Below are 57671 nucleotides of genomic sequence, written 5' to 3'. Positions count from 1 at the left end.
CGTGACGGGGCCCGGCGGGGTGGGCGGAACGGCTCATGGTGGTGCGTACTCCCCAAGTAAGAAGAACAGCAGGAAGACCGGCAGTCAGGGACCGGAGAAAGGCGATGTACAGGATCACTGCGCGATGAAACAGGAACGGCGGACCCTCTCGGGCCCGCCGTTCCGCGTATTACATCTGCTCGGGCGCGGAGACTCCGAGCAGGTCGAGGCCGTTGACCAGGGTGGTCCTGACCGCCTCGATCAGCCACAGGCGCGAGCGGTGGAGGTCGTTGACCTCTTCGTCGCCCCTCGGCAGGACGCGACTGGTGGGCGCGGCGTAGAAGTGGTGGTACGCCCCGGCCAGTTCCTCCAGGTAGCGGGCCACCTTGTGCGGTTCACGGTACTTGGCGGCGAACTCCACTGCCGCCGGGAACTCGCCCAGTTTGCCGAGCAGCTTGATCTCCGGCTCGGTGCTGAGCAGTTCCGGAGCGAAGGAGTCGTGCCACCGGATGCCCAGGTCGGCCGCGTTCTTCATGAGGGACGAGGCCCGTGCGCCCACGTACTGCACGTAGTAGACGTGATTCTCGTTCTTCGTGCTGGTCAGCACGTCGACGTCGAGGGTCAGCGTGCTGTCCGTCGAGGAACGCGCCATCGAGTAGCGGGCCGCGTCGACGCCGATCCACTCGATCACGTCGTCGATGGTGATGATGTTGCCGGCCCGCTTGGACAGACGGACCTCCGCACCGTCGCGCAGCATCTTGACGAACTGCCCGATCTTGACCTCGATGTTGCGGTTCACGTCATCGCCCGCACAGGCCGCGATGGCCCGGAGCCGGTTGACGTAGCCGTGGTGGTCCGCGCCGAGCATGTAGACGCAGGTCTCGAAGCCGCGGTCCCGCTTGTTCAGGTAGTAGGCGGCGTCGGCGGCGAAGTAGGTCGTCTCCTTGTCCGCCTTGATCAGGACGCGGTCCTTGTCGTCGCCGAAGTCGGTCGTACGCAGCCACACCGCGCCGTCCAGCTCGAAGACGTGGCCCTGCTCGCGGAGGCGGTCCGTCGCCTTCTCCACCGCGCCGCTGTTGTGCAGCGACTTCTCGGAGAACCACACGTCGAAGTGGGTGCCGAAGTCGTCCATGGACTTCTTGATCTGCGCGATCATGAGCTCCAGGCCGGCCTCGCGGAAGACCGTCAGTTGCTCGTCTTCGGGCAGACCGAGCACGTCCGGGCGCAGCGCGAGGATTTCCTTGGCGATGTCGTCGATGTACGCGCCGACATAGCCGTCGGCGGGCAGTTCGCGGCCGTTGGCCGCGGCCAGCAGCGAGCCGCCGAACTTGTTGATCTGCACACCGGCGTCGTTGAGGTAGTACTCGGTGGTGACGTCGGAGCCCGACGCCCGCAGCACCCGGGCGAGCGAGTCGCCGAAGGCCGCCCAGCGCACGCCGCCGATGTGGATCGGTCCTGTGGGGTTGGCGGAGACGAACTCAAGGTTGATCTTCAGCCCCATGAGGGACTCGTTGCGGCCGTATGCCGCACCCGCGTTCACGATCGTCCTGGCGAGCTCACCCTGCGCGGCGGCGTCCAGGGTGATGTTCAGGAAGCCGGGCCCGGCGATGTCGACCTTGGCGATGCCCGCGATCTGCTCCAGGGCGTCCTTCAGCAGCACCGCGATCTCCCGCGGGGGCCGCCCGGCCGGTTTGGCCAGCTGGAGGGCGATGTTGGTCGCGTAGTCACCGTGGTCGCGGTTCTTGGGTCGCTCGACTGTCACCGTTTCGGGTACGGCGACGGTCAGTCCGTTCGCCTCTACGGCGGCACGGACCGCGGACAACACTGCCTGGGAAAGCTCTGCGGGAGTCACAGGGAAAAGGGTAGGCGACAGCACCACCCGGCTGCCCACCGGTTTACGTGCTGAGACCCGCCCCCGGGGTCAGCTCCCGCACGATCTCGATCAGGCGCTCCGGGTCGAACGGCTTCATGAGGTACGCGTCGACCCCGACCGCCCTGGCCCTGGCCAGGTCGGAGCTCTGGGTGCAGGCACTGATGATCACGATCTTCAGGTGGCTCGTGCGCGGGTCGGCGCGCAGCCGCGCGGCCGTCTTGATCCCGTCGAGTCTCGGCATCATCACATCGAGGGTGACCAGGTCGGGGGACAGCCTGTGCACCTTCCCCAGGCAGTCCTCGCCGTCCGCGGCGGTGACCACTTCGTAGCCTTCCAACTGCAGATTGACCATGATCAACCGGCGGATGACCTCATCGTCGTCGACGACCAGCACCCGCCCCGCCACCACCGGTTCCCCATCCACCACACCGACCCTACGAGCCGTACCGCGCCGGGCGCAGCGGTTCGCGTACATCGCCGCCGCCGGACATGTGGCACCTTCACGGATCCCTCACCTGTGCCGCGCCGGAAACCCCGGCGCAAAGCGCGGTCCTGAGCTGGTAATGTTCATTCCGAACTGAGCCCCCGTAGCTCAGGGGATAGAGCACCGCCCTCCGGAGGCGGTGGCGCAGGTTCGAATCCTGCCGGGGGCACTCGCAAGACCCAGACCGCCTTTCGAGGCGGTCTTTTGCGTTTCCACCACAAACCCAGGCTCGCGGGATACCCGTACGAACTGGGTCTTTGCCGATTCCAGCCCTTGTGGCCCGTGGCCCCCACGCACAACTGTGGACCACACATGCTCTTGGGGAGGGAACCGTGATGATGTCCGCCGAAGGCACACCGCACACCGAGCAGAGCAATGCTGGGCAGAGCGACGCCGAACAGAGCGAAGCCGGCCAGGGCAGTGCGGATCAGAGCAGTGCGGATCAGAGCAGTGCGGATCAGGGGTGCCCAAAGGAGTTCACTGAAGATTCTTCGTATACCTGACGTGATGTGTCAGCCTCCCCCGGGACGCTGGGTTTGTACACCAAGGACGATCTGAGGAGTTCCCATGACAGCCCTGGCCCGCGAGATCACTGACGAACGCGACGGACTCCTGCTCTTCCTCGCCGAACAGCGGCACGAACTGCGGCTGGCCGCCAAGGAACTGACGGAGGACCAGGCCTCGGCGACGCCGAGCGCGAGCGTCCTGTCGGTCGGCGGACTGATCAAACACGTCGCCCAGTGCGAGCGCGGCTGGATCTCCGTCGTCCTCGCCGGGAACGAAGACCCGAAGCCGGACCGGCGCCACGAGTGGGCCGACGACTTCAAGCTCATGGAGGGCGAGAGCCTCGCCGGCGTCCTGAAGATGTACGAGGAGATCGCCGCGGAGACTGAGGAGATCGTCCGGGCACTGCCGGACCTGGACGTCGAGGTCCCCCTGCCGGAGGCCCCCTGGATGCCGAAGGGTGCCACGCGCAACGCGCGGTGGATCCTGCTGCACCTGATCACCGAGACGGCCCGGCACGCGGGGCACGCGGACATCGTGCGGGAGACGGTGGACGGGAAGACCTCACTGGATCTGTCCTTCAGCCCTGCGGAACTGGCCGCCTACCTCGAGGCGAACAAGCAAGCGTAAGCACGACTGCGGAAAGGGAGGAGCCTCCGGGAGGCTCCCCCTTTTCCCTGTCAGGTCGGGTCGTACGGGGCTCAGCCGCGCCCCGGCCACCTCGGATCGGGGTGTCATAGAGGATGATTCCGCGGTCCGGCCGGACCGATCCGGCGGGCCCGTCGACGTGTTCGACTGTTTTCAGCCACTATGCGACTGTCCGGCGAAGTGAAATACCACCCGGACGCGGGCGGTTGGGGCCGACTGCTTCCGGCCGGTTGCCGCGAGCCCGGCGGCCGGCGGCCCGGCGGTGCGCCCGGCGGCTCTCCATCCGGCACCGAATCCCCGGTCAGGGGAGAGCGGGCCGCCCGCGCGGTGTCGTGGAACCCTGCATGACACACGGCCTTCGACCCAGTCGTCCGCGGCGCACCCGTGCCGACCCGGACCGCACCGGGTGTGGCGTGCGTATTGCGTACGGATTGACGATCCGTCACGTCCTGAAACGCCGCTTGTGCCCCATGCGTCCACCAAGACACAGTCGGAGACGTACCACCCGACGCACGGCTGGTCAGCCCAGTTCCGCCCGTACGCCCCGCCACTGATCGATCCGGCATCTTCCCCTGCCGGACGACAAGGGGATCAGCAGCGCTCACTGCTGGTCGCACGCACAGCAACTACCGTCACGCACCTGCCAGTTCGGCGCGTCGCCATACCGATGGCGGTCCCCCGCGCCAACCCTTGAGGAGAAACCTCAGATGGCAATGGTCCGATTCACCAGACGGCGTCTGGCCGTCACCCTCGCCGGCGGCGCCGGCGCTGCGGCGCTCATCGTCACCGGCGCGCCGTACGCCGGTGCGGCGGCAGCCCCGTCGCCGGTGGGCACCATCGCCGGGGCGGACGCCCCGGAGTCCATCCAGGACAGCTACATCGTCACCCTGAAGACGGACGACCCGGGATCGAAGAGCGCCAGCCTGGCCGGGAAGTACGGCGGCCAGGTCAACCGTACGTTCACCTCGGTCAAGGGCTACTCCGTGACCCTGCCGGCCGAGCAGGCCAGGAAGCTCGCCGCCGACCCGGCGGTGGCCGCGGTCGAGCAGGACCGGATCGTGCACAGCAGCGCCACGCAGACCAACCCGCCGTCGTGGGGCCTGGACCGGATCGACCAGCCGAACCTGCCGCTCAACCAGAAGTACACCTACCCGGACACTGCGGGCGGGGGTGTCACCGCGTACATCATCGACACCGGTGTGCGCATAACCCACCAGGACTTCGGCGGCCGGGCGTCGTCCGGAATCGACACGGTGGACAACGACAACAACGCCAACGACGGCAACGGACACGGTACCCACGTGGCCGCGACCGTCGGGGGTACGTCCTACGGCGTCGCGAAAAAGGTCAAGATCGTGGCGGTCCGGGTGCTCGACAACCAGGGCTCCGGCACGCTGGCCGGCGTCATCGCCGGAATCGACTGGGTGACCAACAACCACAAGAAGCCCGCCACGGCGAACATGTCACTCGGCGGCGGCGCCAGCACCGCCCTGGACAACGCGGTGAAGAAGTCGATCGCCGCCGGTGTCACGTACGCGGTCGCGGCCGGTAACGAGAACCAGCCCGCATCGAACGTCTCACCCGCACGTGTGAAGGAAGCGATCACCGTCGGCTCGACCGACCGGACCGACGCGCGCAGCTCCTTCTCGAACTACGGTTCGGTGCTGGACATCTTCGCGCCCGGCCGGGACATCACCTCGGCGTGGAACACCAGCAACACCGCGTCGAGGACCATTTCCGGTACGTCCATGGCAACTCCGCACGTGACCGGGATGGCCGCGGTCTACCTGGCCGGCCACCCCACCGCGACCCCGGCGCAGGTCTCCGCCGCCCTGGTCGCCGCGGCGGCGTCCAACAAGGTGACCAACCCGGGTACCGGATCGCCGAACAAACTGCTCCAGGTCACCTCGTGAACCACCCGCACCCGGCTGGAAGATGACCTCGTCGGCCTGACCGCAACGGACTGACACCGGACATCGCAGCGAGTGCAGGACCGGCCCCCGGACGGATTTCCCGCCCGGGGGCTGTACACATAGTGAGAGACAGTCGCCCTGCTGGTGCGGTGGAACGGCGACTCCTGACAGTCCGTAGGATCAGCCCGCGTGATGACCAAAGTGAGACGGAAGACCGCGTGCCTGCTCGGCACGTTGACCGCCTTCGCGGCGATCGGCTGGGCACCGCCCGCGTTCGCCGACGACGGCAAGGACAAGCCGGCAGAGCCCCCGCGCATCAACCTGGTGCTGGACGTCAGCGGCTCGATGCGCGCGAACGACGCCGGCGGGATGACCCGGATCGCCGCCGCCCAGCGGGCGTTCAACGAGATCGTGGACGCGGCCCCGGCCGGGGCGCACCTCGGAGTGCGGGTGCTCGGCGCCGACTACGCGGGCGTGGACAAGGCGGTGGGCTGCAAGGACACCCGGCAGCTGTCGGCTGTCGGCCCCACCAACAAGACCGAGATCAAGGCGGCTGTGGCGGCCCTGCGGCCGACCGGCTTCACGCCGATCGGCCCGGCGCTCCGGGCCGCCGCACAGGACTTGGGCGCCGGCAACGGCACCCGCCGGATCGTGCTGATCACCGACGGTGAGGACACCTGCTCCCCGCCGGACGCCTGCGACATCGCCCGCGAACTCGCCGCGCAGGGAACACATCTGACGGTGGACACCCTCGGTCTGGTGCCGGACGACAAGACCCGGCGGCAGCTGAGCTGCATCGCCGACGCGACGGGCGGCACGTACACCTCGGTGGCCAACGCCGAAGACCTGTCGGGCCGCGTCCAGCAGTTGCTGGCCCGCGCGGTGACCACCGCCGCGGACACGCCCACCCCGACAAAGGGCAGCCCCAACGGCTGCGCGGACGCTCCCCTGCTCGGCCCGGGTGTGTACAGCGACCGGGTCGAGTTCGAGCAGCACCTCTGGTACAAGGTCCCGGTGCTGCCGGGCCAGGAGCTGCGGGCTTCGGCTTCCGTCTCCGCCGACCGCCGGGTCAACCGGGACTACGACACCACACTCACCGCGTTCACCGACGGCGGGCGGGAGTTGGTGAAGCACACGGACGCCGGAAACGGCCGTACGGACGTGCAGTCGGCGGGGTTGCGCTGGCCGCGCCCCGGCGACACGGGCGACGCGAAACCCGAGGACGCGCAGAGCGTGTGCCTGATGCTCAGCACAGCCTTCGCGGCCGGTGACGGTGTCGCGCGCAAGCCCGGCCTGCCGGTGGAACTGGCCTTCGACGTGGTCGGCGCCTCCGACCGGAACGTCGCGAACACGCACGGGCTCGGCCACGGCTGGGTGTTCTTCGGCGTACTCGCCGGTGCCGGTCTGGTCGCCGGACTGTTGTCCGGCTGGATCGCCCGGTTCTTCCGTGGAAGCAGGGGGACCGCGTGATGGCTGATTTTGAACACTTCACCCGCCCGTCCGCACTCCTCACGCGCCCGTCCGCACTCCTCACGCGGCTGTCCACCGTACGAAGGCCGTTGATTCTGGCAGCGGGCCTGCTCGTGCTCGGCGCGACGAACGCCGCGGCGGCCCCGAGCCCTTCGCCGTCGGCTCCGGCCGTGCCGGGGTCGGCGTTCGCGAGCGCCCCGGCCGGGACGTCGTTCCTGACCGCCGGTGCGCTCCAGACCGGCCAGGAGGGGCTGGTCTCAGCCTCCACCAACGAGTTCCTCTACTGGTCGTTCCCGGCCGCCGGGGGCAAGGACGTCACCACGAAGGTGACCGTGGACCTGCCGCCGTCGGCGGCGCGTACGGGAGATGAGACCTGGCGGGTGGACGTCTACGACGGCCTGCGGCGGCACCAGCCGTGTGTGGGCGGCCCGAAGACCGACCGCGAGCAGATCACCGCCCCACGCGACATCGCGTCCGTGACGCTGGCCTGCACGCCGCGTACGGTTCGCCCGTGGGCCGACCCGTGGTCGAACGACCCGCTGCCCGGCGTCTACTACGTGCGGGTGACCGGGATCGGCATCCCCGAGGGGGACGCCGGCCTGGCCGTGAAGGTACGGGTCAAGGTCACCACGGAAGACGGCGACAACGCCGGTCCGCAGACCGGGCAGCGGCTCACCCCGCCGCTCGTCCCGGTCAGCAAGGCCGGCGGGGCACCGCTGGCGGCCGGAACGGTCGTGCACAGTCGCGAGGTGGAGATGCCGGAGGGCGCCGACGACGGCGACCCGTTCGGCTGGAACTGGCTGTCCGGCCCTGACGGCCGCTGGGTGTGGACGGCCGGCGGCGCTGCGGTCGCCGTGCTGTTCGGGCTGGCCGGTTTCCACCTGACGCGGATCCGGCGGCACTTGTTCAGCTGACGCGGCGCTTGTCCGGCTGAAACAGCGGTCTGCCCGGCGGCAGCCGGGCAGACCGCTCCGGGTGTGCTGTTCCAGCTGAGCCTGGGACACCGCGCCCGGAGCGGTCCGGTCAGCTCTCCGGCCAGTGGTCAGATCGCCTTCATCACCGCGCCCCGGGCTGTCAGGGTGTCCGCGGTGACGTACACCTGTCCCGCGTCCAGATCGGCGAACCACAGACCCAGCGGAATGATCGGCGGCAACGGCAGTCCGTCCGGGGTGAAGGTCAGACAGGTCAATGGCGTACGGATGCCGTTGATGCAACCGTAGAGCCGGTCTGTGTACAGGACAACATGCCCCTTCAGAGTCAGGTCCGGCGTGGTCATCAACAGGTTGGTGTGCCCCGGATCGCTTGACCGCAGGCGGTAGTTCACCAGTTTTGCGCTGTCCATGTGGACGGCGAGGACCCGCTTCCCCTTACCGTCGGCGGTGGGGAGTGTCCTGATCTCCACCAGTGACGTGCTGCCCGGCTTCAGTGAGTCGGCGGTGGCGTGCGGAGTGGCCGCCACCACCGGTCCGGCATTCAGGTCCGGCGCCGGCCACGGAATCGCGACCTGCGGACTGGCCGACTGAACCGGGGCGGTGGCGGCCCGCGCCACCGGGTCGCCGGTGACGGCCAGTCCGAACAGGACCGCCAGCGGGATGACCGCGACGCGTGCCGCCCCGCCGCCGAGGGCGGAGCCGCCCCCGAAGGCCGGTCCTGTCCGCGGGGACTTCGGCGCGCGGGTCGGCCGGGGCGGGATCACGACGATCGCGTCTTCAGTCGTCCGTACGCCGTCGTCCACCGGGTTGAGCCGAGTCGTCCCCGGCTCTTCCGCAACCGGTTTCATCAGCTCCCCTGCGGTCTTTCCGGGCGGGTCCACCGCATGCTGGGCAGCTTCGCGCTGGGTGTCTACATGCCGGATGCCGCCACAACGGGCGTCCTCGCGCCGGGCGTCCTCGCGCCGGGCGTCCTCGTGCCGGGCTTCGGCGTGCCGGGCTTCGGCGTGCCGGGCTTCGGCGTGCCGGGCTTCGGCGTGCCGGGCTTCGGCGTGCCGGGCTTCGGCGTGCAGCGCCGCGGTGTCCGGTGCCGCGGTGTCCGGTGCCGGGCGTGGGGTCCAGGAGAAGCCCATCCCGCCGCCGAGGACGGCGAGGATCGAACCCACGAGGAACCCGCCCAGGTTGGACAGCGGGAAGGCGATGATCCCGGCCAGCACGCCCGCGAGTGCGGTGAAGTGCCGGTTCGCCGGAGTCACCCAGAGCAGCAGTCCGGCGATGGTGATCACCGCGCCGAGGGCAAGGCTGACGAAGCCCCCCACGCCCATCGACAGCATGATCGGCATCGGCGCCCACGGGATCGCCATGATCTCCACGCCGCCGCAGGCCATGAACAGGCCGCCCCAGAACGGGCGGGAGCGCCGCCAGCGGTGGAAGGCCCGGCGGGCCGGCAACAGCCGCTCGCGCGGGGTCCCGGCCGCTGCCCACTGGCTGGGGAACTCCGCCACCCGCGCCGCGCGACGCCGGCGTTTCCTCAGAAGCATGACTTCCCGTCCAGCGCGACCTGCAGCCGCAGGCCCTTCAGCTTGAACTGCCCACCGGTGGCGGCCCAGGCGGTCGCCTTGACGTTGTTGGTCTTGATGTTCTTGGCCTGCAGGCCGAACGCGCCGGAGTCACCCGTCACGCCGGGCACCGCGTCGAGGGTCGCCGCGTCCCGGCCGATCTCGGCCGTGCCGAACTCCGCGTCGCCGCTGAAGTCCTCGGAGTCGATCAGCAGGTTCTGTGCGGTGACCTGACCGGCCGGACCACCTGCGGTCAGTTTGATCGTGACGTTGCCGATCGGCGTCTTGACGGTCGCGGACTGGCAGATGTCCGCCAGCTTCGCGTTGCCGACACCGAGCAGCGACACCGGATGTGACTTGCCGTCAGACGATTTGTCGATCTTCACGAACGAGGTCAGACCGTCGCCTTCCAGGCTGGAGCTGGTGACCTGGAAGCTCGACCCGGAGACGGCGAAACTGGCCGGCATCGCGCCCTCGGCCATCGCCGCGCCCATCGCGAAGATCACGCCGACGGCCGGGACGATCACAAGGCCGGCTTTCAGCCACCGGGTCCTGCCCTCCGTTACTTCTTTGCTCTCAGACTCACGCATGGAACCTCCTCATGACCGGCGGGCGGCATCGCCCGCCCGGGATTGAGACCAGGCGTACGTGGTGCGGTGATCGCCCCGCGGCGGTCGCCCCGCGGGGGTGCCCGGCGGGAAAGCGGAAGGTGCGGGCGAAACGGGAGCGTATGACACGGGTGTGACCCAGGACACCACTTTGACCACTGTGAGCTGAGTCACAGTCAAATGATGTTGCGATGTAACCAGCCAGTCGTTGCGCGGATTCCCAACAGGCCGCCAAGGCGCCCTTGCGAGAGGCCCTACTCGGCAGTAAGTTAATCGCCGCTAGGGAGATTTCGGCGCGGACTCCAACGGAGGAGGACAGCGATGACCCAGCTCGAGAACCCACCTGTGCACGTGGCGCCACAGACGGCTCCACAGACGACTCCACCCGAGGCCGGGCACCACCAGCCGTCCGGGGACGAGGTCGAGAACCTCCTCCTCCAGCCGCGCGACGTCCAGTTCGACTGGTCCGCCCTGCCCATGCACTGGGTGCCCGGCGACCCGCAGACCACGCACACCCTCAACGTCCTGCACCTGTTGCTCCCCGAGGGCGAGCGTTGGTTCGCGGCCATCTTCAAGCAGGCGCTGCCGCTGATCACCGACGACCGGCTGCGCGAGGACGTCCTGGGCTTCATCGCCCAGGAGCACATCCACGCCGAAGCCCACCAGGGAGTCCTCGACCACCTGCTTGAGCGCGGCCTGGACTGCCGTCCCTACACCCGGCAGATGGAGTACCTCTTCCGCAAGGTCCTCGGCGAACGCACCGACCTGTCGCCGGAGTTGAGCCGCGAGCACCTGGTCGAGCGGATCGCCACGGTCGCCGCGATCGAGCACTTCACGGCGTACATGGGCAACTGGGCACTCACCCACTCCGAAGCCCTCGACCGGGCCGGGGCCGACCCGGTGATGCTCGACCTGCTGCGCTGGCACGGCGCGGAGGAGGTCGAACACCGCACGGTGGCCTTCGACCTGATGGCGCATCTGGACAGCCGGTACATCCGCCGGACCCGGGCGATGGCGATGACCGCGCCGCCGTTCATCTGGCTGTGGATGCGCGGCGTGCGCTTCCTGTTCGCCGGCGACCCCGAGCTGGACGCCGCGGCGAAGCCGTCCCTGCGCGCAGCGCACAAGGCCATGAAGGCCGGGAAGCTCCCGAAGCCGATGGACCTGTTCAAGTCGTTCCTGAACTACTTCCGGCCCGACTACCACCCCACCCAGGAGTGCTCGACCCTCCGTGCGGTCGCCTACCTGGGCACCTCCCCCGCGGCGCGCGCCGCCCAGTAGGCCGGTCCCGGACAGGCAAAGCCGGGGCGGCCTGTCCGGGCCCTCCTCCCCCACCGCCCCGACCTGCCGCGTCGTTCATGAAAAAAGTCCACCGTGAAGATCACTGAAGGGCATTTTGTCCACGACCGACGCGGCAAATCCTCCCTTCCGGAAGGAACAGTCCCTTGAGCGCGGTTCCCACCAGTCCCCCGCAGGTCGGGTACAGCCCGCCTGAGCCGGACCCGTACGACGTCCCCGAAGACCTGTACGGCCGACCGCGCAAGGACTGGCGGATCCGCCTGTTCGGCGCGGCACTTGAGGGATACATCCGCACCCTCCGGCCGGGACGCACGGACCGGGGCGCGCCGCCCAAAGGCCCGGCCACCCGCGAACTCCTCGTCGCCGAACGGCAGATCGTCGCCGACGATGTCATCGCGATCCGGCTCGCCGCCACTGACGGTTCGCCGCTGCCGGTCTGGCAGCCGGGCTGCCATCTGCACCTGCTGTTGCCGTCGGGGCTACGTCGGCACTACTCCCTGTGCGGTGCACCGTCCGACCGTACGTCGTACCGCATCGCAGTCCGGCGGCTCCCTGGCGGTGGCGGCGGTTCCCTCGAAGTCCACGGCCTGCGTACGGGCGACCGCCTGCGGGTGTCCGGGCCGCGCAACGCCTTCCCGTTCGCCGCGGACCGCTCGGTGCTGCTGATCGCCGGCGGCATCGGCATCACGCCGATCCTTCCGATGGCCCGTGAGGCGGCCCGGCGCGGCCTGGACTGGCGGCTCGTCTACACCGGCCGCAACCGGGTGTCGATGCCGTTCATCGACGAACTCCGCGCGTTGTCCCGGGACCGGGTGGAGGTCCGGCCCGACGACGAGTTCGGCGTGCCGGGCGCCCGCGACCTGCTGCGCCGCGCACCGGAGGGCAGTGCCGTCTACTGCTGCGGCCCGGGTCCGATGCTGGAATCCGTACGCGACGCCTTTCCGCAGAGCGCCGCCCGCGCCCTGCACACCGAACGCTTCGGCACCCCGCCGATCACCGACGGCAAGCCGTTCGAGCTCCAGTTGGGCAGGGGCGGGCAGATCCTGCACGTGCCGGCCGACCGTACGGCCCTCGACGTTCTGGGCGACGCCCGGCCGACCGCTCCCTACTCCTGCAAGCAGGGGTTCTGCGGCACCTGCCAGGTGCGGACCCTCGGCGGGGAGATCGACCACCGGGACAAGCGCCTCAACCCGACCGAGCGGGCCGCCGGGCTCATGCTGCCGTGCATGTCGCGCGCCCCTGAGGGCGAACGGATCGTGCTCGACCTCTGAACGCCAGACCGCACTGGAAGGGAAGGGAACGCACATGCCGCACGAATTCCCATTCACCGAGGCTGACTTGGCCCGGTTCCGGGAGACCCAGCAGCTCGCCTACCACTGCGCGTCGAAGGTCGCCGACTGGCTGGAGCCCGGCGTCACGGAGAAGCAGGCCGCCGCCCGGCTCGACGCTGAACTGACGGACGCGGGCGTACGGGACTACTTCCACATTCCGTTCGCGTGGTTCGGCGACCGGTCGGCGTTCCGGAACTTCTGGAGCCCCTTCCAGTTCTTCCCCACCGACCGGGTGCTGACCGAGGGCATGCCGTACGTCCTGGACTGCGCGCCGGTCGTGGACGGCTACACGGCGGACATCGGTTTCAGCGGCACGCTGGGCGAAAACGCCGTCTGGCAAAGGCTCGACGCGGATCTCCTCACGTACCGCGACCTGATCCTCGCCGAAGTCAGGACGCGCAAGCCGCTCGACGACATCTACGCGGCGGTCGACGCGCGGATCCGGCTGCACGGCTACGACAACCGCCACCAGCGTTACCCGGGACGGGTGATCGGCCACCAGGTGACCCGGATGAAAGTGCGCAACCCGGTCGGCGTGAACGTTCTCGGGTTCGGCGTACGGGCGTTGCGCACGCTGGGCCGCGAGTTCCTCGGCGAGAGCCTCAAGAAGCGCTCGCCGCTGTGGGCCGACGGCCGGATGTCCCGCCACGCTCCCACGCCGGGACTGTGGGCCGTCGAACCGCACATCGCCTTCCGCGAGGTGGGCCTGAAGTTCGAGGAGTTGCTGGTGGTGACCGACGACGATGTGTACTGGCTGGACGAGGACCTGCCGCACGTGCGGCGGGGCGCGGCGCGCGCGGCGGTGGCCGCGTGATGCCGCTGCCTGGGCGCACTCAAGAAGGCAGGGCCAGCTGATGCCACCGTCGGGACCCACGTGGGAAGGCAGGGACGCGTGAAACATTCGACCGTCCTCAGCGGCGATGTGCCGATCGCCGTGTACGAGCAGGGCGATCCGGCGCACCCGGCAGTCCTGCTCGTGCACGGCTACCCCGACACCCACTCCGTGTGGGACGACGTGGCCGCCGCGCTCGCGGTGGACCACCACGTCGTGCGCTACGACGTGCGCGGAGCCGGGGCTTCCGGTTCGCCGCGCGGGAAGGCCGCCTACCGTCTCGAGCTGTTGGCGGCCGACCTGTTCGCGGTGGTGGACGCCGTCGGCGGCCCCGTGCACGTCGTCGCGCACGATTGGGGTTCGGTGCAGGCGTGGGAGGCCGTGACCGCGCCGGGCGCGGAGCGGCGCATCTCCTCGTACACCACGGTGTCGGGTCCTTGCCTGGACCACGTCGGGCACTGGATCCGGCGGCGGCTGTCCCGGCCGACGCCGCGGCATGTGAAGCAGCTCCTCGTCCAGCAGCTGCACTCCTGGTACATCGTGGTGTTCCATCTGCCGGTGCTCGCACCGCTGGTGTGGCGGGCGGGGCTGGCGCGGCAGTGGCCGAAGGTGCTTTCCCGCCTTGAAGGTGTCTCTCCGCGCGCGGGTCACCCTGCGCGGACCTTGGAACAGGACGCCGTACGGGGCATCCGGCTCTACCGCGCGAACATGATTCCCCGGCTGCGGAAGCCACGGGAACGGACGACTCAGGTCCCCGTACAAGTCGTCGATCTGATGCATGACCACTACGTCGGCCCGGCGATGTCCGAAGACCTGGAGCGGTGGGCACCGAACCTGACCCGGCGTCGACTCTATGCGACGCACTGGTCGGCACTCCTGGAGCGGGGCGACGAAACAGCGAGGATCGTACGGGAGTTCATCACTCAGGTCGACGGGAAGGCCCCAGTCGTGGCGCGTAGTTCGGACCCATTCACCGGGCGCCTCGCCGTCATCACCGGCGCCGGTGGCGGCATCGGCCGGGAGACCGCACTGGCCTTCGCCGAGGAGGGCGCGACCGTCGTCGTGTGCGACATCAACCTCGAAGGCGCGAAGCGTACGGCCGAACTCGCGTCCCTCATCGGCCCGCAGGCGTTCGCGTACGAACTCGACGTGCGCGACGGCAAGGCGGTGGACGCCTTCGCCACTCAGATCGCGGAGGAGCACGGGGTCCCGGACATCCTCGTGAACAACGCCGGGGTCGGCCATTCGGGCGGAGTGCTCGACACCACGGAAGCTGAATGGCAGCGGGTCCTCGACGTCAACCTGTGGGGTGTGATCCACGGCTGCCGGGCCTTCGGCACGCTGATGAAGGAACGCGGCGAGGGCGGGCACATCGTCAACCTCTCGTCCGCCGCCGCGTACCTGCCCTCGAAGCTGATGGCGGCCTACAGCACCAGCAAGGCCGGGGTGTTCATGCTCTCGGACTGCCTGCGTGCGGAATTGGCTCCCGCCGGGGTGAAGGTGAGCGCGATCTGCCCCGGCATCGTCAACACCGGGATCTCCCGGACGACGACGTTCTCCGGGCTTGACGCCGAGCAGCAGGAGGCCAAGCGGCGGAAGGTCACCAAGATGTATACGCGTAGGGCCTTCCCGCCGGCGAAGGTCGCCCGGGCGATCGTCAAAGCTGTGCGGACCGGAAAACCGGTGGTCCCGGTGACACCGGAGGCGAAGGTGGCGCGGGTGCTGTCCCGACTGTCGCCCGGGCTGCTGCGGCTGGCCGCGCGGGTGGACGCGGCTTAGCAGCACGAGTTTGGGGTTTGCGGGGCCTGGTCCGGCGGGGTCAGGCGCCCGGCAAGCCCCAAGCTCAGCGTGTCCGGCCTATTCCTCTTTCAGATAGTCGAGCATGTACGCCGTTTCCAAAAACGCGCCCACGGGCTCGGGCAGGTGCACTGGCTGTCCGATCGGAACAGGGTCGCTCACCTCCCGGTACGCGCCCCCACGCGGATCCGCGTATACAACGACGGCCTGATCGCGACGGTCGATCAGGAGGTACACAGGAACTTCGGCCACCGCGTATTCGGTGGCCTTCTCCGTTGTATCGGTACTGCGGTTGGAAGACGTCACTTCCGCGAACAGCTGGACACCGGACGTCCCGGTCATCCGACCACCCCGGAACGGAGCGCGCCGGTCGGCGTCGAGCACGAACAGATCGGGGATGCGGCCGTAACCGAAACCGACCTGGAATTCGACCCCCTCGCCAACTTCCCACTGCGGCACTGCCAGGTCGAGCTGCTGACGAAGACCACGGACGATCTTGAAATGCCCGTAGTCGGCGCTGGTCATCATGACCAGCCCGTGCGGGGTGGCCTCCCAATGGATGCCTTCGAACTCCGGATCGGTCGCAGCGCGCACAGCACGCAGACCCGCGGTCAGCGCTTCGGAGCGGTCCCGAGGCATACGGGGGTCACGGATCGGAGCGTTTTCGTCCTGGTGAGCGGCCATGTCAAAACTCCAAGGCATATGAAGGACTGCACTCCGATCGTATGCGACCAGGCGGGCCATCAGCCTGCCGACGCACCTTCCCGCGCAATGTGCGGGAGGGGATGAATGTGCTGTCGCCCCCAATGTTCGAAGTCCCCGCCTTCGTTATTCTGCCGCCGGGCCGCTGCGGCCGACGATACGGGTGTGCGGTTCAAGCACACTCCAGATCCAGGTTTCGTCACGGTCGCCGAACCCGTATGACGTCAGACGGCGATCCACAGCATCGCCCCGCCGATGGCCGCCAGGTCCTCAGCCACCCGCGCCCGCGGGCTCAGCAGTTGCAGCCGCGCGCAGTCGTTGACCACCATCAGCACGGCCGTCACCGTCAGCTGCGCCTCCCCTTCGGACAACTCCGGGCGTACGGAACGCAGTTGCCGCACCCAGGCGGCCACGTGGTCGCGCCTGATCCGGCGCAGGTCGGCGGACCCTCCCGTGGGGAGAGGGAACACCTCGCTCACCAGTGTGCCGACGATGTCCCCGTGTTCCAGGGTGAGTTCGATGTACGAGCGCAGCAGTAGCCCGAGCGACTGCTCCGGCGTCGCACCCTCGGTCAGCGCGCGGGCCGCGCCCAGTTGGAGCCATTCCGCGCCCCGGGTGACCACCGCGACGAGCAGGTCGTGCTTACTCGCGAAGTGGTAGTAGACACTCGGCCCGGTGATGCCGGCCGCCGCACCGATGTCCTCGATGCCGACACCTTCGAAACCCTGTTCGCGGAACAGCCGGGCGGCGGCGGCCAGGAGGAGCTCGCGGCGGACTGTGGGGGTTGTCGGGACCGTCATCGGAACGCTGGGTAGAGCTGGGCGCACAGGCGCCTGCACCAGCCGCATCACCAGGTCGTACAACAGCTGCTCGAAGCGCTGCAAGGGGAGCACCGCCGCGTGGTACGACGGGCTGGCCAGCGCTGACATCACACACCAGGACAGGAAGATCCGGTCCGACTCCGGCAGGTCGGGGCGCAGCGGGTCGAGGAGTCCGGCGGTGCGCACGGCGAACGCGGCGAGGCGCTCGAACATCTGCCGCTGCTGGTCAGCGGGCAGGTGCCGGACTTCGCGCTCCCACAGCGCGGGGACGTCGCGGCGGCGGTGCGCCATCGCGGTGAGCGCGCGGACCTGGGCGGCGAAGCTCAGTTCGACCTCGTTCACCGCGGCTTCGGTGACATCCATGCCTTCGAAGATGGTGAGGGCGAGGAGTTCCTGTTTGGTGCGTACGTGCCGGTAGAGCGCGGCCGACGTGACGTCCACCGCAGCGGCGATGTCGTTCATCGACGTGCCGTGGTAACCGCGTTCGTGGAAGAGCTTGGCGGCGGCCTGGACGATCAGTTCCTTGCGGTTGCCCGGCCGTTTGCGCACTAGTGCTCCGGTGCCCCGCCCGGCCCCTGTTACCGCAGGTTCAGTGCCCGCCATGGATTTCCTGTCTGCGCGACGCCGCTACCAGTGCATTGTCGCGCACCGGAGCCCCGGGCGGCTCGTCGCCCGGGGCTCCGGTTTTGATTCTGATGGATCGTCAGCAGACCGCGCCGCAGCGCGGCCGCCGGTGCGGCCGGGCAACTGTCGGCAGACTTCGCCGCAGCGGGGCCCACCGCAGGACCCGGCAACTGTCAGCCGACGAAGGTGATCCGGTCCGCTTTCGGCGGCGCGAGCGGTGCGTCGGCCTTCGAGTGCGCGGCCAGGTAGGCCAGGAACATGTCGAGGTCGCTCGCGCCGACGAGCTTGTTCGCGCCGGTCTTGAAAGCGGCGAAGCCGTCGCCGCCGCCGCTCAGGAACTCGTTCGCGGAGACGCGGTAGGTCTTCGCCGGGTCGATGGCGACGCCGTTCAGCTTGACGCTGCCCGCGACGACCTTGTCAGCGCCGGTCCTGGTCTTGTCGACGCTGTAGGTGAAGCCCTGTGACACCTGGAGGATGCGCGGCGACGCGGCGTTGCCACCGGTGAACTGCTGGGCGAGCAGGTCGAGTACGGCCTGGCCCTTGAGGTCGACCGTCACCATCATGTTCGTGAACGGCTGGACGGTGAACGCCTCGGCGTAGGTGACCACGCCGTCGCCTTCGGTCCCGGCCGCCTTGTACTGGAGGTCGGAGCGGATGCCACCGGGGTTCATGAAGGCGATCTGCGCGCCGCCCTTGTCGGCTGCGGCGGTGCCTTCGAGCTGGGCGTCGGTGACCACGTCGCCGAGGGGCTCTTCGGGTGTGGTGGCGCCGCGGCCGAGGATGTCCGCGGAGATCCAGCCGACCTGGCGGTTCGCCACGGGGGCGGCGATCTTGCGCCAGCGCTCGATGAGCTCGGTGATGTCGGGGGCCTTGGGGATGTCCCGGCGGACGATGTTGTTCGCGGCCTTGACCGACGTGCGGACGATGTCGCGGGTGCGCTTGTCGTACGTCATGTCGATCTTGGTGAACTCACGGCCGAACGACGCGCCGGAAGTGACCAGACGGGGCTGCCCGGCGGGGTCGGGGATGCTGCACACGTACGACTGGTGGGTGTGGCCGGTGACCACCGCGTCGATCGCCGGGTCGAGCTTCTTGGCGATGTCGACGACCGGTCCGGACAGGCCCAGCGCGCCGCCCGCGTTGCAGTCGAAGTCGTACGCGGACCCGGACGGCGGCAGGCCGCCTTCGTGCAGGAGGACGACGATGGACTGCACGCCCATGGCCTTGAGCAGCGGGACGTACTTGTTCGCCGTCTCGACCTCGTCCTTGAACTGCAGACCCTTGACGCCCGCGGCGGTGACGATGTCGGGGGTGCCCTCCAGCGTCATGCCGATGAATCCGACCCGCGCGGGGCCCACCTGCTGGATGCTGACCGGGGCGAGGATGGGGCGCTTGGTCCGCTCGTCGAGCACGTTCGCCGCGAGGTATTCGAAGTCCGCGCCGTCGAAGCGGCGGCCCTTGACGTAGCCGCCGTCCTTGGGGTGGTTGCCGCCGTACTGCATGCGCAGGAGTTCGGTGCGGCCCTCGTCGAACTCGTGGTTGCCGACGCTGGTGACGTCCAGGCCGAGCTTGTTCAGCGCCTCGATGGTCGGCTCGTCGTGGAACAGGCCGGACAGCAGCGGGGAGCCGCCGATGAGGTCGCCGGCTGCGACGGTGACGCTGTTGCGGTTCTTCTTGCGGGCGTCGCGCAGCGCGGTGGCCAGGTGCTCGACGCCGCCGGCGGGGGTCTGGACGAGTTTGCCGTCCGGGCCCCGCTCAGCGACAGTGCCGGAGGATCCCTGCGGCTCGTCGAGGTTCCCGTGCAGGTCGTTTATCGCCAGCATTTCCAGCTCGGCCGTACGGCCGTGACCGTGGTCGTTCCAGGCGGAGGCGGAGGCCGGGAGGGCGGCGACGCCCATGACGGCTGCGGTGAGCAGGCTGGTGGTGGCGAGTCGCCGGGTTGTCCGGCCGGACGTACGCGTGGTCATGAAGCCCCTTCGGAATGGGCGCATCCGAAGGTGGATGGGGACGGATGCGTCAGGCTGACCTTAAAACACGTCATGACCCGGAGGAATACGGGTTGGCCACCTACCGGTGAACCGTGGCCAACAACACGGTCGAGCGTGGTGACTTATCGTCCGGAAAGCCTGCGAAACCGCAAAACCGGGTGAATCCGTACGTAATTATCGCCGGTAACGCGCACTGCCTGAGCAGCGTCAACGCCCCTCGACCAGTCCCGTGGCGCCTTCGCTGCGCACCGCTTCGCGGATGAAGGCGGCCGCCGGCTCGTAGCGCTCACGCGTCCCCGCGTCCCCGCGTCCTCGCGTCGAGCGCCGGACCGGCGAGCACCGCGTTGAGGTTTACCACCCGGAACGGCGGGCCCGGTCCCGTCGGGCGTCCTGGCGCTGCCGGTGTGCTTCAGGCCGGCCGCGTCCATCGTGTCGCGTGACAGACAACGCTGAGCGGGCATCCCGGGATGCCCGCTCAGCTTCAGCGCCCGTGCAGCAGCTGTGTTCATTCAGCGCGGCTTTCGGTTCTGCGCGGTGTTCAGTTCAGCCCGGTGTTCAGTTCAGCCCGGTGTTCAATTCAGCCCGGTGTTCAGTTCAGCCCGGTGTTCAATTCAGCCCGGTGTTCAGTTCAGCCCGGTGTTCAGTTCAGCCCGGTGTTCAGTTCAGCGGCACCACCGGTCAGGCGGTCGCCGTCAGGTAGCGGTCCGCGATCAGCCGGCCCAGCGCCGGGTGCGCGCCCAGCGGAGCGCACGCGGTGCCGCCGATCCGCTCGGCCGCGTCGGCGATCAGCGCCTCGTCGCCCTCAAAGCCGAGCACGTACGGGGCGACGGCGATGCGGTGGGCGCCCATCCCGCGCAGTGTCGCGGCGGCTGCGGACAGTGCCTGCGGGTCGTCGATGCCCGCGGCCACCACCGGCAGGGCGAGCCGGGCGGCCAGGAGCACGCCGGTCATCTCCGCCGCGCTCACGGCCTCGGGACCTCCGGCGACGGCGATCACGACACCCTCAGCGGCGGTGACGATGGTGAACAGCCTGGCCCGGTCGGCGCGGACCAACTGGGCCTCGGAGAGCCGCTCGTGCAGCGCCTCGGCCAGCGCCGGGTGCGGGCCGAGCGGATCGGTCACCGTCAGCGGGACGTCTGATGCGGCGACAGCCGCCGCGACGACGCTCAGCAGCCCGGCGTCGGGGCCGAGCAGCAGCGGCACGACCACAGCGGCGGGCCCGCCGCCCTCAACGGGGGTGGCGGTCAGCGCAGCGCCCCCCTCACCCATGAGCACCGGGCGCACGTCGAGCCCCGGCAGGGCCGCGCGGGTGAGCAGACTGATCTCGGCGATGAGCGCGCCCAGGCCTTCCTGGTCCACCCCCGGCACGGCGAGCAGCAGGGGCACCGCGCCCTCGGGGAGTTCAGGCGCGGACGGACGGCGGTGCCGTCCGGCCACCGGTTCCTGGACCTTGGGCCTACGGGTCGGCAGGCCGCCGACGCCGGGTGAGCGGGTGGGCAGCCCGCCGGCGGTGGCTGACGCCGTGACGGGTGCGGGAGCGGTGGCGCGGTCGGCGTCGGGAGATGAACTCATGACTGCGGATGCTATTCACTCTCCCGTGGGAGATCACCTCGTATGCCGGAATCAGAAACAGACATACGGCGTTTTTGACTACAAGTCACCCGCATATATCCGTACATGTGACGCAGTCGTTGCCTGGAGCGGTGCTCACGCCAACTGCGGAACCGGTTCATCCACCACCACGCCTGCGACCGCACCCGCGGTGGTGAACAGCTCCGCCACGCTCCCGGCGAAGTCAGGGAGCAGTCGGACCGCCACCGCGGCTGCTTCGGACGAGCCGCCCAGACCGGCCCACACCGCCGCGTCGAGGCAGTCGAGCACTTCCCGGGCGTAGTCGGCGGTCACCGGGAAATCCCTGATGCAGCCCGCCGCTTCGAGTACGGCCCGGGCCGGGCGCGCGGTCTCGAAGACCTGCCGGGGCCCTATCTTCGTCCCGAAGACGGTGGGTACAGCGGCGTTGTACTGCCGGCTCCCGCCGTGCCAGCCCCACTCGCTGCCGCACACCGGCCACTGGAAGCGCGGCCCCGCGCGCACCCCGGTGAACTCGTCGGTGCACTCGGGCCAGCGGGCGAGCATCCAGCGGGCCTCCGTGGACAGCGCCTTGCGCCGGTCGAGGCGCCGGAGCAGGTCCCAGTCCGCGTACGGCGTCTCCAGCATCGGCCAGAGCAGCGTCGGCCACGCCCGGCGCAGCCGCTTGACGAGGCGTCGGGTCGACACGGCGGGGGCCGCGTCAGCGCGCAGTGCCGCAAGCCCGGTCTCCCCCTCAGCGATCCAGGCGCGCAGTTGGGCGGCCTGGCGGCCGTCCATCGTCTCCAGGTCGCCGATCAGGTCGAGCGCGGCCGTCGATCCTTGCCGCTCCCACAGGCGCAGCACAGCGCCGTACAGCAGTCCGCGGTAGCGCGGCGCCCGGAACGGGTGCCCGGAGCCCTCGGCGGGGAAGAGCTCGCGCAGCGCTTCGAGGCCGCCGTCCCGCCAGGCCGCCGCGCAGTCGGCGACGGAGTGTGTGGTTGCGTCGCGGCGCAGCAGTGCGACGCGGACGAGCAGCGGGTCCCCCGACCACACAGCGGGCTGCTGGAGTGACCGGGGCACGTGGGCGCACAGGTGGTCGACAAGTGCGGGGTCCAGCGGCACGGTGTCCGCGGCGAGCATGATGCGGGCCCGGATGACCGGTGACGTCCGGGAGTTCAGATAGATCGCGGCGTTCACCCCGGTGTCGCCGACGGCCCGCAGCGCTTCGGCGAGTCCGACGCGGGCCCAGCGGGCGCGGGCCAGGGTGATCTTCTGTTTGCGGGTGGCGTCGGCGACGACCCGGCGGACGACTTCACGGGGCAGGTCGGCGCCGAAGTGCGCGAGGTCCCGCAGGGTGGCCCGCTTGAGGTGGGGGGCCAGGGCTGCGAGCTGTTCCGGGGGCAGGAGCATCAGCAACTGCCTGAGTTCCGGAGTGTTCGCGCGTGAGGCCGCCGGAACGCTCCGGACCGGTCCTGTGTCGTCGCCCGCGGCGGCCGCGGCGAGGTCAGCCGGAGTGCCCTCGTAGGCCGGCAGCAGTGCCACCAGTCGTCGCCAGGCGGCCGGGGACGCGCCCAGGTGCTGTTCGACGGCGGCGGCCAGGTCACGGCTGCCTTCGACGTACGCCCTGGAGTTCTTGACGGCGAGGTGCCGCATCAGCCGCAACACCGCGACGGCCGGGCCTGCCGCGTCGAAGATCCCGCGGACTTCGCGGGTGTCGAGGCGGTAGTTGGCGCCGATCGCGCGGAGTATCGTCCCGTCGCCGAGCCGGAGCAGCGCGCGGACCGTGCCGGCCGGCAGCACGCTGGTGCGGATCAGGTGGGCGGGGAGTTCACCGCGCAGCCTGGCGTGGAGCGCGCCGTCCGCGTCGTCGATCCTGGACAGCAGGGTGATGACTGCGGTGGCCGTGGCCTCCATGGTGGTCCTCCCCGTGGACGGTGCGTCAGGACCGAATCTAGAAGGCGGCACCGACACTCCCGCCCCGGCCGACAAGTGTCAGAGGTGGACTTCCCTGTAGTAAGCAAGGGATCACCGTACGTACGCTGACGGTCTTCTCACGAGCCCGCAGGGAGGCGTATCCGCCATGAGCGTCGGCACGGCTGCTCCGATTCGGCCGAAGAAGTCCGCACGGCACCCGAAGCGAACCGCGGCACCGAGTCCCCCCGTACGCCCGAAGAAACGCCGGCCACACCGCCTCCGGATGCCCGGGACCACGCCGGGGCGGTTGAAGCTCCTCGCCGCGCTGATCCTGCCCGCGCTGGCCCTGGTGTGGGCGTGCTGCTCGGTGGTCACGTCCGGATCGACCGGCGTCGCGGATGACCTGAGGAACCGTCAGACACTCGCCGTGCAGGACGTCGACTCCGTCGCCACGGCACTGGCCGAGGCCGACCGGGCAGCGGCGGTAAGCCTGTTGACCGGGGCGTTCGCCCTGACCGGTCCGGGCCAGGACTACCAGGACGCGGTGAAGACCGCGGGCCAGGCGCTCGAACAGGCCGTCGGCCACCACGCGCGCGGCGGGGACGCGGCCGGGCAGCTCCAGGCGGTGGACGCCTTGATCGTGGAGTACACCGGGCTGATCGGCCAGGCGCAGGCCGGGGACGGCGGGCCCATGACCACGGCGAGCATCGTGTACGCCTCCGACCTGCTGTACGAACCGGACACCGGGGTCCTCGCCCGGCTCGCCGACCTGCGCGCGCTCGACAGCCGGGCGGTGGCCGACAGCCGCGATGAACTGTGGGTCTCAGAACTGGTGTTGGTGCCGTTCGCGGTGGTGACGCTGGTGGGTGTCGGGCTGTGCGTGACGGCGCACGTGTACGTCCGCCGCCGCTTCCGCCGGCGGCTCAACCCGCCGCTGCTCGCGGCGATCGCCGGCCTCCTCGTGCTCACCGGCTGGACGACGGCCCAGCTCCTGTCCACCGCGGCCCGGGTCGACCGGGGCGCCGGAACCGAGTCGGCGCGGGTCTCGACCCTGTGGCAGGCCCGCGCGGCCGTGCACCGGATCGTCGGGGAGGACGCCCTGACGGTGGCCACCTCAGGACTCAGCGACGGCCACCGGGCCGACGCTGAGACGGCACTCAGGCTGCTGGCCGACCCGCTGCCGGAACCCCCGGCGATCACTGCGGTGGAACAGGGCGGGACGCCGTCCTTCACCGGACTGCTCGCGCAGAGCGTCGCAGGCCGGGCGGTGGACAAGCCCGCGGCCGCGGCACTGCGGCACGTGGACCTGCTCGCGGCGGCCAGTCAGGCGGCGTTCGCCAGCACCGACCGCACAACAGCCGCCACGACGATCCTCGGCCGGAACCCGGAACAGGTCTCCGGCGCCGCCGCCGAAGCCGACAGGTCGCTCGCCGTCGCGCTCGGCACGGCGCGGACCCGTACGGATGAAGCCCTCCGGGACGCCGGATCAGATCTCGGCCTCGGCCTCGGCGCGCCCCTGATGTGCGTCGGCATCGCGGCCTTCGCGGTCGGCGGCCTGTGGCGACGCATCGACGAATACCGGGTGGCGTCATGACCAAGCGCAAGTACACGACCGTCATCGCGGCGGCCTGCCTCACCGCGCTCGTCACGCTGCTTCCGACCGGGTGCGACAGTACGGATCCGCAGCCGCGCACCGTGCACATGCTGGGCCTGTGGACCGGAGCCGAGGCGGCGAAGTTCAAGCAGGTCGTCGCGCCGTTCGAGAAGGAGACCGGGATCAAGGTCTCGTACGAGGGCTCCCCCGACCTGAGCGTCGTGCTCGACCACCGGGTGGAGGAGGGCGACCCGCCCGAACTGGCTGCACTGTCCTCCCCCGGCGACCTGCTGCGCTACGCCCGCACGGGTGCCGCGCTGCCGCTGGGGAACATCCCGGAACTGGCCGCCTCCGACACCGAGTACAGCGCGGACTGGCGGATGCTGGGCGAAGTCGAGGGCAGCCGCCGGGCGGTGGTCGTCAAGGCCGCGTTGAAAAGCGTGATCTGGTACGACCCGAAGGTCGTTCCCGTACGGCCGGCGACCTGGCCCGAACTGGTCGCGGCGACCAACAGGATCAAAGCCTCCGGCAACATCCCCTGGTGCCTCGGCCTGGCGTCGAGTTCGACGTCGGGGTGGCCGGGCACCGACTGGGTCGAGGACATCGTCCTGGCCCGGTCGGGGGTGGACGTCTACGACCGCTGGGTGGCGGGCCAACTGCCGTGGACCGCACCGGAGATCAAGCAGGCCTGGCAGACCTGGGGTGACCTGGTGTCCCCGCCGGGGTCCGTGCGCGGCGACGCGCTGGGCGCACTCCTCGCGCCGTACAACGGCACGGCCGCCCAGCTGGCCGGCGGGTCGCGGGGCTGCGCGATGGAGCACCAGGCCTCGTTCGCCTCCGGTTGGTACGCGGCGGTGAAGACCGCTTCCGGCGCACCCGCGCAGGCGGGCACCGACTACGACTCGATGCCGTTCCCGCGCTTCGCCGGCGCACCCGGCGCGGTGCAGCCCCAGGAGGTCGGCGGCGACGCGGTGGCGATGTTCCGCGACACCCCAGAGGCCCGCAAGCTGATCGCCTACCTGGCCTCAGCGCGGGCGCAGACTCTGTGGGTCGCGGCGGGCGGGACGCTGAGCGCCAATCAGAAGGTGGCGCCGGACGCCTATCCGGACCCGGTGAGCCGCCGCCTGGGCCAGTCCCTCGCCCAGGCTCCGACGGTCCGCTTCGACGCCTCCGACCGGATGCCGTCGCAGCTGCGCACCGCGTTCCAGCAGGCGGTGCTGCACTTCATCGCCGACCCGAAGGACCTGGACCAGATCCTGACGGAGCTGGACCGGGTGCGGGTGGGGTCGTACCCGTGAGCGCTCCACCACACAGGCCTCGGCTCGTCGCGTGACTTCCGGAGCGAAGCGGAGGAAGACACGCTCCGAGACCGCCCAAAAAAAACAGATGAGCGGGCCCGCCCCGGCCGGGCCCGCTCATCCAGGTCCCGTCACGCTCCTGAAGGGACACCTGCATTCTCGCCACCCCACGGGTGTATTACGCATTCAGTGATCGAAAAAAGCTCATCCTTTACTATCTCTTGGGCAACCTTCGAGCGCTAAGAACCACTTGAGATGAGATCAGTTGGTTGGGAGGTATCGCAGCTTCGTACAGATTTACGATGGTTTGTCGCGTGATGCCACTCACAAACCTCCACCACTCGTTCGAGCCAATCCCCGCCGGACGCCCTCCCCGGGCGCCCACTGTCGCTAAGACTGATCACCGTGCTTGCCGAAGTGGTCACCGATGCAGGGTCCAACCCGCCGCAGAATCAATCCGCCGGGAGCGGGGCCGAAGTCCCCCCGCCCGACCCCGTCTTCGCCCTCGCCACCCCCGAAGCCGCCGTTGTCGTCGCCACCGACACCACGACGGACGCCGCCGAGGGCTGCGGCCACGGCTCCGACTGGTTCCTGCGCCGCCTCGGCGTGCACCTGCTGACACGGGCGACCGAGCGGCCCGAACGGTCGCTCACCGACTGCCTGGCCGACGCCGTAGCCGAGACCGCCGCGCTGCACGGCGGGCGGTGCGACCTCTCCCTCCCGGGCACGCCGGCCGCTTCGCTCGTGGTGCTCCGGGTGAACGCGGGTCAGCTTGAACACCTTCTGGTGGGCGGCACTTCGGTGCTGATCCGGGCCGGCGACACCGACCACGCGCTCAGCGCACCCGGGGGCACCACGCTGCACCGGGTCGCGGCCAGGCCCTCGGTCACCGGCCGGGCGCACACGGGCAGCATGCCCGCCGCCGACGTCAGGAACGTGGCCCTGCTCGGCGGGAACGCCGTACGCCCGCTCCTCCCCGGCGGGGAGCTGGGACCGGCGCTTGCCCTCGATGTCCTCGCCGAGTCCGGCGGGCAGGCGCTCCTGGCCCGCCTCCGGGCCCATGAACTGCGGGACCACGGCGGGGTCCACGCCCCGCTGGCGCTGGTGCACCTGCGGGCGTGACGCCCCGGGGGAACCCCAGGGGGCGGCACACCCGCAGGACCGTTCAGCCCTTCGACGGCGTGTACGTCCGCACCGCCGGAACCTCGTGGGCCGGCTCGACGACCTTCAGGCCGCCGGGCGCGGTCTTGTCCACCCGCAGGATGTAGGACTGGTAGGTCGACGGCTTCGCCACGTCGGTGAAGTCGATCGACATGCCCAGGCCCAGGTCCACGCCCTTGATCTTGCGGTGCGCTTCGAGCAGGCCGGCGCGGGTCAGGTCCCCGGCGGCGCAGGCCGCCTTCAGCGATTCACCGAAGATCTTCGCGGCGGTGTAGCCGGACAGCACGCCCTGGTCCACCAGTGCCTGCGGATACTTCGCCTTGTACGCGTCGACCATCTGTTTGACGCCGGGGATGTCCGGCGTCCCGACGGCGGGGATCGCGCTGACCATGTAGAGCAGCTTCTCGGCCGCCGCACCGGCGAGCGACTGGAGGATCTGCGGGTGGAAGCCGACCGAACTGGACAGGACCGGCACGTTGAGGCCGATGGCCGCGTCCACGCCGACGGTCGAAGCGGTCTGCGTGGGGCCGCCGCTGACCAGGATCGCCTTCACCCCGGCCTGCTTCAGCGAGGCGACCTGGGCGGACATCTGGGTGTCGGTGGGCTTGATCTTCTGTTCGACGATCTCCAGGCCGGTCTGCTTGGCCGCGTACTTCGACCCGGCGAGCGCGTTCTCGCCGAACTCACCTTCGAAGTAGATGTGTCCGACCTTGTCGCCGGCCTTCAGCGGCACGGTCCGGTTGAGGTACTCCATCGCGATGATCATGTCGATGTCGTACGTCGTCCCGACGACCTGGACCTCGGGCTTGCCGAGCAGGTTGGCCGCCCACGCGAACGGGAAGGCCAGCGTCTTGTCCTGCTTGAAGTTCTCCAGGAGCGCGGTGGTGATGGTCGAACCGATGATCTGCGGGAAGCCCAGGACGTTGGGCTGGATCTCGGTGTAGGCCGCGCTGGCCTTCTGCACGTCGTACCCGTGGTCCTTGACGGTTATCTGGATCTTGCGACCGCAGATGCCGCCACCCTGGTTGACCTGGTCGGCCCACAGCTGCTGGGCGTTGACGATGCTCTGCCCGAGCGGGGCGTACGGGCCCGACAGGTCGGACAGCGCGCCGAGGGTGATGGTGGTGTCGGTGACACCGGGCCCGGTCTTGACCTTCCCCGGCTGCCCGGAGGCCCCTGGGTTGTCCGCCTTGTCGTCGTCACCCTTCGTGCTGCAGCCCGCGGCCAGGGCGAGGGTCAGTGCGGCGAACACCGCCGCCGTACGTACACCGGTCTTGTTCATGACGACTTCTCCTTGGACTCCGTGCCTGACGTGCCTGACGTGCCTGACGTGCCTGACGTGCCTGAAGCACCGGCCGTGCCTGAAGTACCGGCCGTGCGGGACGTACGGGAGCGCGGCCGGCCGCTGAACAGTCCGACCAGGCCGCGTGGAGCGAACATCAGGACGAGGATGATGGCGGCGCCGTACAGGTAGCGGGACGCCTCCCCGGGGCCCACTCCGCTGTCCGTGCTGCCGGGGGTCGCCACCAGCGGCAGCGACTCGGCGTACTTGGACAGCACCGCGGGCAGCAGGCTCACGAACGCGGCGCCGAGGATCGCGCCGCTGACCGAGCCGATCCCGCCGATGACGATCATCGCGAGGTAGTCGATGGACAGCGCCAGACCGAAGTAGTCGGGCACGACCCGCCGGAAGACCATCGCGATCAGCGCTCCGGCGAGCCCGGCGTACATCGACGAGACGATGAACGCCGCCGAGCGGTAGCGGGCCACCGGGACGCCCATCACCGCGGCGGCCACTTCGCTGTCGCGGACGGCGGCCAGCGCCCGCCCGGGTCGTCCGCCCAGGATGTTCCAGGCGAGGACGGCCGCGATGACCAGGAGGACGAGTACGAGGTACCAGAGGCGTTCGAGCCGCCCGAAGGGGATTCCGAGGACCTCCAGGCCGGTCGGGTCGCGGTCGGTGAAGGTGAAGCCGAACAGCGAAAGCGGTTCGACCGTACGGCCGTTGAAGCCGCCGGTGACACTCTTGGCGTTCAGCATGATGTGGTGCCCGATGAACACCAGCGCGAGCGTCGCGATGCCGAGGTAAATGCCGCGCAGCCGCCCGGAGATCGGCGAGAAGAGCCCGCCGACGACACCGGTGAGCACAACGGCCAGGACCAGCGCGATCAGCGGCGGCAGGCCCAGGCCGTCCACCTTGGTGGTGCTGTCCGCGCCGAAGTAGCCGTAGCCGTACGCCCCGACGGCGAGGAAGAACGCGTGGCCCATCGACAGCTGGCCGGTCGTCCCGGACAGCAGGTTGAGGCCGATCGCGCCGATCGCCGCGGTCATCGCGAACAGGCCGGTCTGCAGCCAGAACGCCGAGACGTAGAACGGCAGGACGATGAGCAGCACAAGCCCGACGACCAGGGCCGCCGTGCCGGGCCGCACCGGAACCTGGAACCGCTTCGGCTCGGCGGGCTTCCGCGGCGTCTTCGCCAGGACGGTCTCAGACACGGGTCAGCTCCTTCGACCCGAGCAGGCCGGTGGGCCGCCACAGGAGCACCAGGATCATCACGATGAACGGCGCGACGTCGCCCAGCCCCCGGCCCAGCGGGCTGAGTTCGTCCTGGTAGCCGGCCGCCAGCGCCTCGGTCAGGCCCACGAGCATCGACCCGAGCAGCGCGCCGAGCGCGGAGTCCATCCCGCCGAGGATCGCGGCGGGGAAGGCCTTCATCGCGATCTGCCCGGTGGTGCGGTCCATCCCCTGGGCGGGGAACGACGCCAGGAACACGGCGGCGACCGCCGCGAGCGCCCCGGCCACGCACCACGCGATCAGCTGGACCCGTTTGAGGCGCACCCCCATCAGCGCGGCGGCCTCGCGGTCCTCGGCCGCGGCCCGCATGGACAGGCCCCAGGAGGACCACCGGAAGGCGGCGAAGAACGCGCCGAGCAACACGACGGACACGACGATCGACGCGAGCCGGGCGTCCGCGACGTTGACGTCGCCCCAGTTGACGGTGTGGTCGCGCCACGGGTCGCCGAGGTTCAGCACGTCCGCGCCGATCCGCCGGGTCAGATCGGTGGTCAGCAGGATGTCCACGCCGATCGTGAGGATCGTCAGCGTGTGGACCTGCGTACTGCCCAGTCCCCGGATGAACAGCAGCTCGATGACCCCCGCGGCCACCGCCGTCGCCACCACCGCGACGACCATCGATACGGCGAAGCCGAGGTCGTCGTGCAGCACGGCGATCAGGTAGCCGCCGAGCAGCAGCAGTGAGCCGTGCGCGAAGTTCATCACCCCGGAGGCTTTGAAGATCACCACGAAGCCGATGGCGATCAGCGCGTACACCGATCCCAGGGCCAGGCCGTTGAGGATGATCTCAGCGAGCTTGGTCATGCGTCCTCCTCCCCAGTGCCCAGGTAGGCCCGGACCACCGCCGGATCGCTCTGGATGCCGGCCGGAGCGCCCGAGGCGATCCGGCGGCCGAAGTCGAGCACCGTCACCTGGTCCGCGATGCGCATGACCAGGCCCATGTCGTGTTCCACCAGCACGATCGAGATGCCGAGGGCATCGCGTACGGCCGACACCGCGTCCGCCATCCGGGACCGTTCCCCGGCGTTCATCCCGGCCACGGGCTCGTCGAGCAGCAGGACCTTGGGCTCCATGCACAGCGCGCGGGCCATTTCGACCCGCTTGCGGACGCCGTACGGGAGCAGCGTCACCGGTGTGTCGAACACCGGTCCCAGATCCAGGAATTCGGCGATCTCCCGGGCTCGTTCGCGGTGCTTGCGCTGTTCCCGTACGGCCGACGGCAACCGCAGCGCCGTCGAGCCGAATCCGGCCCTGGTCAACACGTGCCGACCGAGCATCAGGTTGTCGGCCACCGTGCCCTGGGTGAGCACGATGTTCTGGAACGTGCGGGCCAGGCCGAGCCTGGCGATGCGGTGTGGCCGCAGACCCGTGAGTTCCCGGCCACCGAGCCGGACACTGCCACTGTCGGCCCGGTAGACGCCCGAAAGCACGTTGAAGCAGGTCGACTTCCCCGCGCCGTTGGGGCCGATCACCGCGTGGATGCTGCCCGGTGTGACGGTGAAGCCGACCGCGTCGAGCGCGGTGACACCGGCGAACCGCACGGTGAGGTCGGTGACCGTCAACTCCGGTATTTCCAGGGCTGTTTCCGTCACGGTCATCCGGCCCACCTCCGCAGCACGGGGCGCTGGGCGGCCACCGCGGCGGGCTCGTCTTCCACGCCTTCACCCAGGTAGAGCCGGCGGATCTCGTCGGTACGCGCCAGCTCTTCGGCGGCCCCGGACAGCCGGACCTCGCCGACTTCGAGCACATACGCGCGCTGGGCCAGTTCCAGGGCCATCGCGGCGTTCTGCTCGACGAGCAGCACGGCGGTGCCCTGGTCGGCGATCTCCCGGATGATCCCGGCGATCCGGCCGACCATCTGCGGGGCGAGCCCGAGTGACGGTTCGTCAAGAAGCAGCAGTCGCGGCCCGGCCATCAGTCCACGGCCGATGGCGAGCATCTGCTGCTCGCCGCCGGAGAGCAGGCCGCCACGCTGGTGCCGGCGCTCGGCGAGTACCGGGAAGAGTTCGTACACCCGCTCCCAGGTGCCCTTGTCGACGCTGCTCCGGGGGACGCCCAGGGTCCCGGCGCGCAGATTCTCCTCCACAGTCAGCGCACCGAAGATCCGTCGCCCTTCGGGAACCTGGACGATCCCGGCCCGGACGACCAGCGCGGGATCGCGCCCGCTGAGCGGTCGGCCGGCGAACTGAATCGTTCCTGCATCGATCGTGCCGCGGTGCAGGAAAAGCGTTCCGGAGACCGCCCGCAGGAGAGTGCTCTTGCCGGCGCCGTTCGCGCCGAGCACCGCGACCACCCCGCCGGCCGGGACTTCGAGGGTGATGCCGCGCAGTGCCCGCACCGCACGCCCGTAGGTGACCGCCAGGTCCCGCACACGCAGGGATCCCGCCGGGTCGCGCGCCTGATCCATCGAACCCCCACGGGGAACCGGTGTCGCGTACAGAGCGCCTGGAGGTTACCCGCCAGTCTCAGAATGAGACGCACACCACAGCACGCATGGATCAAGCAGTCAAGAGATCCGCTTTAATCGATACATTCCACCGGGCGAGTTGATGATCATGGGATTCCGGACTTTCCGGACGATCTCCCGACAGACCCGCGAACCTACGGACGCTCCCCGTTCCAGCTGAACTCCGCAGCCCGCCGTTCGGTGAACGCGGCCAGTCCTTCCCGGACTTCGGCCGAACCGCGGGAGATCCGCTCCCATGCCGCGATCCGCTCCGGCGGCGCACCGTCGATGACGTCCTTCACCGAACGGACCGTCAGCTGGGACCGGGAGGCGATCGTACGGGCGAACTCATACGCTTCGTCCCGGGTCTTGACGCCGTCCACCAGGCCGATCCGGAGCGCGTGCCCCGCATCGATCAACTCGCCGGAGAACAACAGGTATTTCGCCGCGGACCGGCCGACCAGCTCGACGATCCGACGCGTCGAGCCGGGGTCGTAGACGATCCCCAGCTTCGCCGGAGTGATCCCGAACCTGGCCCCCTCGGCCGCGAACCGCAGGTCGCAGGCCACCGCCAACTGGCAGCCGCCGCCGACGCACGGCCCCTCCACGTACGCGATCGTCGGCTTCGGGAAGGCGGCGAGCGCCTGCTCCGCCGCGGCGTTGAGCCCGTGGTAGGCGTCGGCGCTCTCCGAAGTCGCGTAGTGGCCCTGGAGTTCCCGGATGTCAGCCCCGGCGGAGAAGACGCCTTGACTGCCCGTCAGCATCAGTACCGACACTTCGGGGTCCTTCTCCAGGCCCGTCAGGATCCCGGGAACGGCCGCCCACATGGCGGCCGTCAGGGCACCGCGCGCCTGCGGCCGGTCGATGCGCAGCGTCGCGATAGCGCCGTCGGTCTCCAGAACCAGCCCGTCAACCTGCATCAACGCCCGCTTTCCTCATCGTGTGGCACCACGCCGACGTACCGACCGGTAGGCCGGAAGCGGTTCGGCGCGGCTTCATACTCTTCCAGCGCGTGCGCGATCCACCCGGCGGTGCGGCCGACCGCGAAGACTGCCTCGCCCGCGTCGGCGGGCATTGCGTACCGCAGCGACAGCGCGGCCAAGGCGAGGTCGACCTTCGGTTTTCCGCCGGGTCGCCGGGACATCGCGTCACACAGCACCCGCACGGTCTCCAGCGCCCCGCCGTCGGCCAGGAGTGCGAAGAGCTCCACCGCCCGCACGTCGCCGTCCGGGTACTGTCCGGCCGGGTTGCCGAAGCCGGGCACCGGGACCCCGCTGCGCAGGCGTTCGGCGAGCGCCGCGGGCGGGTCCGCCTGGGCCTCCGTCAAAAACCGGTAGGCGACCGAGCTGGCGAGACCGTGCAGTGGTCCGTCGAGTGCCCCGAGCCCGGCTTGGACGACGGCGTACGGGTCCGCTCGCACGGACGCGGCGATCCGCGCGGCGAAGGTGGAGGCCGCGAGGTCGTGGTCGGCGATGAGCACCAGCGCCCCGTCCAGGGCGGCGATCCCGGCCGGGTCTGGCTGCCGGGAGGTCAGCCGGGGCCAGAGCCGGTCCGCGAGCGAGGAGTCGACCGCTGCCTCAACTCCCTTGAGTGGCAGGGCTTCCACCATCACCGCGAGCAGTGGACCGGCCGCCGCGACGACCGAACCGCGGTCTGTGCCGAACCGCAGCGGATCGACGGCGCCCGCGGCGGCCACGGCCACCCGCAGCCGGTCGGCGAGCCTGGCCCGGGGCGGCAGTGCGGCCACGGCGGCCCGGGCCACGGACACCGTCCCCGGCGTCGACGCGAAGGCGGCTCCGGTGTCGAGGGACCCGGTCCACAGGAAGTCCGCCACGGTCTCGTAGCGGTGACGCCTCATCAGTTCGGCGGCGTCGCGCCCCCGGTAGAAGAGCCGGCCGCCCCGGATGAGGGTCAGTTCCGTCGCCACGTCGGCCGCGGCCGGCTTCGGCGTCCGGCCCCGGGCCGCCCGCCGGGCGAGCTGTTCGACCTCCGTCGCGGCGAACAGGCTGCTGCGTCCGCCGGGTGCGCGGACGCTGGTGAGCTGTCCCCGGCTGACGTACGCGTACACCGTCTCGACCTTGACCCCGAGCCGGTCGGCGACCTGTTCGGCGGTGATCCTGTGCCCGGCCGTACCTTCGGCTTCCATGCCGCCCCTCCAGCATTGATTGAGTCAATGTACGAATTCACTGATACCGGCTGAACCCTACTCGGTCAGCGTTTTCAGTGCTCACATTGACTGGATCAACATTGACAGTACGCGGACACGAGGGGGAAAGTCGGCCTCGGCGGTTCCGGCACCCGCGGACCGCACCTTCTCCCCATCAGGAGTCACCCATGTCCACCACCACGGACACCCGCTCCGACGCGACCGTCGAGGTGCCGCGCGGACTCGCCGGAGTCATAGTCACCGACACCACGATCGGCGACGTCCGGGGTCGCGAAGGGTTCTTCCACTACCGGGAGTTCTCCGCCGTCGAACTGGCGGAGCAGCGCACCTTCGAGGACGTCTGGCAGCTGATGCTCGACGGGACGCTCCCGACTGACCGCGCCGCGCGGGCCCGGTTCGCCGCCGGAGTCGCGCCGCTGCGGCGGGTCCCCGACTCCGTGCGGCCGCTTCTCGCCCCGGTGGCGGCGGCCACGTCAGGGCCACTGGAGGGCCTCAAGGCGATCCTGCCGCTGCTCGGCAGCGCCTTCGGGTTCCGGCCGCTGTACGACACAGCACCGCAGGACCGGCGGCGGGACGCGCTAGCCCTCACCGCGGTGGTGCCGACGGTCGTCGCGGCGCTGCACCGGCTGCGGCAGGGCCTGGAGCCGGTCGAGCCGCACGCGGATCTGTCGTACGCGGCGAACTACCTGTTCATGCTCAGTGGTGAACTGCCGTCAGCTGAGCGGACGGCGGCGATCGAGAGCTATCTGATCTCCACGGTCGACCACGGTTTCAACGCGTCCACCTTCACCGGCCGGGTGATCGCGTCCACCGGCGCGGATCTGGCCTCGTGTGTGAACGGCGCGCTGGGTTCCCTCACCGGCCCCCTGCACGGCGGCGCGCCCAGCAGGGCCCTGGACACCCTGGACGCGATCGGCACCCCGGAGCGGGCCCGCGACTGGCTGCGCGAACGAGTGCTGGCCGGGGACCGGATCATGGGATTCGGCCACCCGGTGTACCGCACCGAGGACCCGCGCGCCCGGCTGCTGCGCGGCATCGCGTACGGCCTGGGTGGTGAACTTCCGCAGTTCGCCGGGTTGGTGGAGCGGCAGGTCGTCGAGGTGCTGGCCGAGTTGAAGCCCGGTCGCGAGCTGCACACGAACGTCGAGTTCTGGGCGGGTGTGGTGATGGAGCAGTGCGGTCTGCCCCGGTCGATGTTCACCCCGACATTCGGAGTGAGCCGTACGGTCGGCTGGTGCGCGCACGCCCTCGAACAGGCCGCCGACAGCAAGATCATCCGTCCGTCGGCGCGCTACACGGGTCCGGTGCCGCCGCAGCCGGTGCCGGTTCCCGGCTGACCACCGGCAGTCGGCGGCCGACCACTTGTCATCCGTACGCAAAGGTCTTGACCGGTCAGGTTTTCCCGGTGTCGCCCGGCAGTCCCGGCTCCAGCGCCGGTGCGCAGGTCTCGCACCCGCCGTGCCGGCACGGTTCGGGGTGCGGCGCATCGCCGGGCAGGTCCTCAAGGGCGTCGCCCGGCACGGTGAACCAGGCCAGCAGCGCCGAGACGACCATCATCACCGCGCAGGCGATCATCGCCTTGTCGAAGGCGCTGTCGACCGGGCCGGCCTGCTGGTAGCCGTCGCCGACCAAGCCGACGGCGGCCGGCAGTCCGGCCACCGCGAGCAGCCCGGCGGCCCTGGCCACCGCGTTGTTGACGCCGCTGCCGATCCCCGCGCGCCCGACCGGGACCGAGGCCAGCACCGTGGCTGTCAACGGGGCCACCGCGGTGGCCAGGCCGAGGCCCATCAGCACAACGCCGGGCAGCACTTCGGTCCAGTAGTCGCCGTCAGAGCCGATGCGCAGCATCAGCATCAGTCCGGCGGCGATCAGCAGCGGTCCGATCGTCATCTGCCAGCGCGGCCCGATCTTCTTCGCCAGCGCCCCCGCCCTGGCGGACAGGAACATCATGAACACGGTGACCGGCAGGGTGGCGACGCCAGCCGCGCGGGCGGTGTAGCCGGAGACGATCTGCAACTGGAGCACCAGGAAGAACGTGATCGCCGAGAGCGCCGCGTACATGAAGAACGTGACGGCGTTGACCGCGCTGAACCGCCGGGAGCGGAACACGTCGAGCGGCAGCATCGGGTTGGCGCCGCGGCGTTCGACGACGATGAACGCGACGCCGAAGGCAAGCCCGGCGACACCGACGACGGCCGCCTGTACGGGTCGGTCGACGGCCTCGATCAGCGACCAGGTGAGACCGGCGAGGAACAAGGCGACCAGTGCGGCTCCGGGGAGGTCGAAGCGGCCGTGGGCCGATTCGTCCCGGGTCTCGGGGACGTGCCGGTGGGCGACCCACACGGTGACCGCGGCGAGCGGCAGATTGATCAGGAAGATCAACCGCCAGCTGACCGCGTCGACCAGCCAGCCGCCGAGGAACGGCCCGACCGCGATGGCCGCGCCGCCGAGCCCGGACCACGCGCCGATGGCCTTGGCCCGGTCGTCGGGGTGGAAGGTGGCCTGGATGATCGCCAGCGACCCGGGGGTGAGCAGCGCCCCGCCGACACCCTGCAGCGCGCGGGCCGCGATGAGCGTCTCAACGTTGGGGGCCAGGCCGCACAGCGCGGAGGCGGCGGCGAACCAGACGACGCCGACGACGAAGACCTTGCGGCGGCCGAGCCGGTCGCCGAGGGAGCCGCCGAGGAGGATCAGCCCGGCGAGGGTGAGGGTGTACGCGTTGACCGTCCACTGGAGGGCGGACAGCGGGGCGTCCAGGTCCTCGCCGATCTTCGGCAGTGCGACGTAGACGACGGAGCCGTCGAGCATCGCCATGCCGGAGCCGAGGATCGTGGTGAGGAGGATCCCGCGTGCCGCGGGTGTCCCGAACCTGATCTGTCCGACGGTCCCCGCGTCGGTCATGCGCTGTCCCGGTCGTGTGCTGCCTCGGTCATGCGTCCGATGATGCCCGGCGGCCGGGCCGGCCGCCCTCCGGGTGCGGCTTCAGGCGTGCCGGGACCAGTTTCTTCACCCAGGGGTGCGCGGACCGGCCCGGCCCCGGTACGACGACGAGCCCCACCGCCATGATGACCAGGACGGCGACGGCGTCCAGCCAGTAGTGGTTCGCGGTGACCACGACGACCAGGAGGGTGATCGCCGGGTGCAGCCACACCAGGACGCTGAAGGTCCGGCGCCGCGGACCGGCCCCCCACCACACGGCGGTGACACCGAGAGCGACCACGACCGACCAGCCGAAGTGCAGTGACGGCATCGCCGCGTACTGGTTGGCGATCTTCGCGCCGACGCCGGAGTACGGGGAGTCGCCGGAGGCCATTCCGGTGTCCGTGAAGCCGTATCCCTCCATCAGCCGCGGCGGAGCCATCGGCAGGAGGATGTGCACGACCAGGGCTATCCCGGTCATCACGGCCAGGATGTTGCGGACCCACTTGTAGTGGTCGCGGTGTTTTATCCACATCCACACCAGGAAGCCGACCGTGGCCGGGAAGTGCACCCACGCGTAGTACTTGTTCGCGGCGGTGACGGCCGCGTGCGACTGCATGAACCACTGCTGGAACGCCGCCTCGTCGGGCAGGTCCAGGTCCTTCTGCAGGGTGAGCAGTTGGCGGGCGTTGTCGAAGGCCGCGCCCACCTCGCCGGCGGACAGGCCGCGGCCGAGTTTGTAGACCAGGAAGAGCCCGACGATGAGCAGCAGTTCGCGGACGCCCTCCCAGACCAGCTTGCGCCGGTCCGCCGTGACGGTGTCAGCGTCGCTGGTGCCGGCTGCCGCGGTCTCAGCTTCCGCGGTGCCCGCGTCGGCGGTGCCCTGCGACGGCGTCCTGGCTGTCAGGGTGTCCTGCGACCTGCGGGCCGCGGGTACACACGCGGCACCCGCGCCCTTCGGCTCTTCGCCCCTGCCGTCGCCGGCCCGGTCGTCGCCGGTGGTCGTCGTGCCGGCCGCCCCTGTTTTGGTCGGTGCCCGATCCACAACTCCCCCTATGTCCTTCGCCCTCCCTGCGGCGTCACCACACGGTGTCCGGCGGGGCCGAAGGTACCTGAAGTGACGTGACTCGGACATTACCGGTTGCCGATCGACCGGTCGTCCGGCCCAGGTAGGACGTTCAGGTAACCCTAAAAGACCGGGTGCCCGGTTCCACACCCGGCTGGAGATTCACCGCCTCAACGCGGGACCCGTGCGAGTTCCCCCGCGCTGACCGAAGGCGGACCGGACGTGGGCGTACCGGCCGAAGGCGGACCGGACGTGGGCGTACCGGCCGCCCGCAGCCGCGGCCACCAGGCGACGCCGATCAGCAGGGAGAGTGCGTGCCCGGCCAGCGCGATGGTGTCGACGTCCGGCGCGCCGCCGCCGGCCTCGGCTACGGCGGTCAGCAACGGCGCTGAGAGGGTGCCCACCGCGGCGATCAGGGCGTACGGCCGCAGGCGTGGCTCAAGCAGGCCGATGAGCGCCCCGGCGGTCGCGTACAGGCCGAAGCTGACGCCGACGTCGACGCGGACGGCCGAACTGCCCGGCAGGACGCCCCCCTGCACGAGTGCGGCGATCGGCAGTTCGGTGGCGAGGGTGGCGAAGATGTGCCCCGAGGCGAAGATCAGAGCGACCCGGCAAGCGCCGATCCGCCGCTCGACAGGGGCCAGGACCAGACTGAAGGCGAGGAAGTACGGCGACCAGACACCGCCGGCCACCCACAGGGCGCTGATGGTCAGCGCCCGTCCCGGGTCGGCCAGCAGATGCTCCACATCGCTGCTGGACCAGGTCAGGACCCGCTCTTCGAGCCCGGGGGCCATCGCGTGGGTCGCGGCCGTCGTGGCGAGCAGCACGACCAGGTACCAGAACGTGAACGGCGTGGTGCGCGGCGTCGGAAGTACGGAGACCGCGCGGGCCACGGCGTCGAGGACCGGGCCACGGCGGCGGTCACGTGCGGCGCCGGGTTCCGGCCGCCGGACGACCTGGGTCATTCCGTACCCCCGCTTTCGTGGTTGTCGATCTGCTGTGGACGCACGGCCGTGGAGTGCACGGCCGTGCACTCCACGGACTAATTGTCGCGGAACACCTGTTTTGATCCGATAAACAACTATAGCTTGCACAGTACAACCGTCTCCCCACCGGATCCCTTCCTCCGTACGCTGCGTCACATGCGTGAACCAGGTCACGATGTCCCCGCCCCGACCACCGCGCGTCGGCACGTCCTCGTCGTCGAGGACGAACCGACCATCGCCGAAGCCGTCGCCGTCCGGTTGCGCGCGGAGGGCTTCGCCACCGCCGTCGCCGTCGACGGGCCGCATGCCCTGGCGTGCGTCGAACGGGCCCGCCCCGACCTGGTCGTGCTCGACGTGATGCTGCCCGGACTCGACGGCCTGGAGGTCTGCCGCCGCATCCAGGCCGCCCACCCGGGCCTGCCCGTCCTGATGCTCACCGCCCGCGACGACGAGACCGACATCCTCGTCGGACTCGCGGTGGGCGCGGACGACTACATGACCAAACCGTTCTCCATGCGCGAGCTCGCGGCCCGGGTCCACGTCCTGCTCCGCCGGGTGCAGCGGGCCCGGAACGCGGCCCAGTCCGCGGTCCGGGCCGCCGTCCCGCAGGACATCGCGCTGACCGGCCTGCGGATCGACCGGACGCAGCGCCGGGTGGAGGTCGGAGGCGTCGAGGTGCACCTGACCCCGACCGAGTTCGACCTGCTGCAGTGCCTGGCCTCCAGGCCCCGCGCGGTGCTGTCCCGCGAGGAACTGCTCGCCGAGGTCTGGGACTGGGTCGACGCTTCGGGCACGCGTACGGTCGACAGTCACATCAAGGCCCTGCGCCGCAAGGTGGGCCCGCAGTGGATCCGTACGGTGCACGGGGTCGGCTACGCGCTGGAGCCGCCGGAGTCCGCCGACGGCGGCGCGTCCTGGCCGAGCGGGGCGGACAGACCCGAAGCGGTGGACCCGCGCACCCGGCAGGACGGTGCGTTATGAGGCCGCCGGGGCTGCGCCCGCGCTTCCTGAGGCCGCTGGGGTTGCGTCCGCTGGACCGGCTGACCTCGATCAAGACGAAGCTGGGCGTGCTGGTGCTCGTCTCGGTCTGCACCGCCACCGTGCTGATCATCATCGGCCTGCGCGAGGACGTCCGGTTCCGCTACATGCTCATCATCACCCTGACCGCCGCGCTCGCGGTCACCCTGCTGCTCGCGCACGGCATGACGTCCCCGCTGCGGGAGATGAACGGGGCCGCCCAGGCGATGGCCCAGGGCGACTACTCGCGGCGGGTGCGGGCCACCTCGCGGGACGAGGTGGGGCGGCTCGCCGACTCGTTCAACAAGATGGCCGCCGACCTGGAGGTCGTGGACCGGCACCGGCGGGAGCTGCTGGCCAACGTGTCGCACGAGTTGCGGACGCCCATCGCCGCGCTGCGCGCGCTCCTGGAGAACATGGTCGACGGAGTGCAGCGGCCCGACGTCCCGAACCTGACCACCGCGCTGGAGCAGACCGAGCGCCTGGGCCGCCTGGTGGCCGACCTCCTGGACCTGTCCCGGGTGGACGCCGGGGCGGTGCCGCTGGACCGGCGGGAGTTCGCGCTGGCCCCGTTCCTGGCGGCGGTCGCCGGCGAGGCCGCGGCCCTGCGCCCGCAGGTGCGGGTGGTGGTGGACGTGTCGCCGCCGGGGCTGACCGCGGTGGCCGACACCGAGCGGCTGCACCAGGTGGTGGTCAACCTGCTGGCCAACGCCTGCCGGCACTCCCCGCCGGGTGGCACGGTCACCGTCCTGGCGAGGCCGTACGGGGCCGTGGGCGGCCTGTGCCTGGAAGTCCAGGACGAGGGGCCCGGCATCCCACACGAGGAGCGTGGGCGGCTCTTCGAGCGGTTCAGCCGGGGCGGCGGCCAGCCGGCGCCCCGCGACGGGGGCGGTACGGGCCTGGGTCTGGCCATCGCCCGCTGGGCGGTGGAACTGCACGGCGGCACAATTACTATCGCCGATCCTCCGCCGACCGGCCCCTACGGCTGCCGGATGCTCGTACAGTTGCCGGGAGTGACGGTAGGCGGGAGCAGGCCGGTCGTTTTCCGCCAATAACGCTGTCAAAAGTCAGTACCAGCGGTGCATTCAAGGCCACAGATTGTGATCTCTACAACGCGTAGACGGACCGGCCTGCGGGAACCCGCGGGATGGGCGTAGCCTTGTTTTCCGCTGTCCACCACCGAGGAAGCGGAAGAGGGCGGTTGCCGCCGTGTCGTCACAGTCCCCAAACAATTCGAAGGCCGGTTTCGGCCCCAACGAGTGGCTCGTCGACGAGATCTACCAGCAGTACCAACAGGACCCAGAGTCCGTGGACCGCGCATGGTGGGATTTCTTCGCCGACTACAAGCCCACCGGTGAAGCGGCCCCGCCGCCCGCCGGGTCGTCGGGCGATGAAGCCGCACCGGGTGCGCCGAGCGCGTCCCCGCAGAACGATCTACTGAGCGAACCAGTGAGCGCACCACCCGCCGCGCGGGACTGGCCGACGGCTCCGGCCGCCGCGCCGCCGCCCGTCCCGCCAGCCGCACCGGCAGCTCCCTCGCCGCCGCCCGGCTCCGCAGTGACGACTACTCCCACCGTTCCGCCCTCGAGTCACCCGATCGTGAGCACCGGCGTGCAGAACACCGCCCCGACGACCGCTAAGCCGGTCCCGGCCGAAAACCCCCAGCAGCCGAAGCTGGCCGCTCCGACCGCCCCGGCCGCCGCGGCGCCCGTGACCGCAGGCCCGGAAGCGAAGGCCCTGCGCGGCCCCGCCGCCGCGGTCGTGCGGAACATGGACGCCTCGCTGACGATCCCGACCGCGACCAGCGTGCGGGCCGTGCCGGCCAAGCTGCTGATCGACAACCGCATCGTGGTGAACAACCACCTCAAGCGCGCCCGGGGCGGGAAGGTCTCCTTCACGCACCTGATCGGCTACGCGCTGGTGCAGGCGATCAAGTCGATGCCGGCGATGAACCACTCGTTCGAGGTCCGGGACGGCAAGCCGTTCATGGTCACGCACGAGCACGTCAACCTCGGCCTGGCCATCGACTTGGTCAAGCCGAACGGTGACCGGCAGCTGGTCGTCGCGGCCATCAAGAAGGCCGAAGAGATGGACTTCTTCGCCTTCTGGCAGGCCTACGAGGACATCGTCCGCCGGGCCCGCGCCAACAAGCTGACGATGGACGACTTCACCGGTGTCACGGTCTCGCTGACCAACCCCGGCGGCATCGGCACCGTGCACTCGGTGCCGCGTCTGATGCCCGGTCAGGGCACCATCGTCGGCGTCGGCGCGATGGAGTACCCCGCCGAGTTCCAGGGCGCTTCGCAGGAGACCCTGTCCCGGCTGGCCATCAGCAAGATCCTCACGCTGACCAGCACGTACGACCACCGGGTCATCCAGGGCGCGCAGTCCGGCGAATTCCTGCGCCGACTGCACCAGCTGCTGCTCGGCGAGGGCGACTTCTACGAGGAGATCTTCACCTCGCTGCGGATCCCCTACGAGCCGGTCAAGTGGGTCCAGGACATCTCGGCCTCGCACGAGGACGACATCAACAAGACTGCACGTGTCCAGGAGCTGATCCACTCCTACCGGGTCCGCGGCCACCTCATGGCCGACACCGACCCGCTGGAGTACAAGCAGCGCCGTCACCCGGACCTCGACGTCCTGGAGCACGGGCTGACCTTGTGGGACCTCGAACGCGAATTCGCCGTCGGCGGTTTCGCCGGCCAGGCGATGAGTTCACTGCGCGACGTCCTGGGTGTCCTGCGTGCCACGTACTGCCGCACCATCGGCATCGAGTACATGCACATCCAGGACCCCGAGCAGCGTCGCTGGCTGCAGAAGCGCCTTGAGGTGCCCTTCACCAAGCCGGCCCGCGAGGACCAGCTGCGCACGCTGCACCGCCTCAACGAGGCGGAGGCGTTCGAGACCTTCCTGGCCACCAAGTACGTCGGCCAGAAGCGGTTCTCCCTGGAGGGCGGCGAGTCCACCGTCCCGCTGCTCGACGCGGTGCTCGCCGCCGCCGCCGACGCGGGCCTCGACGAGTGCGTGATCGGCATGGCCCACCGCGGCCGCCTCAACGTGCTCGCCAACATCGTCGGCAAGTCGTACGCGCAGATCTTCAGCGAGTTCGACGGCAACATCGACCCGAAGTCGATGCACGGCTCCGGCGACGTCAAGTACCACCTGGGCGCCGAAGGCACCTTCACCTCGGTCGACGGGGCGAACATCAAGGTGTCGCTGGTCGCCAACCCGTCGCACCTGGAGACCGTCGACCCGGTCCTCGAAGGCGTCGTGCGTGCCAAACAGGACATCATCGACATGGCCTCCGCGGGCTTCACCGTGCTGCCGCTGGCGATCCACGGCGACGCCGCGTTCGCCGGCCAGGGCGTGGTCGCCGAGACGCTGAACATGTCGCAGCTGCGCGGCTACCGCACCGGCGGCACCGTGCACCTGGTCATCAACAACCAGGTCGGCTTCACCGCGTCGCCCGCCTCCTCGCGCTCGTCGGTGTACGCCACCGACGTCGCCCGGATGGTCGAAGCGCCGATCTTCCACGTCAACGGTGACGACCCCGAGGCCTGCGTGCGGGTCGCACAGCTGGCCTTCGAGTACCGCCAGGCGTACAACAAGGACGTCGTCATCGACCTCCTGTGCTACCGCCGCCGCGGCCACAACGAGGCCGACAACCCCTCGTTCACCCAGCCGCTGATGTACGAGCTGATCGACAAGAAGCGCTCGGTGCGCAAGCTGTACACCGAGGCGCTCATCGGTCGTGGCGACATCACGATGGAAGAGGCCGAGCAGGCGCTCAAGGACTACCAGGACCAGCTGGAGCGGGTCTTCGCGGAGGTCCGCAAGTCGACCCAGATGATGCCGGTCGCACCGCCGGCCGTGTCGCCGTCGAAGCCGGTCACCGACCTGCCGTTCCCGACGTACGTGTCGACTGCGATCTCCCAGGAGACCGTGAAGCGCATCGTCGACTCGCAGGTGTCCATCCCCGACTCGTTCAACGTGCACCCGCGTCTGCTCCCGCAGTTGCTGAAGCGCGCCACGATGGTCGAGGACGGCACCATCGACTGGGCCACCGGCGAGATGCTCGCCTTCGGCTCGCTGCTGATGGACGGCCACCCGGTCCGCCTGGCCGGCCAGGACTCCCGCCGGGGCACCTTCGGCACCCGGCACGCCGTGCTGGTCGACAAGGAGAACGGCAGCGAGTGGACCCCGCTCGCCCACCTGTCCTCCGACCAGGCCAAGTTCACCATCTACGACTCGCTGCTCAGCGAGTACGCGGCACTCGGCTTCGAGTACGGCTACTCCCTCGCGCGGCCCAAGTCACTGGTCCTGTGGGAGGCCCAGTTCGGTGACTTCGTCAACGGCGCCCAGTCGGTGACCGACGAGTACATCTCCTCGGCCGAGCAGAAGTGGGGCCAGCACTCCGGTGTCGTGCTCCTGCTCCCGCACGGCTACGAAGGCCAGGGCCCGGACCACTCCTCGGCCCGCCCGGAGCGTTTCCTGCAGATGTGCGCGCAGGACAACATGACGGTGGCCATGCCGACCCTGCCGAGCAACTACTTCCACCTGCTGCGCTGGCAGGCGCACAACCCGCACCACAAGCCGCTGATCGTGTTCACCCCGAAGTCGATGCTGCGCCTGAAGGCCGCGTCCTCGGCGATCGAGGAGTTCACCACGGGCGAGTTCCGCCCGGTCATCGGTGACGACGCGGTCGACGCCGCCAAGGTCACCCGGGTGGTGCTGTCGACCGGCAAGGTCTACTACGACCTGCTGGCCGCCCGCACGAAGTCGGGCCGGGACGACATCGCCCTGGTCCGCGTCGAGGCCCTGTACCCGGTCCCGGTCGAGCAGTTGAAGGCCGAACTGGCCCGCTACAGCCCCGACGTCGAGATCATCTGGGCCCAGGAGGAGCCGGCGAACCAGGGCTTCTGGCCCTTCGTCGCGCTCAACTTCTCCGAGGTCGGCCTGCCGACCCCGCGGCGGGTCTCCCGTCCGGCGTCGTCCTCGCCGGCCGTGGGTGCAGTCAAGGCGCACGAGGCGGAGCAGCAGGGCCTGATGGCCCAGGTCATGAGCTGAAACCGGCTCAAACAGGCTGACTCAGTACGGCTCAAACAGGCTGACTCAGTACGGCTGAACCAGCGGTGCCCCGGTGCGTACGATGCGCCGGGGCACCGCCCTTTCCCCCACCACCCGAAGCGGAGCAGGAGCGATGTACTTCACCGACCGAGGCATCGAAGAGCTGGAGAAGCGGCGCGGCGCGGAGGAGGTCACCTTCGAGTGGCTGGCCGAGCAGCTGCGGACCTTCGTCGACCTGAACCCCGAGTTCGAGACCCCGGTCGAGCGCCTGGCGACCTGGCTCGCCCGGCTGGACGACGAGGACGAGGGCTGAGCGGTCCCCCGCTTCGATCACGCTCGGAATGCTGTTGCCGGAGACCGGTCCACAGCATTCCGAGCATGTCCGGCACGACCACACCCGCCGGCAAACCCGCACACGCGGACGCGACCACACCCCGCCGGCAAACCGCACCGGCAGCAGTCAGCCCCGCAGGTGCAGCGTCTCCAGCGCCAGCAGCCCGTAGGCCATCCGCCCTTCGTGGATCCCCTCGACCCGGTTCGTCTGCGCGGCCAGCAGCTTGGGGTACGCCGGGGGCAGCAGCACCGCGTCGCGCAGCATGATCTCGTTGGCGAGCGCCGACAGCTCGACCCGGCGCGGCGTCCGGTCGGCCGCCCACGCCTCCTCGATCAGCCGGTCGTACTCAGCGTTCTTGTAGCCGGGGCCCTCCGCGTTGTCGGACCGGCCGAGGTCGAGCGCGGAGTAGGCCGTACGCCCGATGTAGGCGGCCGACCGGCTGTAGGTGAGCGCCAGGTCGTAGTCGCGTCGCCGGCGGCGCTCGGCGAAGGCGTTCGCGGCCAGTGCCTCGACGGTGACTTTGAAGCCGACCTTCGCCCAGCCGTCGACCAGCGTCTTGGCCACTGCCGCAAGCTCGGCCGAACCCGACTCGACGATCAGCCCGCAGGTGATCGTCGCGCCGAGCCCGGACTCGCCGAGCAGCACCCGGACACGTTCGGTGTCGACGGCCTGTCCGTACGGTTTGGTCTTGTCGTCCCAGCCTTCCACCGCGGGTCCGACCGGGCCCTGCCCGAGGGTGCCCATCCCGCGGTAGACGCCGTCCCGTACCTGCCGCCGGTCCATGCCGTACGCCAGGGCCCGGCGGGCGGCCACGTTGTCGAACGGGGCGCGGGTGGCGTTGGGGAGGATCAGCAGGTCCACGGGCGCGCTGACCGCGTGGGTCTCGATGTCCTTGCCCGAGGAGAAACGCCGTACATCGTCGGCGGTGATCCGTACGTCGACCATGGTCTTCTTGGCCTTCAGGTCGGCCAGCCGGACGGCCGGGTCAGCGGTCGCCTGGAAGTCGATCGTGTCCAGGTTGGCCGACTTGTCCCGGTAGCCGGGAAACTTCTGCAGGGTCAGCGCCGTGCCCGGCTTCCACACCCCCAGCTGGTACGGACCCGTGCCCACCAGCGCCTGCGGGTCGTTCATGGTCTTCCGGTGCACCATCGGCAGGCAGGTGAGGAGTTCCCGCAGCAGGCCGTACGGGCGGGGCAGGGTGATCTTCACCGTGCGGGGGTCGGTCGCCGAGGCGTCCGAGATCCGGCCGCCCAGGTAGGCGTTCCAGCCGCCGGCCGCGGCCTGGTCGCCGACATGGCTGAGCACGTCGGCCACGTGCTCAGCGGTGAACGGGTCGCCGTTGTGGAACTTCACGCCTTCGCGCAGCCGGATGGTCCAGGTCTTGCCGTCCGCCGAGACCAGCGGGTTGGAGACGGCCAGGATCGGGCGCATCGTGGTGTCGGTCCGGTAGGAGTACAGCGTCTCGACCACCGGGTCGGTCATCCAGCGCAGCAGTTCGCTCTCCCCCTGGAGGGGGTTGAGCGCGCCGGGCAGGGGTGGCGTGGCGACGATGAGGACGCCGCCTTCGCGCTGCTTGCGGCCGTCGGTGCTGCACGCGGTCAGCAGCGGCCCGACGGCGGCGGCGGAGCCGAGCGCGGCACCCACCGCCAGGAACCGCCGTCTGGGTACGTGGAGCGCATCCATCGCGGCGGTTCCCTTCCGAAGGACAGAATTCAGAGAGCAACAGCGTACGGGGCGGGCCCTGCGGCGGCAGTGCGGTGGACCTGCCGGGCGGGTCCGGAAATCAGCGGACCGTACGGATTCGACGTGCGCGGTCTCAGCCGGCCCTGCGTCAGACAAGGCTGTGCTCAGACAGCGCTACGTCAGTTGGTGAAGACGATCTTCCCGAACTGCTCGCCCTGCGCCATCCGGGCGAAGCCCTCCACGGCCTTCTCCAGCGGCAGCACAGTGTCGATGACCGGACGTACGCCGGTGACGTCACACAGGTTGAGCAGCCCCGCCAGTTCCTCCTTGCTGCCCATCGTGGAGCCGACCACGCGCATCTCCTGGAAGAAGATGCGGGTGAGTTCGGCGCTGGAGGGGTTGGAGCCGCTGGTGGCGCCGGAGATGACCACGGTGCCGCCGGGGCGCAGGCTCTTGACCGAGTGCGACCAGGTGGCCGCGCCGACGGTCTCCATGACGGCGTCGGCCTTCGCGGGCAGCCGCGCGCCGGACGGGAACCAGGCGTCCGCGCCGAGCGCCACGGCGCGTTCGCCCTTGGCCTCGTCCCGGCTGGTGACCCACATCCGGTAGCCGGCCGCCTTGCCGAGCAGCACCAGGGCGGTGGCCACGCCGCCGCCGGCGCCCTGGACGAGCACGGTGCCGCCGGGCTTGACCCCGGAGTTGGTGAAGAGCATCCGGTACGCCGTCAGATACGCGGTCGGCAGGCACGCCGCTTCCACGAAGGACAGCGCGGCGGGCTTGGGCAGCAGGTTCCACCGCGGTACGGAGACCTGCTGCGCGAAGGTGCCGTTGTACTTCTCCGTCAGGATCGACCGCGGTTCCTGGCTGCCCACGCCCCCGATGACCGAGTGGATGACAACCTCGTTGCCGTCCTCGTCGATGCCGGCCCCGTCGCAGCCGAGGATCATCGGCAGTTGCTTGTCCGAGATGCCGACGCCCTTGAGCGTCCACAGGTCGTGGTGGTTGAGCGAGGCGGCCTTGACGGTGACGGTGGTCCAGCCGTCACGCGCTTCCGGCTCGGGCCGCTCACCGAGTTCCAGGCCGTCCAACGGGGAGTCAGGACTGATGCGCACAGCGCTCACAGCAAACATGTCTGCGACCCTACCCGCGGGTTTCAGTTGCTGACGGCGGGGTGTGGACAGCGATTCGGCACCTGCCGCGCCGCCTGCCGTCCACGCCCCGCCCCCGCCGGGTCAGCCGTTCACCGGATCAGATCCGTACGGCACCGGATCTCGCACGGTTTCAGATCCTTGCGACGCCGTCACGGCGGGCCGCCGCCGCGACAGCCCTGGTGACCGCAGGGGCCACCCGCTCGTCGAACGGCGAGGGGATCACGCAGGCCGGGGTCAGCTCGTCGGCCACGACGGCCGCCAGCGCCTCGGCGGCGGCGACCTTCATGCCCTCGGTGATCCGCGACGCCCGGACGGACAGCGCACCGGCGAAGACACCGGGGAAGGCCAGCACGTTGTTGATCTGGTTCGGGTAGTCGCTGCGGCCGGTGGCGACCACCGCGGCGTACTTGTGCGCCAGGTCGGGGTGAATCTCCGGATTCGGGTTGGCCATCGCGAAGATGATCGCCTTGTCGGCCATCGTCGCCACGACCTCCTCGGGCACCTGGCCCGCGGAAACGCCGATGAACACGTCGGCACCGGCCATCGCGTCCGCGATCGAGCCCTTGAGCCCGGCCTTGTTGGTCAGTTCGGCGATCAGGCGCTTGATCGGCGTGAGGTCCTCGCGACCCTCGTGCACGATGCCCCGGCTGTCGACCACACACAGGTCGCCGACCCCGGCCTCGACCAGGATCTTCGCGATGGCGACCCCGGCCGCGCCCGCGCCGGAGATGACCGCGCGCAGGTCGCCGATCGTCCGGCCGGTCACCGTCGCGGCGTTGCGCAGCGCGGCGAGCGCCACGATCGCGGTGCCGTGCTGGTCATCGTGGAACACCGGGATGTCCAGGCGCTCCTGGAGCCGGCGCTCGACCTCGAAGCAGCGCGGGGCGCTGATGTCCTCAAGGTTGATGCCACCGAAGGACGGAGCGAGCCGGGCGATGGTGTCCACGAGCTCGTCGACGTCGGTGCAGTCCAGCGCGATCGGGATCGCGTTGATGCCGCCGAACTGCTTGAACAGGATCGCCTTGCCCTCCATCACGGGGAGGGAGGCGGACGGGCCGATGTCGCCCAGGCCGAGGACTGCGGTTCCGTCGGTGATGACTGCGACCGTGTTGGACACCCACGTGTAGTCGTGGACGAGGTCCGGGTTCTCCGCGATGGCTGTGCACACCCGGGCCACGCCGGGGGTGTACGCCAGGGACAGGTCGTCCCGGTTGCGGATCGGCACAGTGGAGCTGATCTCCATCTTGCCGCCACGGTGCAAGGCGAACGCCGGGTCGAGCTCGTCGACGGCGGTTTCCGCGGGGAAAGTCTCGGTTGCCACGTTGTGACCCCTTAGATCAAAGGTGAGGGTTTGGTGCAGTTCCGGGCGTGGGGACGCCGCGGCCGGAGGAACGGCCGAGGAGGGTGCCGGCGAGCAAGGCCGGTGTGCTCCTGAGGGCGAGTCGGCGGGCCCACGTGGATCGGACACTGCGTAAGAAATCCCACCGGCCGCACCCCGCACGACTTGTCGCCGCGTAGGAATGCCCGGTAGGTGTACGGGGGTCACCCGTGCGCCGATTCTGGCACACGGCCCCCGTTCGGTGAGAGGTCTGTGACCACTGGTTACACGCGTGCGATGTGATGCTGCTCATGGCGCCGACCGGGGCATGGGTAGTCTTGCGGTAACCGCAACCACACCCGGCCGGCCTCGAATTCCCTTCCTGATCCGAACATTTGACGAACCGGCAGTGGAGCGGCGGCGAACCACCGGCTGAACGGCGGCGGCGCGCAGGTCACCCGGGCCGGACGGGTCCGACAGGTCACGCAGGTCACACAGGTCACACAGCGCCGACACAAGACATCCAGGGATCGAGGCCGTGGAACTCACCGGGTACGCCGGGTACGCCGTCCGGCTGGCCAACACAGACCGCCCCGAACGCGGCCAGGACGACCTGCGCACCCTTGGGGACGCCGCCCGGCTGTTCGCCGACGCCAACCGGGACATCTCCCGCCTGACCGAGGCCGACGTCGTCCGGCTGCGGTCCGTCCGGTCCCGGCTGCGCATGGTGTTCATCCACGCGTCCCGGGGTGAGGAGTCGGACGCGACGGCGGTCCTCAACGGACTGCTCGCCGAATATCCCGTCCACCCACGCATCACCGGGCACGACGGCCGCCCCTGGCACCTGCACCTGGCCGACGACACCGTCGGCGCCGCCGAGGGATACGCGGCGGTGGCGGCGATGGGCCTCGCGACCCAGCTGACCTCGCAGGGCGTGGACCGGCTCGGTGTGTGCCGGGCGGGCCCGTGCCGCAACGTCTTCCTGGACACCTCCGTCAACCGCTCACGGCGTTACTGCTCCGACCGCTGCGCCACACGTTCGAACGTCGCCGCCCACCGGGCCCGCCGCCGTCAGGCCGCCGGCCGCTGAGGTCTGTGCCAACCGAAAACGCGTCCATGTCGTACGAGAACGACCCGGGCGACGATCAGTTGCGCGGGGACCGGGCCGAAGACCGCACTGTCGTCGCTCGCAAAGGGGTTGTCCCCGACGATCCACCAGCCACCGTCGGCCGTACGGCGCTGCGCGCGCTTCACGACCACCGTCCGCTGCCGGTCGGGCCGGACGGCCACCACCAGGTCGCCGGGCCGCACAGCGCCCCCGTAGCGCACCAGGAGCCGCTGCCCGCTGAAGAGCGTCGGCACCATCGAGGGCCCACGGACCGTCGCGAAGCCCCAGGGAATCAACGGCCGGGGCGGCCGTACAGCGTCCGTCATGCGTGGTTCATCCGATCTGTACGGATAAGCACCCCACGTGGGCCAGGGGGTATCAGGAAATCTCCGGGTAGCCGGAGTAGGGTCCCTCCCGGGAAGACGATCACGAGAAAGGACCCCCAATGCTCTCGCGACTGTTCGCGCGGACCATCACGGTAGAGGCGCACTGCGACCTCCCCTGCGGCGTGTACGACCCGGCGCAGGCCCGCATCGAGGCCGAGTCGGTCAAGGCCATCATGGAGAAGTACCAGGGCAACACCGACGAGGTGTTCCGCGCCCGGGCGATCGGCATCAAGGAGCAGCGCTCCGAGCTGGTCAAGCACCACCTGTCGGTGCTGTGGTCGGACTACTTCAAGCCGGTTCACTTCGAGGCTTACCCGCAGCTCCACGACCTGTTCAACCGTGCCATCAAGCAGGCCGGCGCGGCGGGCGGCAAGGGCTCGGTGGACCCGAAGGACGGCCAGAAGCTGCTCGACCTGATCGACGAGATCGCCGAGATCTTCTGGGCCACCAAGAAGGCCTGACCGCAGTAACGCATCATCGGAGGGCCGGATCAGGAATTGTCCTGATCCGGCCTTCTGCGTGCCCCCGCTCACGCGGTGCGGCGGACATCAGTCACCAGCGAGTGCAGCTGCGGGTACGGCTCACCCCTGATCCCACTGGGCGGCCTACCCGCCCGACTCTGCGTCAGAGACCGCCCCCAGTCCGGCGAATCACCCCAAAATCACCCGATCACCTTAGCTCACCGCGCGCGCACCCGAAGATCCCGCGTACACTACGTACTCGCCAAATCACATATCGTGACGTACCGTCGTCTATGCGGACGCTCCACTCTCAGTCTCAAGGGTTGGGGACAGTAGAGCGATCCGCGCGGTAGCGTCGTGCGGGACTCCCGTCAACGACCGTGGCCGACGAGCGCGATCCGCTGTGTGCACTCCTCAGCGTGCCGCGTCTTCGCGCCACCCACACAAGCACCTTGGAGGTGAGGGTGTCCCAGCGATCCGCACAAACGGCGGACGGAACCGGCGCCGCACAGCAGGACTTCGTCGAGGTCAAGCTGCCGGCCCAGGGGGCCTACCTCTCCGTTCTCCGTACGGCCACCGCAGGCCTCGCCGCACGTCTGGACTTCACTCTGGACGAGATCGAGGATCTGCGCATCGCCGTGGACGAGGCGTGCGCGATGCTCCTCGGCCAGGCCGTTCCGGACAGCGCGCTGACCTGTGTCTTCCATCTGGTCGGCGATTCGCTGGCCATCACCGTGTCGGCACCGACCACCGACGGGCGCACCCCCGCCCGGGACACGTTCGCGTGGACCGTCCTGTCAGCACTGGCGGGCGAGGTGGACACGAAGGTCGATGAGAACAAGGTGGTCACCATCAGCCTGCACAAGAAGCGCGGTGGCGGACCGGGGCAGACGTGACTGTCGGCGGTGTAGGCGACGATGACCTTCCGGGCGAAGGCCACGCGGAGGTCGGGCCCCGGGAGGGTGAAGGCATGGTGAGTGACACGAGCACAACGATCGAGGGTGGCACCGGGGTGACGGACGAGGTCGGCGAACTCAAAACCTCCGACGCTTCTGACACTGGGAGCAGTGCCGAGAGCACCCTCGGGCCCGACGGCGAAGAGATCCCGCCCCCGTTGCGCCCGTTCGGCTCCCCCATGGTGCCGCGCCGCAGGACGGCCGCCCAGACCCATGACCGGGAACGCGCCAAAGTGATGTTCGGCGAGTTGGCCGTGCTCACGGTCGAGGACCCGCGCCGCGCCGTCATCAGGGACCGCCTGGTCGAGATGCACATGCCGCTGGTGCAGCATCTGGCCCGCCGGTTCCGCAACCGCGGTGAACCGCTGGACGACCTCGAGCAGGTCGCCACCATCGGCCTCATCAAATCGGTCGACCGGTTCGACCCACTGCGGGGCGTGGAGTTCTCCACGTACGCGACACCGACGATCGTCGGTGAGATCAAGCGGCACTTCCGGGACAAGGGCTGGGCCGTACGGGTCCCACGCCGCCTCCAGGAGCTGCGGCTCTCGCTGACTTCGGCGACCGCGGAGCTGTCCCAGCGCAACGGGCGCTCCCCGACGGTCGCCGAACTGGCCGTCCAGTTGAAGATCTCCCAGGAGGAGGTCCTCGAAGGCCTGGAGTCGGCGAACGCGTACAGCACGCTGTCGCTGGACGTCCCGGACACCGACGACGACTCCCCGGCGGTCGCCGACACCCTCGGCTCGGAGGACGAAGCGCTGCAGGGCGTGGAGTACCGCGAATCCCTCAAGCCGCTGCTCGAACAGCTGCCGGCCCGGGAGAAGAAGATCCTCCTGCTCCGCTTCTTCCGCAACATGACCCAGTCACAGATCGCCGAAGAGGTGGGCATCTCCCAGATGCACGTTTCCCGGCTGCTCGCCCGCACGCTCGCCCAGCTCCGCGAAAAGCTGCTGGTCGAGGAATGAGCCCTGGCATACGACTGCGGCCCCGGAGGACCTCCGGGGCCGCAGTCGTATGCCAGGGTGCGGAAACGTTAGTCGGTATAGCGGCCCGGACGGCCCGTCCGCTCCTCGTAGCGCAGCTCAAGGGCCCGGTAGACACTGGGGGCGGCCACCGTGACGATCACCGCGATGCCCACTGCCATGACCACGACACCGAGATACTTCGGGCCGTCGTAGTCACTGGCGAAGAGATACCAGCCGACGCCGGTCACGACCATGTTGGCGACGATCGCCGGGGACCGGCTCCACCGCCGTTCGAGGTGCATCCCGCGGAGTACCGCGATCATTCCGACCGCCAGGATCAGCAGGTAGATACCGATGCTGATGCCCTCGCCGCGGTTGTGCGGATGGCCAAAGGCGCTGCGCAGGATCAGGTAGAGCGCGATTCCGAACGAGACCACCGCCTCCACGCCGACCGCGTAGGCCGCCCACCGGAAGCGGCGCAACGGGCCGACCGGATCGAAGGGCGCGATTTCGGAGTCCGCTGCGGCAGGGGCTGAGGAAGAGGCACGACGGGTCACAGCCCGATTTTACTGCGTCCCCGTTTGCGCGGGCGTTCCGCCTCTGCCGAAGGCTGACACCGCAGGTGGCGGTGCACGGCGGCACCGCACGGCAACGACGTGGAGCTCTGCACAGTAATCTGTCGGGCATGCGTGCCCTGCTTGTCGTGAACCCCAGCGCCACGACCACCAGCAAGCGGACCCGCGACGTCCTGGCGCACGCGCTCGCCAGTGATCTGAAACTCGACGTCGTGTCGACGGGTCACCGCGGGCACGCGACGGAACTGGCGCGCCAGGCGGCGACCGACGGTCTGGACCTGGTGATCGCCCTCGGCGGCGACGGCACGGTCAACGAAGTGGCGAACGGGTTGCTGGCGGACGGGCCCGCACCGTCCCTGCCCGCGCTGGCGGTGGTCCCCGGGGGGAGCACCAACGTTTTCGCCCGGTCGTTGGGCACACCGAACGACCCGGTGGAAGCGACCGGGATGATCCTGGACGCACTCCGCCGCAGCAGCAGCCGCGAGGTGGGCCTGGGCATGGCCGATGAGCGTTGGTTCCTGTTCAACGCGGGGTTGGGTTTCGACGCTGATGTCGTTCGCCGGGTCGAGGACGCACGGGCGACGGGCCGCAAGGCCACCAACAACCTATACGTCCGTACGGCGCTGCGGGCGTTCTTCAGTGAATCAGCCGCACGTCGAAACGGATCCATGACACTGGAAGCCGAGGGCCGCGAACCGGTCGGGGGCCTGTGCCTGGCGATAGTCCAGAACACGGTGCCTTGGACCTACCTGGGGAACCGGCCCGTCAACCCGTGCCCGGAGGCGTCGTTCGACGGCGGTCTGGATCTTTTCGGGCTGACCCGGATGCCCGCGTTGGGAACACTGCGGCACCTCGGTCGGATGCTCCGGCAGGACACGGCCCCGCCTTCGGGTCCGCGGACGGCCGGTCGGCACGCAGTGACTTTGCACGACTGCGGATCGTTCACCATTACGGCGGAAGAGCCGGCGCCGTTCCAGGTGGATGGTGATCACCTGGGTCGGCGACACAGCGTGACCTTCCGGTCCATTTCGCGTGCACTGCGTGTGATTGTGTGACTGAGAAGGGCCATACGCCTTTCAGATGAAAGTCGGACCGGCTCCACCCCTTCAAAGCAGCGGTGTGACTCAGACGACACAGATGATTTCAAAAAACCTTCTGCCGAGGGGTTGTGGACTCGCGCGACGTTTGTCACGCTCTATGTGGCCGGTGAGACACCCGTAGGGAAACAGTCTCTCCGCCCGAACCCACCACCAAACCAGGGGACCGACAGTGTCGGCCCTTACGTTATCGGCGAGTTCGTGAAAGCGTTCACATTCACAAGCCACCTGGGCGAGGCCTGACAGGCCTCACCGATCACAAGGAGTTGGACCGCATGGACTGGCGCCACGTTGCTGCCTGCCGTGACGAAGACCCGGAGCTGTTCTTCCCGATCGGCAACACTGGGCCCGCCCTGTTGCAGATCGAAGAGGCGAAGGCCGTCTGCCGCCGGTGCCCCGTGATGGAGTCTTGTCTCCAGTGGGCACTCGAGTCGGGCCAGGACGCCGGCGTGTGGGGCGGCATGAGCGAGGACGAACGTCGCGCACTCAAGCGCCGCGCCGCCCGCAACCGCGCCCGCGCCAACGCCTGATCTCGATCAGACGCGCGTCACAACAGCTCCGGAGTCTTCTCCGGCCTGAGTAGTACCTCGACAGTGCCCCGAAGACCGGCTTGCCGGTCGGCGGGGCACTGTCGTTTTGTCCTGCCTGACCTGCCTGACCTGCCTGAAAGGTCGTCCCGTACGGGCTCAGCAGTTCCTACGGGCTCAGCGGTTCGTACCGCGCTTCAGGGGCAGGTCGAGGGTCACCCGCGTGCCGCCGGACTTGCGGGATGTCATGTCGAAACGGCCGCCCAGTTCGCTGCCCACCAGCGTGCGGACGATCTGCAGGCCGAGGTTGCCCGAGGTCTGCGGGTTGAAGCCCTCCGGCAGTCCGGCGCCGTCGTCGACCACGGTGATCACCAGGCGGTCACCGGTGCACTCGGCGGCGACCTCCAGGTTTCCGCCCGGCCCGTCGAAGGCGTGTTCAAGAGCGTTCTGCAGCAGTTCGGTCAGCACCATCGCCAGCGGGGTGGCGGTCTCCGCGGTGAGGATTCCGAAGGATCCCTTCCGGGCGGTCCGTACCCGGATCGAGGTATTGAGCGCGGCGGTCATCTCGGCGACCATGGCCAGTACCCGGTCGGCGATCTCGTCGAAGTCGACGCGTTCGTCGAGGTTCTGCGACAGCGTCTCGTGCACGATCGCGATCGAGCCGACCCGGCGTACGGCTTCCTCCAGTGCCGAGCGGGCCTCCGGATTGTCAAGCCGCCTGGCTTGAAGTCGCAGCAGGGCCGCCACCGTCTGCAGGTTGTTCTTCACCCGGTGGTGGATCTCCCGGATGGTGGCGTCCTTCGTGATCAGCTCGCGTTCGCGGCGGCGCAGTTCGGTCACGTCACGCAGCAGCATCAGCGCGCCGATGCGGGTGCCGCGCGGCTTGAGCGGGATAGCCCGCAGTTGCACGACGGCGTACTCGGTCTCGACTTCGGTCTCGCGTGGCGCGCGTCCGCTGATGACGGCGGACAGCGATTCGTCCACGGGGCCGTCGGTGGGCGCGAGTTCGGCGGTGAGTCGGCCCAGATGCTGGCCGGTCAGGTCGGCGGTCAGGCCGAGCCGGTGGTAGGCCGATAGCGCGTTCGGGCTGGCGTACTGGACGATGCCGTCCACGTCGAGCCGGATCAGTCCGTCGCCGACCCGCGGCGAAGCACCCATGTCGGCCTGTTCGCCGGAGTACGGGAAGTCCCCCGCGGCGATCATGCGGGCCAGGTCCGAGGCGCTCTGGAGGTAGGTCAGTTCGAGCCGGCTGGGGGTCCTGGCGGTCAGCAGGTTGGTGTTGCGGGCGATGACCGCGATGACCCGGCCCTCGCGGGCGACCGGGATGGCCTCCACCCGGACGGGGACCTCGTCGCGCCATTCGGGGTCGCCCTCGCGGACGATCCGGCCCTCGTCGTAGGCCACGTCCAGCATCGGGCGCTCGCCACGCAGAACGAATTTGCCGACCATGTCGTCCTGATGCGAGGTCGCACCGGTGTTCGGCCGCATCTGGGCGACCGCGACGTAGCGGTCCTCCCCCGTGGGGATCCACAGGACCAGGTCCGCGAAGGACAGGTCGGCGAGCAGCTGCCACTCGCTGACCAGCAGATGCAGCCAGTCGAGTTCGGCGTTGGACAGGGATCCGTAACTACGGACCAAGTCGTTCATGGAGCGCACACCGGAAGCGTAGACGGCTCTGCGGTGTGCTTGCTGCCAGGATGCTTCCGAGCAGGTAGAGAGCGTCCCAAGCGGGCCCCACGGCGAGGCGACAGAGCGAAGCGAGGGAGCGCGTCCGGAGGACGCTGGTTGACCGGGCGACGCGCGGGCGCCGAACAGCCCCGGAGCGCAGCGACGGGGATGTGAGGATGACGCCTGCGCTTGGAGCCCGGCGAAGCGACAGAGCGAAGCGAGGGAGCGCGTCCGGAGGACGCTGGTTGACCGGGCGACGCGCGGGCGCCGAACAGCCCCGGAGCGCAGCGACGGGGATG

General features: G+C 69.8%; 47 protein-coding genes, 1 tRNA gene and 1 pseudogene (1 of these 49 running past the window's edge). 23 read left to right on the top strand and 26 right to left on the bottom strand.

From position 1 onward, the window contains the following. The 3 genes from lysA to AC0Z36_RS18105 all read right to left on the bottom strand — a co-directional run. Positions 1-37, bottom strand: partial view of a diaminopimelate decarboxylase gene (gene lysA / locus AC0Z36_RS18115; protein ID WP_485463959.1) — the 5' portion only. It extends 1352 nt beyond the left edge of the window; the window shows 37 of its 1389 coding nt (coding positions 1-37); its start codon is at positions 35-37; its stop codon lies off the left edge, out of view. A 132-nt stretch (positions 38-169) separates the two neighbouring features. Beyond that, positions 170-1831, bottom strand: coding sequence for an arginine--tRNA ligase (gene argS / locus AC0Z36_RS18110; protein ID WP_485463958.1), 1662 nt, complete (start codon positions 1829-1831; stop codon positions 170-172). Positions 1832-1874: 43 nt separating this feature from the next. Further along, positions 1875-2276 (bottom strand): response regulator, encoded by a 402-nt coding sequence (locus tag AC0Z36_RS18105; protein WP_485463957.1) that lies wholly within the window; start codon positions 2274-2276, stop codon positions 1875-1877. Between the two features lie 157 nt (positions 2277-2433). On the opposite strand from AC0Z36_RS18105, the gene AC0Z36_RS18100 reads away from it, so the two are divergent. The 5 genes and pseudogenes from AC0Z36_RS18100 (at position 2434) to AC0Z36_RS18080 (ending at position 7785) form a co-directional block, all read left to right on the top strand. Then, positions 2434-2505 (top strand) — tRNA-Arg (locus tag AC0Z36_RS18100). Positions 2506-2903: 398 nt separating this feature from the next. Next, positions 2904-3470 carry a DinB family protein gene (locus AC0Z36_RS18095; RefSeq protein ID WP_485463956.1) on the top strand — a complete coding sequence of 189 codons (567 nt, stop codon included), beginning with the start codon at positions 2904-2906 and terminating at the stop codon, positions 3468-3470. A 725-nt stretch (positions 3471-4195) separates the two neighbouring features. Further along, positions 4196-5392 (top strand): annotated as a pseudogene (locus AC0Z36_RS18090) (S8 family peptidase); the annotation flags it as partial. A 201-nt stretch (positions 5393-5593) separates the two neighbouring features. Further along, on the top strand, positions 5594-6871 hold the full coding sequence (locus AC0Z36_RS18085) for a VWA domain-containing protein (RefSeq protein WP_485463955.1): 1278 nt from the start codon (positions 5594-5596) through the stop codon (positions 6869-6871). Next, on the top strand, positions 6871-7785 hold the full coding sequence (locus tag AC0Z36_RS18080; RefSeq protein WP_485463954.1) for a peptidase: 915 nt from the start codon (positions 6871-6873) through the stop codon (positions 7783-7785). The genes AC0Z36_RS18085 and AC0Z36_RS18080 overlap by 1 nt, the downstream gene beginning before the upstream one ends. 128 nt (positions 7786-7913) lie before the next feature. On the opposite strand, the gene AC0Z36_RS18075 is transcribed toward AC0Z36_RS18080, so the two are convergent. Beyond that, positions 7914-9341 carry a DUF6114 domain-containing protein gene (locus AC0Z36_RS18075; RefSeq protein ID WP_485463953.1) on the bottom strand — a complete coding sequence of 476 codons (1428 nt, stop codon included), beginning with the start codon at positions 9339-9341 and terminating at the stop codon, positions 7914-7916. Then, entirely contained in the window at positions 9332-9949 is a 618-nt protein-coding gene (locus AC0Z36_RS18070; RefSeq protein WP_485463952.1) for a DUF6230 family protein, read from the bottom strand. The genes AC0Z36_RS18075 and AC0Z36_RS18070 overlap by 10 nt, the downstream gene beginning before the upstream one ends. A gap of 339 nt (positions 9950-10288) precedes the next feature. On the opposite strand from AC0Z36_RS18070, the gene AC0Z36_RS18065 reads away from it, so the two are divergent. From AC0Z36_RS18065 to AC0Z36_RS18050, 4 genes are all read left to right on the top strand, one after another. After that, positions 10289-11248: a metal-dependent hydrolase gene (locus AC0Z36_RS18065; protein WP_485463951.1), complete on the top strand. Its 960-nt coding sequence runs from the start codon at positions 10289-10291 to the stop codon at positions 11246-11248. 164 nt (positions 11249-11412) lie between these two features. Continuing rightward, positions 11413-12537, top strand: coding sequence for a PDR/VanB family oxidoreductase (locus AC0Z36_RS18060; protein WP_485463950.1), 1125 nt, complete (start codon positions 11413-11415; stop codon positions 12535-12537). 34 nt (positions 12538-12571) lie between these two features. Next, positions 12572-13411 carry a M24 family metallopeptidase gene (locus AC0Z36_RS18055; RefSeq protein ID WP_485463949.1) on the top strand — a complete coding sequence of 280 codons (840 nt, stop codon included), beginning with the start codon at positions 12572-12574 and terminating at the stop codon, positions 13409-13411. 78 nt (positions 13412-13489) lie between these two features. Beyond that, positions 13490-15208, top strand: coding sequence for an SDR family oxidoreductase (locus AC0Z36_RS18050; protein WP_485463948.1), 1719 nt, complete (start codon positions 13490-13492; stop codon positions 15206-15208). Positions 15209-15286: 78 nt separating this feature from the next. Here the strand turns inward: AC0Z36_RS18050 and AC0Z36_RS18045 are convergent, their stop codons facing one another. The 5 genes from AC0Z36_RS18045 to AC0Z36_RS18025 form a co-directional block, all read right to left on the bottom strand. Beyond that, positions 15287-15910, bottom strand: a complete 624-nt coding sequence (locus tag AC0Z36_RS18045; RefSeq protein ID WP_485463947.1) for a Uma2 family endonuclease — start codon at positions 15908-15910, stop codon at positions 15287-15289. 242 nt (positions 15911-16152) lie between these two features. Next, on the bottom strand, positions 16153-17298 hold the full coding sequence (locus tag AC0Z36_RS18040) for a TetR/AcrR family transcriptional regulator (RefSeq protein WP_485463946.1): 1146 nt from the start codon (positions 17296-17298) through the stop codon (positions 16153-16155). Between the two features lie 248 nt (positions 17299-17546). Continuing rightward, positions 17547-19340: a bifunctional metallophosphatase/5'-nucleotidase gene (locus AC0Z36_RS18035; protein ID WP_485463945.1), complete on the bottom strand. Its 1794-nt coding sequence runs from the start codon at positions 19338-19340 to the stop codon at positions 17547-17549. Positions 19341-20039: 699 nt separating this feature from the next. Beyond that, complete coding sequence (locus AC0Z36_RS18030) at positions 20040-20933, bottom strand: sirohydrochlorin chelatase (RefSeq protein ID WP_485463944.1); 894 nt, start codon at positions 20931-20933, stop codon at positions 20040-20042. A 135-nt stretch (positions 20934-21068) separates the two neighbouring features. Continuing rightward, entirely contained in the window at positions 21069-22844 is a 1776-nt protein-coding gene (locus tag AC0Z36_RS18025; RefSeq protein WP_485463943.1) for a hypothetical protein, read from the bottom strand. A gap of 283 nt (positions 22845-23127) precedes the next feature. Here AC0Z36_RS18025 and AC0Z36_RS18020 point away from each other — a divergent pair, with 283 nt between their 5' ends. From AC0Z36_RS18020 to AC0Z36_RS18010, 3 genes are all read left to right on the top strand, one after another. Further along, the gene (locus tag AC0Z36_RS18020; RefSeq protein ID WP_485463942.1) at positions 23128-24438 is read left to right on the top strand and encodes a hypothetical protein; all 1311 of its coding nucleotides are present in this window, start codon (positions 23128-23130) and stop codon (positions 24436-24438) included. Continuing rightward, a complete protein-coding gene (locus AC0Z36_RS18015; protein WP_485463941.1) occupies positions 24435-25736 on the top strand; it encodes an ABC transporter substrate-binding protein in 1302 nt (433 codons plus the stop codon). Before AC0Z36_RS18020 ends, AC0Z36_RS18015 begins: the two co-directional genes overlap by 4 nt. Before the next feature lie 405 nt (positions 25737-26141). Continuing rightward, a complete protein-coding gene (locus AC0Z36_RS18010; RefSeq protein ID WP_485463940.1) occupies positions 26142-26858 on the top strand; it encodes a hypothetical protein in 717 nt (238 codons plus the stop codon). 43 nt (positions 26859-26901) lie between these two features. Here the strand turns inward: AC0Z36_RS18010 and AC0Z36_RS18005 are convergent, their stop codons facing one another. From AC0Z36_RS18005 to AC0Z36_RS17975, 7 genes are all read right to left on the bottom strand, one after another. After that, complete coding sequence (locus tag AC0Z36_RS18005; protein ID WP_485463939.1) at positions 26902-28179, bottom strand: ABC transporter substrate-binding protein; 1278 nt, start codon at positions 28177-28179, stop codon at positions 26902-26904. Then, on the bottom strand, positions 28176-29393 hold the full coding sequence (locus AC0Z36_RS18000; RefSeq protein ID WP_485463938.1) for a branched-chain amino acid ABC transporter permease: 1218 nt from the start codon (positions 29391-29393) through the stop codon (positions 28176-28178). Before AC0Z36_RS18000 ends, AC0Z36_RS18005 begins: the two co-directional genes overlap by 4 nt. Next, on the bottom strand, positions 29386-30276 hold the full coding sequence (locus AC0Z36_RS17995) for a branched-chain amino acid ABC transporter permease (protein WP_485463937.1): 891 nt from the start codon (positions 30274-30276) through the stop codon (positions 29386-29388). The genes AC0Z36_RS18000 and AC0Z36_RS17995 overlap by 8 nt, the downstream gene beginning before the upstream one ends. Further along, a complete protein-coding gene (locus AC0Z36_RS17990) occupies positions 30273-31070 on the bottom strand; it encodes an ABC transporter ATP-binding protein (protein ID WP_485463936.1) in 798 nt (265 codons plus the stop codon). Before AC0Z36_RS17990 ends, AC0Z36_RS17995 begins: the two co-directional genes overlap by 4 nt. Further along, a complete protein-coding gene (locus AC0Z36_RS17985) occupies positions 31067-31879 on the bottom strand; it encodes an ABC transporter ATP-binding protein (protein ID WP_485463935.1) in 813 nt (270 codons plus the stop codon). Before AC0Z36_RS17985 ends, AC0Z36_RS17990 begins: the two co-directional genes overlap by 4 nt. A gap of 194 nt (positions 31880-32073) precedes the next feature. Continuing rightward, positions 32074-32838: an enoyl-CoA hydratase/isomerase family protein gene (locus AC0Z36_RS17980; protein ID WP_485463969.1), complete on the bottom strand. Its 765-nt coding sequence runs from the start codon at positions 32836-32838 to the stop codon at positions 32074-32076. Then, the gene (locus AC0Z36_RS17975; protein ID WP_485463934.1) at positions 32838-34064 is read right to left on the bottom strand and encodes a citrate/2-methylcitrate synthase; all 1227 of its coding nucleotides are present in this window, start codon (positions 34062-34064) and stop codon (positions 32838-32840) included. Before AC0Z36_RS17975 ends, AC0Z36_RS17980 begins: the two co-directional genes overlap by 1 nt. A gap of 188 nt (positions 34065-34252) precedes the next feature. Here AC0Z36_RS17975 and AC0Z36_RS17970 point away from each other — a divergent pair, with 188 nt between their 5' ends. Beyond that, the gene (locus tag AC0Z36_RS17970) at positions 34253-35422 is read left to right on the top strand and encodes a citrate synthase (RefSeq protein WP_485463933.1); all 1170 of its coding nucleotides are present in this window, start codon (positions 34253-34255) and stop codon (positions 35420-35422) included. A gap of 55 nt (positions 35423-35477) precedes the next feature. Here AC0Z36_RS17970 and AC0Z36_RS17965 read toward each other — a convergent pair whose 3' ends face one another. The 3 genes from AC0Z36_RS17965 to AC0Z36_RS17955 all read right to left on the bottom strand — a co-directional run bounded on the left by AC0Z36_RS17965 (position 35478) and on the right by AC0Z36_RS17955 (position 39035). After that, positions 35478-36986: an MFS transporter gene (locus tag AC0Z36_RS17965; protein ID WP_485463932.1), complete on the bottom strand. Its 1509-nt coding sequence runs from the start codon at positions 36984-36986 to the stop codon at positions 35478-35480. A gap of 28 nt (positions 36987-37014) precedes the next feature. After that, the gene (locus AC0Z36_RS17960) at positions 37015-38049 is read right to left on the bottom strand and encodes a phosphatase PAP2 family protein (RefSeq protein WP_485463931.1); all 1035 of its coding nucleotides are present in this window, start codon (positions 38047-38049) and stop codon (positions 37015-37017) included. A gap of 191 nt (positions 38050-38240) precedes the next feature. Further along, complete coding sequence (locus AC0Z36_RS17955) at positions 38241-39035, bottom strand: rhomboid-like protein (RefSeq protein WP_485463930.1); 795 nt, start codon at positions 39033-39035, stop codon at positions 38241-38243. Positions 39036-39212: 177 nt separating this feature from the next. On the opposite strand from AC0Z36_RS17955, the gene AC0Z36_RS17950 reads away from it, so the two are divergent. From AC0Z36_RS17950 to AC0Z36_RS17935, 4 genes are all read left to right on the top strand, one after another. Beyond that, complete coding sequence (locus AC0Z36_RS17950; RefSeq protein ID WP_485463929.1) at positions 39213-40037, top strand: response regulator transcription factor; 825 nt, start codon at positions 39213-39215, stop codon at positions 40035-40037. After that, positions 40034-41128 (top strand): HAMP domain-containing sensor histidine kinase, encoded by a 1095-nt coding sequence (locus AC0Z36_RS17945; protein ID WP_485463928.1) that lies wholly within the window; start codon positions 40034-40036, stop codon positions 41126-41128. The genes AC0Z36_RS17950 and AC0Z36_RS17945 overlap by 4 nt, the downstream gene beginning before the upstream one ends. A gap of 154 nt (positions 41129-41282) precedes the next feature. Next, positions 41283-45143 (top strand): multifunctional oxoglutarate decarboxylase/oxoglutarate dehydrogenase thiamine pyrophosphate-binding subunit/dihydrolipoyllysine-residue succinyltransferase subunit, encoded by a 3861-nt coding sequence (locus AC0Z36_RS17940; RefSeq protein ID WP_485463927.1) that lies wholly within the window; start codon positions 41283-41285, stop codon positions 45141-45143. 133 nt (positions 45144-45276) lie between these two features. Further along, complete coding sequence (locus AC0Z36_RS17935) at positions 45277-45456, top strand: DUF6104 family protein (RefSeq protein WP_485463926.1); 180 nt, start codon at positions 45277-45279, stop codon at positions 45454-45456. A gap of 147 nt (positions 45457-45603) precedes the next feature. Here AC0Z36_RS17935 and AC0Z36_RS17930 read toward each other — a convergent pair whose 3' ends face one another. The 3 genes from AC0Z36_RS17930 to AC0Z36_RS17920 all read right to left on the bottom strand — a co-directional run bounded on the left by AC0Z36_RS17930 (position 45604) and on the right by AC0Z36_RS17920 (position 49632). Continuing rightward, positions 45604-47160 (bottom strand): ABC transporter substrate-binding protein, encoded by a 1557-nt coding sequence (locus tag AC0Z36_RS17930; RefSeq protein WP_485463925.1) that lies wholly within the window; start codon positions 47158-47160, stop codon positions 45604-45606. A 179-nt stretch (positions 47161-47339) separates the two neighbouring features. Further along, positions 47340-48290, bottom strand: coding sequence for a zinc-binding dehydrogenase (locus AC0Z36_RS17925; RefSeq protein WP_485463924.1), 951 nt, complete (start codon positions 48288-48290; stop codon positions 47340-47342). Positions 48291-48441: 151 nt separating this feature from the next. After that, entirely contained in the window at positions 48442-49632 is a 1191-nt protein-coding gene (locus tag AC0Z36_RS17920) for an NAD(P)-dependent malic enzyme (protein ID WP_485463923.1), read from the bottom strand. Positions 49633-50167: 535 nt separating this feature from the next. Between AC0Z36_RS17920 and AC0Z36_RS17915 the strand changes: the two genes are divergently transcribed. Further along, positions 50168-50719 (top strand): CGNR zinc finger domain-containing protein, encoded by a 552-nt coding sequence (locus AC0Z36_RS17915; RefSeq protein ID WP_485463922.1) that lies wholly within the window; start codon positions 50168-50170, stop codon positions 50717-50719. On the opposite strand, the gene AC0Z36_RS17910 is transcribed toward AC0Z36_RS17915, so the two are convergent. Beyond that, positions 50701-51063 carry a S24/S26 family peptidase gene (locus tag AC0Z36_RS17910; protein WP_485463921.1) on the bottom strand — a complete coding sequence of 121 codons (363 nt, stop codon included), beginning with the start codon at positions 51061-51063 and terminating at the stop codon, positions 50701-50703. The two genes, AC0Z36_RS17915 and AC0Z36_RS17910, sit on opposite strands and share 19 nt — an antisense overlap. Positions 51064-51182: 119 nt before the next feature. Here AC0Z36_RS17910 and sodN point away from each other — a divergent pair, with 119 nt between their 5' ends. From sodN to AC0Z36_RS17895, 3 genes are all read left to right on the top strand, one after another. Continuing rightward, a complete protein-coding gene (sodN, locus tag AC0Z36_RS17905) occupies positions 51183-51584 on the top strand; it encodes a superoxide dismutase, Ni (protein ID WP_485463920.1) in 402 nt (133 codons plus the stop codon). 452 nt (positions 51585-52036) lie between these two features. Then, positions 52037-52480, top strand: a complete 444-nt coding sequence (locus tag AC0Z36_RS17900) for an ATP-binding protein (RefSeq protein ID WP_485463968.1) — start codon at positions 52037-52039, stop codon at positions 52478-52480. A gap of 74 nt (positions 52481-52554) precedes the next feature. Beyond that, a complete protein-coding gene (locus AC0Z36_RS17895) occupies positions 52555-53505 on the top strand; it encodes an RNA polymerase sigma factor SigF (RefSeq protein ID WP_485463919.1) in 951 nt (316 codons plus the stop codon). Between the two features lie 68 nt (positions 53506-53573). On the opposite strand, the gene AC0Z36_RS17890 is transcribed toward AC0Z36_RS17895, so the two are convergent. Further along, positions 53574-54062 (bottom strand): hypothetical protein, encoded by a 489-nt coding sequence (locus tag AC0Z36_RS17890; protein WP_485463918.1) that lies wholly within the window; start codon positions 54060-54062, stop codon positions 53574-53576. A gap of 128 nt (positions 54063-54190) precedes the next feature. On the opposite strand from AC0Z36_RS17890, the gene AC0Z36_RS17885 reads away from it, so the two are divergent. Both AC0Z36_RS17885 and AC0Z36_RS17880 read left to right on the top strand, forming a co-directional pair. Further along, the gene (locus AC0Z36_RS17885) at positions 54191-55135 is read left to right on the top strand and encodes a diacylglycerol/lipid kinase family protein (protein ID WP_485463917.1); all 945 of its coding nucleotides are present in this window, start codon (positions 54191-54193) and stop codon (positions 55133-55135) included. A 317-nt stretch (positions 55136-55452) separates the two neighbouring features. Then, positions 55453-55707, top strand: coding sequence for a WhiB family transcriptional regulator (locus AC0Z36_RS17880; protein ID WP_485463916.1), 255 nt, complete (start codon positions 55453-55455; stop codon positions 55705-55707). A gap of 174 nt (positions 55708-55881) precedes the next feature. Here the strand turns inward: AC0Z36_RS17880 and AC0Z36_RS17875 are convergent, their stop codons facing one another. After that, complete coding sequence (locus AC0Z36_RS17875; RefSeq protein ID WP_485463915.1) at positions 55882-57351, bottom strand: sensor histidine kinase; 1470 nt, start codon at positions 57349-57351, stop codon at positions 55882-55884. Positions 57352-57671 lie beyond the last annotated feature (320 nt).

It is taken from the genome of Kitasatospora sp. UYEF31 (assembly GCF_057291755.1).
Note: the sequence above shows the minus strand (reverse complement) of the source record. Positions and strands in the feature narration are given on the sequence as shown.

Bases quoted from the DNA above. Each gene is read 5' to 3' on its own strand.
- AC0Z36_RS18095 (WP_485463956.1), top strand. From the start codon at position 2,904: ATGACAGCCCTGGCCCGCGAGATCACTGACGAACGCGACGGACTCCTG.
- AC0Z36_RS18085 (WP_485463955.1), top strand. From the start codon at position 5,594: ATGACCAAAGTGAGACGGAAGACCGCGTGCCTGCTCGGCACGTTGACC.
- AC0Z36_RS18080 (WP_485463954.1), top strand. From the start codon at position 6,871: ATGGCTGATTTTGAACACTTCACCCGCCCGTCCGCACTCCTCACGCGC.
- AC0Z36_RS18075 (WP_485463953.1), bottom strand. From the start codon at position 9,341: ATGCTTCTGAGGAAACGCCGGCGTCGCGCGGCGCGGGTGGCGGAGTTC.
- AC0Z36_RS18070 (WP_485463952.1), bottom strand. From the start codon at position 9,949: ATGCGTGAGTCTGAGAGCAAAGAAGTAACGGAGGGCAGGACCCGGTGG.
- AC0Z36_RS18065 (WP_485463951.1), top strand. From the start codon at position 10,289: ATGACCCAGCTCGAGAACCCACCTGTGCACGTGGCGCCACAGACGGCT.
- AC0Z36_RS18055 (WP_485463949.1), top strand. From the start codon at position 12,572: ATGCCGCACGAATTCCCATTCACCGAGGCTGACTTGGCCCGGTTCCGG.
- AC0Z36_RS18045 (WP_485463947.1), bottom strand. From the start codon at position 15,910: ATGGCCGCTCACCAGGACGAAAACGCTCCGATCCGTGACCCCCGTATG.
- AC0Z36_RS18035 (WP_485463945.1), bottom strand. From the start codon at position 19,340: ATGACCACGCGTACGTCCGGCCGGACAACCCGGCGACTCGCCACCACC.
- AC0Z36_RS18030 (WP_485463944.1), bottom strand. From the start codon at position 20,933: ATGAGTTCATCTCCCGACGCCGACCGCGCCACCGCTCCCGCACCCGTC.
- AC0Z36_RS18025 (WP_485463943.1), bottom strand. From the start codon at position 22,844: ATGGAGGCCACGGCCACCGCAGTCATCACCCTGCTGTCCAGGATCGAC.
- AC0Z36_RS18020 (WP_485463942.1), top strand. From the start codon at position 23,128: ATGCCCGGGACCACGCCGGGGCGGTTGAAGCTCCTCGCCGCGCTGATC.
- AC0Z36_RS18015 (WP_485463941.1), top strand. From the start codon at position 24,435: ATGACCAAGCGCAAGTACACGACCGTCATCGCGGCGGCCTGCCTCACC.
- AC0Z36_RS18005 (WP_485463939.1), bottom strand. From the start codon at position 28,179: ATGAACAAGACCGGTGTACGTACGGCGGCGGTGTTCGCCGCACTGACC.
- AC0Z36_RS17995 (WP_485463937.1), bottom strand. From the start codon at position 30,276: ATGACCAAGCTCGCTGAGATCATCCTCAACGGCCTGGCCCTGGGATCG.
- AC0Z36_RS17990 (WP_485463936.1), bottom strand. From the start codon at position 31,070: ATGACCGTGACGGAAACAGCCCTGGAAATACCGGAGTTGACGGTCACC.
- AC0Z36_RS17985 (WP_485463935.1), bottom strand. From the start codon at position 31,879: ATGGATCAGGCGCGCGACCCGGCGGGATCCCTGCGTGTGCGGGACCTG.
- AC0Z36_RS17980 (WP_485463969.1), bottom strand. From the start codon at position 32,838: ATGCAGGTTGACGGGCTGGTTCTGGAGACCGACGGCGCTATCGCGACG.
- AC0Z36_RS17975 (WP_485463934.1), bottom strand. From the start codon at position 34,064: ATGGAAGCCGAAGGTACGGCCGGGCACAGGATCACCGCCGAACAGGTC.
- AC0Z36_RS17970 (WP_485463933.1), top strand. From the start codon at position 34,253: ATGTCCACCACCACGGACACCCGCTCCGACGCGACCGTCGAGGTGCCG.
- AC0Z36_RS17965 (WP_485463932.1), bottom strand. From the start codon at position 36,986: ATGACCGACGCGGGGACCGTCGGACAGATCAGGTTCGGGACACCCGCG.
- AC0Z36_RS17955 (WP_485463930.1), bottom strand. From the start codon at position 39,035: ATGACCCAGGTCGTCCGGCGGCCGGAACCCGGCGCCGCACGTGACCGC.
- AC0Z36_RS17950 (WP_485463929.1), top strand. From the start codon at position 39,213: ATGCGTGAACCAGGTCACGATGTCCCCGCCCCGACCACCGCGCGTCGG.
- AC0Z36_RS17945 (WP_485463928.1), top strand. From the start codon at position 40,034: ATGAGGCCGCCGGGGCTGCGCCCGCGCTTCCTGAGGCCGCTGGGGTTG.
- AC0Z36_RS17935 (WP_485463926.1), top strand. From the start codon at position 45,277: ATGTACTTCACCGACCGAGGCATCGAAGAGCTGGAGAAGCGGCGCGGC.
- AC0Z36_RS17930 (WP_485463925.1), bottom strand. From the start codon at position 47,160: ATGGATGCGCTCCACGTACCCAGACGGCGGTTCCTGGCGGTGGGTGCC.
- AC0Z36_RS17925 (WP_485463924.1), bottom strand. From the start codon at position 48,290: ATGTTTGCTGTGAGCGCTGTGCGCATCAGTCCTGACTCCCCGTTGGAC.
- AC0Z36_RS17910 (WP_485463921.1), bottom strand. From the start codon at position 51,063: ATGACGGACGCTGTACGGCCGCCCCGGCCGTTGATTCCCTGGGGCTTC.
- sodN (WP_485463920.1), top strand. From the start codon at position 51,183: ATGCTCTCGCGACTGTTCGCGCGGACCATCACGGTAGAGGCGCACTGC.
- AC0Z36_RS17895 (WP_485463919.1), top strand. From the start codon at position 52,555: ATGGTGAGTGACACGAGCACAACGATCGAGGGTGGCACCGGGGTGACG.
- AC0Z36_RS17885 (WP_485463917.1), top strand. From the start codon at position 54,191: ATGCGTGCCCTGCTTGTCGTGAACCCCAGCGCCACGACCACCAGCAAG.
- AC0Z36_RS17880 (WP_485463916.1), top strand. From the start codon at position 55,453: ATGGACTGGCGCCACGTTGCTGCCTGCCGTGACGAAGACCCGGAGCTG.
- AC0Z36_RS17875 (WP_485463915.1), bottom strand. From the start codon at position 57,351: ATGAACGACTTGGTCCGTAGTTACGGATCCCTGTCCAACGCCGAACTC.